The organism is uncultured Ruminococcus sp. (genome assembly GCA_902785355.1).
Classification (GTDB): Bacteria; Bacillota; Clostridia; order Oscillospirales; family Acutalibacteraceae; genus Ruminococcoides.
Genome location: CACZYF010000007.1, coordinates 1 through 52,334 on the forward strand (window position 1 = coordinate 1; position 52,334 = coordinate 52,334).

At 51.6% G+C, this 52,334-nt stretch carries 53 protein-coding genes, 1 tRNA gene and 2 pseudogenes; 18 read left to right on the forward strand and 38 right to left on the reverse strand.

Annotated features, from left to right (window positions below; all coding sequences use genetic code 11):
* Positions 1 to 297: hypothetical protein (locus R2I50_RS02350; protein ID WP_316607494.1), on the forward strand; the 297-nt coding region annotated here is incomplete at its 5' end.
* Between the two features lie 148 nt (positions 298 to 445).
* On the opposite strand, the gene trpA is transcribed toward R2I50_RS02350, so the two are convergent.
* The 12 genes from trpA to acgA form a co-directional block, all read right to left on the reverse strand.
* Positions 446 to 1,216 carry a tryptophan synthase subunit alpha gene (gene trpA / locus R2I50_RS02355; protein ID WP_186833298.1) on the reverse strand — a complete coding sequence of 257 codons (771 nt, stop codon included), beginning with the start codon at positions 1,214 to 1,216 and terminating at the stop codon, positions 446 to 448.
* A complete protein-coding gene (gene trpB, locus R2I50_RS02360) occupies positions 1,209 to 2,399 on the reverse strand; it encodes a tryptophan synthase subunit beta (protein WP_186833299.1) in 1,191 nt (396 codons plus the stop codon). The genes trpA and trpB overlap by 8 nt, the downstream gene beginning before the upstream one ends.
* Positions 2,396 to 3,004 (reverse strand): phosphoribosylanthranilate isomerase, encoded by a 609-nt coding sequence (locus tag R2I50_RS02365; RefSeq protein ID WP_316607496.1) that lies wholly within the window; start codon positions 3,002 to 3,004, stop codon positions 2,396 to 2,398. The genes trpB and R2I50_RS02365 overlap by 4 nt, the downstream gene beginning before the upstream one ends.
* Complete coding sequence (gene trpC / locus R2I50_RS02370) at positions 3,001 to 3,783, reverse strand: indole-3-glycerol phosphate synthase TrpC (protein ID WP_316607498.1); 783 nt, start codon at positions 3,781 to 3,783, stop codon at positions 3,001 to 3,003. Before trpC ends, R2I50_RS02365 begins: the two co-directional genes overlap by 4 nt.
* Entirely contained in the window at positions 3,780 to 4,811 is a 1,032-nt protein-coding gene (gene trpD, locus R2I50_RS02375; protein ID WP_316607546.1) for an anthranilate phosphoribosyltransferase, read from the reverse strand. Before trpD ends, trpC begins: the two co-directional genes overlap by 4 nt.
* A 35-nt stretch (positions 4,812 to 4,846) precedes the next feature.
* Positions 4,847 to 5,413 (reverse strand): aminodeoxychorismate/anthranilate synthase component II, encoded by a 567-nt coding sequence (locus R2I50_RS02380; RefSeq protein ID WP_316607499.1) that lies wholly within the window; start codon positions 5,411 to 5,413, stop codon positions 4,847 to 4,849.
* Positions 5,413 to 6,876 carry an anthranilate synthase component I gene (trpE, locus tag R2I50_RS02385; protein WP_316607501.1) on the reverse strand — a complete coding sequence of 488 codons (1,464 nt, stop codon included), beginning with the start codon at positions 6,874 to 6,876 and terminating at the stop codon, positions 5,413 to 5,415. The genes R2I50_RS02380 and trpE overlap by 1 nt, the downstream gene beginning before the upstream one ends.
* Positions 6,877 to 7,321: 445 nt before the next feature.
* Positions 7,322 to 7,696 (reverse strand): desulfoferrodoxin family protein, encoded by a 375-nt coding sequence (locus R2I50_RS02390; RefSeq protein WP_399552819.1) that lies wholly within the window; start codon positions 7,694 to 7,696, stop codon positions 7,322 to 7,324.
* Positions 7,697 to 7,733: 37 nt separating this feature from the next.
* Positions 7,734 to 8,663: an aldo/keto reductase gene (locus R2I50_RS02395; protein WP_316607503.1), complete on the reverse strand. Its 930-nt coding sequence runs from the start codon at positions 8,661 to 8,663 to the stop codon at positions 7,734 to 7,736.
* Between the two features lie 376 nt (positions 8,664 to 9,039).
* The gene (locus R2I50_RS02400; RefSeq protein ID WP_316607504.1) at positions 9,040 to 10,032 is read right to left on the reverse strand and encodes an alcohol dehydrogenase catalytic domain-containing protein; all 993 of its coding nucleotides are present in this window, start codon (positions 10,030 to 10,032) and stop codon (positions 9,040 to 9,042) included.
* Position 10,033: 1 nt separating this feature from the next.
* On the reverse strand, positions 10,034 to 11,089 hold the full coding sequence (gene acgM / locus R2I50_RS02405) for a radical SAM/SPASM domain protein, ACGX system (protein ID WP_316607505.1): 1,056 nt from the start codon (positions 11,087 to 11,089) through the stop codon (positions 10,034 to 10,036).
* Between the two features lie 84 nt (positions 11,090 to 11,173).
* Positions 11,174 to 11,338, reverse strand: coding sequence for an ACGX-repeat peptide (gene acgA, locus R2I50_RS02410; RefSeq protein WP_173564576.1), 165 nt, complete (start codon positions 11,336 to 11,338; stop codon positions 11,174 to 11,176).
* A 159-nt stretch (positions 11,339 to 11,497) separates the two neighbouring features.
* On the opposite strand from acgA, the gene R2I50_RS02415 reads away from it, so the two are divergent.
* Complete coding sequence (locus R2I50_RS02415) at positions 11,498 to 11,833, forward strand: helix-turn-helix domain-containing protein (protein ID WP_173564578.1); 336 nt, start codon at positions 11,498 to 11,500, stop codon at positions 11,831 to 11,833.
* Between the two features lie 211 nt (positions 11,834 to 12,044).
* On the opposite strand, the gene R2I50_RS02420 is transcribed toward R2I50_RS02415, so the two are convergent.
* From R2I50_RS02420 to R2I50_RS02435, 4 genes are all read right to left on the reverse strand, one after another.
* The gene (locus tag R2I50_RS02420) at positions 12,045 to 12,404 is read right to left on the reverse strand and encodes a TnpV protein (protein WP_173564580.1); all 360 of its coding nucleotides are present in this window, start codon (positions 12,402 to 12,404) and stop codon (positions 12,045 to 12,047) included.
* A gap of 2 nt (positions 12,405 to 12,406) precedes the next feature.
* Positions 12,407 to 12,580 carry a hypothetical protein gene (locus R2I50_RS02425; protein WP_173564583.1) on the reverse strand — a complete coding sequence of 58 codons (174 nt, stop codon included), beginning with the start codon at positions 12,578 to 12,580 and terminating at the stop codon, positions 12,407 to 12,409.
* Between the two features lie 78 nt (positions 12,581 to 12,658).
* Positions 12,659 to 13,534, reverse strand: a complete 876-nt coding sequence (locus R2I50_RS02430) for a hypothetical protein (protein WP_316607508.1) — start codon at positions 13,532 to 13,534, stop codon at positions 12,659 to 12,661.
* Positions 13,531 to 16,527: a hypothetical protein gene (locus R2I50_RS02435; RefSeq protein WP_316607509.1), complete on the reverse strand. Its 2,997-nt coding sequence runs from the start codon at positions 16,525 to 16,527 to the stop codon at positions 13,531 to 13,533. Before R2I50_RS02435 ends, R2I50_RS02430 begins: the two co-directional genes overlap by 4 nt.
* Positions 16,528 to 16,661: 134 nt before the next feature.
* Between R2I50_RS02435 and R2I50_RS02440 the strand changes: the two genes are divergently transcribed.
* From R2I50_RS02440 to R2I50_RS02460, 5 genes are all read left to right on the forward strand, one after another.
* Entirely contained in the window at positions 16,662 to 16,850 is a 189-nt protein-coding gene (locus R2I50_RS02440) for a hypothetical protein (protein WP_316607510.1), read from the forward strand.
* 64 nt (positions 16,851 to 16,914) lie between these two features.
* Positions 16,915 to 17,967, forward strand: coding sequence for a relaxase/mobilization nuclease domain-containing protein (locus tag R2I50_RS02445; RefSeq protein ID WP_316607511.1), 1,053 nt, complete (start codon positions 16,915 to 16,917; stop codon positions 17,965 to 17,967).
* The gene (locus R2I50_RS02450) at positions 17,964 to 18,827 is read left to right on the forward strand and encodes a ParB/RepB/Spo0J family partition protein (RefSeq protein WP_316607512.1); all 864 of its coding nucleotides are present in this window, start codon (positions 17,964 to 17,966) and stop codon (positions 18,825 to 18,827) included. The genes R2I50_RS02445 and R2I50_RS02450 overlap by 4 nt, the downstream gene beginning before the upstream one ends.
* Positions 18,824 to 19,030 carry a hypothetical protein gene (locus tag R2I50_RS02455; RefSeq protein ID WP_316607513.1) on the forward strand — a complete coding sequence of 69 codons (207 nt, stop codon included), beginning with the start codon at positions 18,824 to 18,826 and terminating at the stop codon, positions 19,028 to 19,030. The genes R2I50_RS02450 and R2I50_RS02455 overlap by 4 nt, the downstream gene beginning before the upstream one ends.
* A complete protein-coding gene (locus R2I50_RS02460; RefSeq protein WP_316607514.1) occupies positions 19,030 to 20,646 on the forward strand; it encodes a recombinase family protein in 1,617 nt (538 codons plus the stop codon). Before R2I50_RS02455 ends, R2I50_RS02460 begins: the two co-directional genes overlap by 1 nt.
* Before the next feature lie 96 nt (positions 20,647 to 20,742).
* Here R2I50_RS02460 and R2I50_RS02465 read toward each other — a convergent pair whose 3' ends face one another.
* Complete coding sequence (locus tag R2I50_RS02465; RefSeq protein ID WP_316607515.1) at positions 20,743 to 21,231, reverse strand: hypothetical protein; 489 nt, start codon at positions 21,229 to 21,231, stop codon at positions 20,743 to 20,745.
* A gap of 81 nt (positions 21,232 to 21,312) precedes the next feature.
* A tRNA-Ala gene (locus R2I50_RS02470) sits at positions 21,313 to 21,388 on the reverse strand.
* 319 nt (positions 21,389 to 21,707) lie between these two features.
* Between R2I50_RS02470 and R2I50_RS02475 the strand changes: the two genes are divergently transcribed.
* A complete protein-coding gene (locus R2I50_RS02475) occupies positions 21,708 to 23,018 on the forward strand; it encodes a glycosyltransferase 87 family protein (protein ID WP_316607516.1) in 1,311 nt (436 codons plus the stop codon).
* 126 nt (positions 23,019 to 23,144) lie between these two features.
* Here R2I50_RS02475 and R2I50_RS02480 read toward each other — a convergent pair whose 3' ends face one another.
* From R2I50_RS02480 to R2I50_RS02490, 3 genes are read right to left on the reverse strand one after another with little or no spacing between them, the layout of a single operon-like run.
* Positions 23,145 to 23,360 carry a hypothetical protein gene (locus R2I50_RS02480; protein WP_316607517.1) on the reverse strand — a complete coding sequence of 72 codons (216 nt, stop codon included), beginning with the start codon at positions 23,358 to 23,360 and terminating at the stop codon, positions 23,145 to 23,147.
* 56 nt (positions 23,361 to 23,416) lie between these two features.
* Positions 23,417 to 25,717: a hypothetical protein gene (locus tag R2I50_RS02485; RefSeq protein ID WP_316607518.1), complete on the reverse strand. Its 2,301-nt coding sequence runs from the start codon at positions 25,715 to 25,717 to the stop codon at positions 23,417 to 23,419.
* Positions 25,718 to 25,746: 29 nt separating this feature from the next.
* Complete coding sequence (locus tag R2I50_RS02490) at positions 25,747 to 26,553, reverse strand: DNA-3-methyladenine glycosylase (RefSeq protein ID WP_316607519.1); 807 nt, start codon at positions 26,551 to 26,553, stop codon at positions 25,747 to 25,749.
* Positions 26,554 to 26,670: 117 nt separating this feature from the next.
* Between R2I50_RS02490 and R2I50_RS02495 the strand changes: the two genes are divergently transcribed.
* Positions 26,671 to 27,372, forward strand: a complete 702-nt coding sequence (locus R2I50_RS02495; RefSeq protein WP_316607520.1) for a DUF6062 family protein — start codon at positions 26,671 to 26,673, stop codon at positions 27,370 to 27,372.
* Positions 27,373 to 27,431: 59 nt separating this feature from the next.
* Here the strand turns inward: R2I50_RS02495 and R2I50_RS02500 are convergent, their stop codons facing one another.
* Together R2I50_RS02500 and fba are read right to left on the reverse strand one after the other, a co-directional pair.
* Positions 27,432 to 27,896, reverse strand: a complete 465-nt coding sequence (locus R2I50_RS02500; RefSeq protein ID WP_316607522.1) for a DUF4358 domain-containing protein — start codon at positions 27,894 to 27,896, stop codon at positions 27,432 to 27,434.
* Positions 27,897 to 28,122: 226 nt separating this feature from the next.
* Positions 28,123 to 28,989 carry a class II fructose-1,6-bisphosphate aldolase gene (gene fba, locus R2I50_RS02505; RefSeq protein WP_316607524.1) on the reverse strand — a complete coding sequence of 289 codons (867 nt, stop codon included), beginning with the start codon at positions 28,987 to 28,989 and terminating at the stop codon, positions 28,123 to 28,125.
* 223 nt (positions 28,990 to 29,212) lie between these two features.
* On the opposite strand from fba, the gene R2I50_RS02510 reads away from it, so the two are divergent.
* From R2I50_RS02510 to R2I50_RS02530, 5 genes are all read left to right on the forward strand, one after another.
* Positions 29,213 to 29,554, forward strand: coding sequence for a phenylpyruvate tautomerase MIF-related protein (locus R2I50_RS02510; protein ID WP_316607525.1), 342 nt, complete (start codon positions 29,213 to 29,215; stop codon positions 29,552 to 29,554).
* Positions 29,555 to 29,566: 12 nt separating this feature from the next.
* Positions 29,567 to 30,610 (forward strand): D-alanine--D-alanine ligase, encoded by a 1,044-nt coding sequence (locus R2I50_RS02515; RefSeq protein WP_316607526.1) that lies wholly within the window; start codon positions 29,567 to 29,569, stop codon positions 30,608 to 30,610.
* A 151-nt stretch (positions 30,611 to 30,761) separates the two neighbouring features.
* On the forward strand, positions 30,762 to 32,096 hold the full coding sequence (murF, locus tag R2I50_RS02520; protein ID WP_316607527.1) for a UDP-N-acetylmuramoyl-tripeptide--D-alanyl-D-alanine ligase: 1,335 nt from the start codon (positions 30,762 to 30,764) through the stop codon (positions 32,094 to 32,096).
* A gap of 9 nt (positions 32,097 to 32,105) precedes the next feature.
* Positions 32,106 to 32,867, forward strand: a complete 762-nt coding sequence (locus R2I50_RS02525) for an exodeoxyribonuclease III (RefSeq protein ID WP_316607528.1) — start codon at positions 32,106 to 32,108, stop codon at positions 32,865 to 32,867.
* 140 nt (positions 32,868 to 33,007) lie between these two features.
* Positions 33,008 to 33,985 carry a helix-turn-helix transcriptional regulator gene (locus R2I50_RS02530; RefSeq protein WP_316607529.1) on the forward strand — a complete coding sequence of 326 codons (978 nt, stop codon included), beginning with the start codon at positions 33,008 to 33,010 and terminating at the stop codon, positions 33,983 to 33,985.
* Positions 33,986 to 34,470: 485 nt separating this feature from the next.
* Here R2I50_RS02530 and R2I50_RS02535 read toward each other — a convergent pair whose 3' ends face one another.
* Complete coding sequence (locus R2I50_RS02535; protein WP_316607530.1) at positions 34,471 to 34,674, reverse strand: hypothetical protein; 204 nt, start codon at positions 34,672 to 34,674, stop codon at positions 34,471 to 34,473.
* Positions 34,675 to 34,789: 115 nt separating this feature from the next.
* On the opposite strand from R2I50_RS02535, the gene R2I50_RS02540 reads away from it, so the two are divergent.
* Entirely contained in the window at positions 34,790 to 34,972 is a 183-nt protein-coding gene (locus R2I50_RS02540; RefSeq protein WP_316607531.1) for a ribbon-helix-helix domain-containing protein, read from the forward strand.
* Positions 34,973 to 35,079: 107 nt separating this feature from the next.
* On the opposite strand, the gene R2I50_RS02545 is transcribed toward R2I50_RS02540, so the two are convergent.
* The 4 genes from R2I50_RS02545 to R2I50_RS02560 form a co-directional block, all read right to left on the reverse strand.
* Positions 35,080 to 36,192 carry an ABC transporter ATP-binding protein gene (locus R2I50_RS02545; RefSeq protein ID WP_201428243.1) on the reverse strand — a complete coding sequence of 371 codons (1,113 nt, stop codon included), beginning with the start codon at positions 36,190 to 36,192 and terminating at the stop codon, positions 35,080 to 35,082.
* A 344-nt stretch (positions 36,193 to 36,536) separates the two neighbouring features.
* Positions 36,537 to 37,259 carry a pseudouridine synthase gene (locus R2I50_RS02550; protein ID WP_316607533.1) on the reverse strand — a complete coding sequence of 241 codons (723 nt, stop codon included), beginning with the start codon at positions 37,257 to 37,259 and terminating at the stop codon, positions 36,537 to 36,539.
* A complete protein-coding gene (locus R2I50_RS02555; RefSeq protein WP_316607534.1) occupies positions 37,256 to 37,696 on the reverse strand; it encodes a DUF4830 domain-containing protein in 441 nt (146 codons plus the stop codon). Before R2I50_RS02555 ends, R2I50_RS02550 begins: the two co-directional genes overlap by 4 nt.
* A gap of 37 nt (positions 37,697 to 37,733) precedes the next feature.
* Positions 37,734 to 38,405 carry an HAD hydrolase-like protein gene (locus R2I50_RS02560; RefSeq protein ID WP_316607535.1) on the reverse strand — a complete coding sequence of 224 codons (672 nt, stop codon included), beginning with the start codon at positions 38,403 to 38,405 and terminating at the stop codon, positions 37,734 to 37,736.
* A gap of 186 nt (positions 38,406 to 38,591) precedes the next feature.
* On the opposite strand from R2I50_RS02560, the gene ychF reads away from it, so the two are divergent.
* On the forward strand, positions 38,592 to 39,686 hold the full coding sequence (gene ychF / locus R2I50_RS02565; protein ID WP_201428247.1) for a redox-regulated ATPase YchF: 1,095 nt from the start codon (positions 38,592 to 38,594) through the stop codon (positions 39,684 to 39,686).
* Between the two features lie 50 nt (positions 39,687 to 39,736).
* Here the strand turns inward: ychF and R2I50_RS02570 are convergent, their stop codons facing one another.
* Complete coding sequence (locus R2I50_RS02570; protein WP_316607536.1) at positions 39,737 to 40,165, reverse strand: RrF2 family transcriptional regulator; 429 nt, start codon at positions 40,163 to 40,165, stop codon at positions 39,737 to 39,739.
* A gap of 139 nt (positions 40,166 to 40,304) precedes the next feature.
* Between R2I50_RS02570 and mnmA the strand changes: the two genes are divergently transcribed.
* Positions 40,305 to 41,351: a tRNA 2-thiouridine(34) synthase MnmA gene (mnmA, locus tag R2I50_RS02575; protein ID WP_316607538.1), complete on the forward strand. Its 1,047-nt coding sequence runs from the start codon at positions 40,305 to 40,307 to the stop codon at positions 41,349 to 41,351.
* Between the two features lie 54 nt (positions 41,352 to 41,405).
* Here the strand turns inward: mnmA and R2I50_RS02580 are convergent, their stop codons facing one another.
* On the reverse strand, positions 41,406 to 42,596 hold the full coding sequence (locus tag R2I50_RS02580; protein WP_316607539.1) for a DUF1015 domain-containing protein: 1,191 nt from the start codon (positions 42,594 to 42,596) through the stop codon (positions 41,406 to 41,408).
* A gap of 121 nt (positions 42,597 to 42,717) precedes the next feature.
* Here R2I50_RS02580 and R2I50_RS02585 point away from each other — a divergent pair, with 121 nt between their 5' ends.
* Complete coding sequence (locus R2I50_RS02585; protein ID WP_316607540.1) at positions 42,718 to 43,437, forward strand: HAD family hydrolase; 720 nt, start codon at positions 42,718 to 42,720, stop codon at positions 43,435 to 43,437.
* Between the two features lie 44 nt (positions 43,438 to 43,481).
* On the opposite strand, the gene R2I50_RS02590 is transcribed toward R2I50_RS02585, so the two are convergent.
* The 8 genes and pseudogenes from R2I50_RS02590 to R2I50_RS02625 form a co-directional block, all read right to left on the reverse strand.
* Complete coding sequence (locus tag R2I50_RS02590; protein WP_316607541.1) at positions 43,482 to 43,874, reverse strand: DUF2752 domain-containing protein; 393 nt, start codon at positions 43,872 to 43,874, stop codon at positions 43,482 to 43,484.
* Positions 43,874 to 44,311, reverse strand: a pseudogene (locus tag R2I50_RS02595) (DUF4234 domain-containing protein). The gene R2I50_RS02590 and the pseudogene R2I50_RS02595 overlap by 1 nt, the downstream one beginning before the upstream one ends.
* Before the next feature lie 87 nt (positions 44,312 to 44,398).
* Positions 44,399 to 45,679 (reverse strand): peptidoglycan DD-metalloendopeptidase family protein, encoded by a 1,281-nt coding sequence (locus tag R2I50_RS02600; protein ID WP_316607542.1) that lies wholly within the window; start codon positions 45,677 to 45,679, stop codon positions 44,399 to 44,401.
* Positions 45,680 to 45,738: 59 nt separating this feature from the next.
* Positions 45,739 to 46,638, reverse strand: coding sequence for a permease-like cell division protein FtsX (gene ftsX, locus R2I50_RS02605; protein ID WP_316607543.1), 900 nt, complete (start codon positions 46,636 to 46,638; stop codon positions 45,739 to 45,741).
* 23 nt (positions 46,639 to 46,661) lie between these two features.
* Positions 46,662 to 47,348: a cell division ATP-binding protein FtsE gene (gene ftsE, locus R2I50_RS02610; protein ID WP_201428256.1), complete on the reverse strand. Its 687-nt coding sequence runs from the start codon at positions 47,346 to 47,348 to the stop codon at positions 46,662 to 46,664.
* Positions 47,349 to 47,425: 77 nt separating this feature from the next.
* Positions 47,426 to 48,511, reverse strand: coding sequence for a CdaR family transcriptional regulator (locus R2I50_RS02615; RefSeq protein ID WP_201428257.1), 1,086 nt, complete (start codon positions 48,509 to 48,511; stop codon positions 47,426 to 47,428).
* Positions 48,512 to 48,972: 461 nt separating this feature from the next.
* On the reverse strand, positions 48,973 to 51,099 hold the full coding sequence (locus R2I50_RS02620; RefSeq protein ID WP_316607544.1) for a sodium-translocating pyrophosphatase: 2,127 nt from the start codon (positions 51,097 to 51,099) through the stop codon (positions 48,973 to 48,975).
* A 277-nt stretch (positions 51,100 to 51,376) separates the two neighbouring features.
* Positions 51,377 to 52,334, reverse strand: a pseudogene (locus R2I50_RS02625) (dockerin type I repeat-containing protein); the annotation flags it as partial.

The window sequence follows — 52,334 nt, forward strand, 5'->3', positions numbered from 1 at the left end:
ATCGAGGCGACCGACCTGACCGCAAAGGTCATGCGTGAGCACGGTATCAAGACCCGCAAGCTGGGCAAGATCAGCGAGGGCAGCACCGAGATCCTCGACGCGATCCGCGCAGGCTACGTCAGCTACGTTATCAATACCAGAGCCATCATGTCGGGTGTCCATTATGAGGACGGCACCGCGATCCGCCAGACAGCTGTTGAGAACGGCGTGACCATCTTCACCTCGCTCGATACCGTCCGCGTTCTGCTTGATGTACTCGAGGAAACCACGCTGACGATCTCGACGATCGACTCCTGACGCGCGCGTCAGAGTAAATCCGGTGTAAACAGTGAAGTGATAAATAATAAAAAGCGTCGGGCAAAGGTGGTTTGTACCATCTTTGCCCGACGCTGATATATTCGACTAATATTTCATCTTTATCTCGCAGCACATAAAAATACGTTCGTTATCTGATCGCGTCCTTCATGGATTTCACATATGCTCCTACGTATTCGGACGCGTTTTTGCCGTGCTTTTCGAGCAGCTTGACGATCGCGGAGCCGACGATCGCGCCGTCGGAGAGATCCGCCATCTTCTTCGCTTGTTCAGGTGTAGAAATGCCGAACCCGATCGCGCAGGGAACATCCGTATTCTCCCGGATGACCTTAATAATGGACGCGAGATCGGTTTTGATCTCACTGCGCATACCCGTCACGCCTAAGCTGGACACAACATAGATGAAGCCCTCTGCTTCTTCGGCGATCATCGCGATACGATTCTCGGAGGTTGGCGCGATCAGAGAGATCAGATCAACATCGTATTGACGACAAATCGGGAGGAATTCATCCTTCTCTTCAAACGGCAGATCAGGCAGGATCAGCCCGTCGATCCCGATCTCGTGACAGGTCGAGATGAATCTTTCGGCGCCGTAGGAGAACACGACGTTCGAGTAGGTCATGAACACCATCGGCACGCTGACATCGCGGCGCAGATCTCTGACGAGTGAAAAGACCTTGTCGGTCGTGACACCGCCGGAAAGCGCTCTGAGATTCGCCCCCTGGATCACGGGACCTTCCGCGGTAGGATCGGAGAAGGGGATACCCAGTTCGATTAGGTCGGCGCCGTTTTCCACCGCGGAACGCACGACTGCCGCAGTCGTTTCCAAATCGGGATCGCCGCAGGTGATGAAGGCGATGAAGGCTTTTCCGCTTGTAAAAGCTTTGCGGATATTACTCATAGATATCCTCCCCTCTGTAGCGCGCGATAGCGGCACAGTCCTTATCTCCTCTGCCGGAGATCGTGATCACGATGATCTTGTCCCGATCCATCGTCGGCGCGAGCTTTATCGCGTGCGCGACGGCGTGCGCCGATTCGATCGCGGGGATGATCCCCTCTGTTTTCGCGAGGTATTCAAAGGCGCATACCGCCTCTTCGTCGGTGATCGGCACATACTCCGCTCTGCCGATATCATGCAGATGAGCGTGCTCGGGCCCTACGCCGGGATAATCCAATCCGGCTGAGATTGAATAGACGGGGGCGATCTGACCGTATTCATCCTGACAGAAATAGGATTTCATGCCGTGGAAGATACCGAGCTTGCCGGTAGCGATGGTCGCGGCTGTCTCAAAGGTGTCGACGCCTCTGCCTGCCGCTTCACAGCCGATCAAACGAACCGTTTCATCACCGATAAAGTGATAAAAGCTACCTATCGCGTTGGAACCGCCGCCGACGCACGCGATCACGGCGTCGGGCAGTCTTCCTTCTTTTTGCAGCATTTGCTCCTTGATCTCCTTGGAGATGACCGCCTGAAAATCGCGGACGATGGTCGGGAACGGATGCGGCCCCATCACGGAACCGAGGCAGTAGTGGGTGTCGCTGATGCGTGACGTCCACTCGCGCATGGCTTCGGATACCGCGTCCTTGAGGGTCGCGGTGCCGCTTTTGACAGGGATGACCTGAGCGCCTAAAAGCCGCATACGGTAGACGTTCAGCGCCTGTCTTATTGTATCTTCTTCACCCATGAACACTACGCATTCCATCCCCATCAGGGCGGCGGCTGTCGCGGTGGCAACGCCGTGCTGACCGGCTCCCGTTTCGGCAATCAGGCGTGTCTTACCCATCTTCTTGGCTAGGAGCGCCTGTCCGAGAACGTTGTTGATCTTATGCGCGCCGGTGTGGTTCAGATCCTCGCGCTTGAGATAGATCTTCGCGCCGCCGAGGTCGTTCGTCATCTTCTGTGCAAAATAGAGCCTTGACGGTCTTCCGGCATATTCGTTGAACAGCTCTCCGAGTTCTCTGTTGAATTCGGGGTCGTTTTTATAGTGATCGTACGCTTGTTCCAGCTCGATCACGGCGTTCATCAGCGTTTCGGGGATATACTGACCGCCGTGGATGCCGAAGCGTCCGTTTGGATTTGTCATGATTGTTTTTCCTTTCTGACGGCGGCGATAAATGCCGCCGCTTTTTCTTCGTCTTTGCGTCCGTCCGTTTCGATGCCTGAGCTGACGTCCACCGCGTATGGATGTAAAAGCCTGACCGCATCGCCGACATTATCGGGGGACAGCCCTCCCGCGAGAAAATACGGTCTTTTGACGTCCTGCAATACCGACCAATCGAATACATTGCCTGTTCCCGCGCCGGAATCCAGCAGGATATGATCGGCGGTACAGGCTTCCGCTTTGGCGAGATCATGACGGGATTTGATCTGGAACGCCTTGATGATCGGCTGATCGGTACGCTGTCTTAACCTTTGTATATAGGCTTCATCCTCGCTGCCGTGGAGCTGAGCGATATCAATGACGCCGCTGTTCAAAAGCGCGGCGACCGTATCGGGCGCTTCATCGACAAACACGCCGACCGCCCGGATATCGGACGACAGCAGTTCTTTTAACTGAGCCGCTTTTTGCGGATCGATATACCGCTTGCTTTTCGGTGCAAACACAAAGCCGATATATTCCGGCTTTAATTCATTTGCCGTTAGGATATCGCACGGACGTGACAGTCCGCACAGCTTGATCTTTGTCATAGCATACTCCGTAATTCCGCGAGCTTCGTCTTTTTGTCGTGCGCTTTCATCAGCGCTTCGCCGATCAGTACCGCGTCCGCCCCGAACTCACACAGACGCTTGACGTCCTCAGCATCTTTGACGCCGCTTTCGGAGACGAAAAGGATATCCTGCGGGATCAGCTCTCTGAGCCTTGCGCTGTTATCGGTATCAACCGAAAAATCCTTCAGGTTGCGGTTGTTGACGCCGATGATCCGCGCGCCGGAGCGGATCGCCGCGTTGACCTCCTGCTCATCATGTGCCTCTACCAGCGCCGACAGTCCGAGTTTGTCACAGACAGCGATGTATTCTTTGATCTGCGTTTCGCTCAGGATGGAGCAGATCAGCAGCACCGCGGACGCGCCGAGGAGCTTCGCCTCATAGATCATGTATTCGTCAACGGTGAAATCCTTGCGCAGGCAGGGGATCGAAACAGTGTTCGCGATCTCTCTGAGATATTCATCACTGCCCAAAAACCACTTCGGCTCGGTCAGCACGGAGATGCAGTCCGCGCCCGCCGCCTCATAATCCATCGCGATCCGCGCATACGGAAAATCCGGCGCGATCAAGCCCTTGGAGGGAGAGGCCTTTTTGCATTCGCAGATAAAGGAGATCCCCGGATTTTTCAGCGCGGTTTCAAAAGCGAAAGTTCCCCTCGGCAGATTCTCCGCCTGTCGCCGAATGGCGGATAAAGGCGTCGCTTTTTTTGCTTCACATACCCGTTCCTTCGCGTGTTCCGCGAGACGGTCGAGGATCGTCATGCTTCCACCTCGGGACGGTTGCTGACCTCGATCAGCTTGTCGAGTGTCGCGAGCGCCTTGCCGGAGTCGATGATCTGAGCGGCAAGATCAATGCCGTCCTTCATGTTGTCCGCTTTGCCGCCGATATACAGCGCCGCGCCGGCGTTCATCAGTACAGCGTTGCGTTTATGTCCTTTTTCTCCGTTCAGGATCGCGAGGGTGATCTGCGCGTTTTCTTCGGGTGTACCGCCCCTCAGATCTTCCTTTTTACAGCGCTCAAAGCCGAACTTTTCGGGAGTGATCACCGAGGATTTGAACCAGCCGTCCTTGATCTCACAGATCGTGGTCGGTGCGCTCAAGGAGATCTCGTCCAGCTTTTCCTGACCGTACACGACCATACCGCGGCGGATGCCGAGGTTGACGAGCACCTGTGCCAGCGGTTCCACCAGATAGTCGTCATACACGCCTAAGAGCTGCATGGTCGGCGAGCCGGGATTGGTGAGCGGTCCGAGGATATTGAAGACGGTCCTGAAGCCCAGCTCCCTGCGGATCCCGCCGACATATTTCATCGAGGTATGATATTTTTGCGCGAAGAAGAAGCACATACCGACCTCGTTCAACAACTCGACACATCTTGCGGGGCTTTGGTTGATATTCACGCCGAGCGCCTCCAGACAATCCGCCGTACCGCAAAGGGAAGACGCGGCGCGGTTGCCGTGCTTCGCTACCTTCATACCGCCTGCCGCCGCGATGATAGCTGTGGTGGTGGAGATGTTGAAGCTGTGGGCGTTGTCGCCGCCCGTACCGACGACCTCAAAGAGTTCCATGCCGGTATCGACCTTGGTAGCGTGATCGCGCATCGCCGCGGCACAGCCCGCGATCTCATCCGTTGTTTCCGCTCTGGCGCTCTTCGTGGACAGTGCCGCCAAAAAAGCGGCGTTTTGGGTCGCTGATGTTTCTCCGCTCATGATCTCGTTCATGACGGCATATGCCTCGTCATAGGTGAGATCCTCCTTACTGACTATTTTTTCGATAGCTTCTTTGATCATCATAAACCTTCCTTTGTATCTGGATTACGGCTGTATCAGCCGACTAAAAAGTTTTTCAATATGGTTTTTCCGTCCGGCGTCAAAATGGATTCAGGGTGGAACTGGACGCCGTAAACGGGAAAGATCTTGTGCTGTACCGCCATGACCTCGCCGTCCTTTGTCGTCGCGGTAACGCGCAGACAGTCGGGCATGGTGTCGGGATCGGCGGCAAGTGAATGGTAACGCGCAACGAGGGAGTTCTCGGGACAGCGGTTGAACAGCGGACAGGCGGCGTCGAAATGCACCTCGCTCTGCTTGCCGTGCATGAGCTGCTTGGCATAGGTGATCGTCGCGCCGTACACGGCACAGATCGCCTGATGACCGAGACATACGCCGAGGATCGGGATCTCTATGCCGAGCTTTCGGACGACCTCGATGATGTTGCCGGCGTCCTCCGGTCTGCCCGGTCCCGGAGAAAGGATGATACGGTCGGGCGCCAGCGCGCGAATCTCCTCGACGGTCAGTTCATCATTGCGGATGACCTTAATATCGGGATCGATCTCGCCGATATACTGGTAAAGGTTGTAGGAAAAGCTGTCGTAATTGTCGATCAATAATACCATTATTCCACCTCCTGGCCGATCCGGAGCGCCGCGAGCGAGGCTTTCGCTTTGTTCAGGCACTCCTCATATTCCTTTTCGGGGTCAGAGTCGGCGACGATCCCCGCGCCGCTGCGGACAAACACCTTTCCGTTCTTCTTATAGGCGATACGGATGGCGATGCAGGTGTCCATATTGCCGGTGAAATCGATGTAGCCGATCGCGCCGCCGTAGATGCCGCGCTTGTTGTTCTCCAACTCTCCGATCAACTGACAGGCTCGTATCTTCGGCGCTCCGGACAGCGTTCCCGCGGGCAGTACCGCTTCGATCGCGTCCAGCGCATCCTTATCATCGCGTATTTCGCCGCGTACCGTTGAGCCGATGTGCATGACGTGTGAGAACCGTTCGACGGAGTGTAGCTTTTCGACTGCTACGGTGCCGAATTTGCTGATCTTCCCCAGGTCGTTGCGTCCGAGATCGACCAGCATATTGTGCTCGGCAAGCTCCTTTTCATCACAAAGCAGCTCCGCTTCCAGCGCCCTGTCCTCCGCTTCTGTTTTTCCTCTGGGTCTGGTGCCGGCGAGCGGAAAGGTATGGAGCACACCGTCCTCCAGCTTGACCAAGGTTTCCGGTGAAGCGCCCGCGACCTCTACATCCGTGCCGGAGAAGTAGAACATATACGGCGAGGGATTGATGGTTCTGAGCACGCGGTAGGTATTGAACAGGCTGCCTTCAAACGGAGCGGATAAACGATTTGACAGCACAATCTGGAAGATATCGCCCTCGCGGATATGGTGCTTTGCTTTTTCCACCATTGCGCAGAACTTCTTTTGATCAAACAGGGGTGTGACCTCACCTGTCAGCCTTCCGGCGGGTTCACTCTTCTTAGCGCCGTTTTTCAGAAGATCGCTGAGCTGGGAAAGCTCCATGACTGCCTTGTTGTAGCCGACCTCTACGTCATCAAGCGGCATATTGACGATGAGGATGATCTTTTGTTTCAGATGATCGAATGCGATCACCTTGTCGAACAGCATCAGATCAACGTCCTTGAAGTTCTCTGTATCCTCCGTGTCACGTTTCACGCTTGGTTCGCTGTAAGCGAGATAATCATAGGAAAAATAGCCGACCAGTCCGCCCGTGAAGGGAGGCAGATAATCAAAACGCGGACTCTTGTATTCGCTGAGGATCTGCCGCAGATATGCAGAAGGATCATCGGTTTTGACCTTGAGGTTTCCGAGCTTCATTTCCCCTTCTATGCAGGTGATCTCCATCTTTGGCTCAAAGCCGAGAAAGGTATACCGGCCCCATGTTTCGTTCGATTGAGCAGATTCCAGCATATAGCAATGTGTCGAAACATTTTTCAGGATCCTCATGGCTTCGATGGGTGTGGTGAAATCCGACAGGATCTCCGTGCTCACCGGAAGTACATTGTATCGAGCCGATGCCGCGATCTCCTTGACCTGAGAATAGTCCGGCAGTATTTTCATATTTGACCCTCCGTTTACAAAATTTAAAAACAAAAACGTCCTCGGCAGAATTAACTTCTGCCAAGGACGAATAACAGCTTATCCGCGGTGCCACCTTGATTTCACAGCATGACCTGTGCGCTTAGCGGGATACCAGCATATCCCCGGCAAATGACGTCTGCCTGCAACGTCGCAGCATACTCTGTGACAAAAGTCACATTTGACTGCGCCCTCAGCGGTCCATTTGACGACTTGTTTCTGACCCGACTCTCAGCAATGCGGGTTCTCTGTACAGGCATCATCGCCGTTATCTCCGCTTCAACGGTTTGATGTGTTAAATTATTTCATACTATAGCATAACAAAAAACCATTGTCAATAGTTTTTTTTTGCATAATCACCCGAACAACGTATATATTTTCGTTGTTATGATCGGCGGCATCATTCAGATATCGGCAACAGATCCGATCACTTTTTCCACAGTCCGTGGAGATTGCAGTAGGCGTATGCCGCCTCAAATTTTTCGCCGTCGCACAGCGCGAAGCAAGCCATCGGCTTGTCGCCGGGCTCCAGTATCTTGCGCTGATTGCCCTGATCGGTGCTGATCGCGATCCACTCGATATAATGCTCCGGAGCCATCGGGTGAGCGACCTCACCGACCGTAACGATCACCTTTCCGTCTTTGATCTCGACGACCGGCACATGCTTTTCGACGGCGGCGTCAGCAGTGCCCGGAACGATCTCCGTCATCTTTTCGCCGCAGCAGGAGATCGGCGTTCCGCTCGCTTTGACAACAGCAATGATGTTGCCGCAGTGTTTACATTTGTAAAATTTCAATTCCATCAATAACCTCCTGAAATAATGTAGATTAAGTTATACCTCACGGCAGATACTTGCCCGAAGCAAGATACAGCCGATACCATTCGTTGTGGGTGAGGTCGACCTTTGTCGCCTCGCAGATATCCCTCAGATGATGCGTATTCATCGTTCCGACGATCGTCTGGATCTTGGCGGGATGGCGCAGGATCCAAGCGATCGCGATCGCGGTCTTGGATACGCCGTACTGCTCGCCGAGTTCACTGAGAACACGGTTCAGCTCGGGCAGCTCGGGATCATCGACAAAACATCCTTGGAACAAGCCCTTCTGCAGCGGCGACCACGCCTGAACGGTGATGTCGTGCAGACGGCAGTAATCGAGCGTGCCGTTGTCACGGTCGATCGAGCGCTCTGACGTAAGATTGTTGACATAAAGCGTCTGATCGATGAGCTGACTTTGATCCAGCGAGAATTGAAGCTGGTTGAACACAAGCGGCTGACGGATATATTTTCTCAACACCTCGAGCATCATCGTCGGAACGTTGCTCACACCGAAAAAGCGCACCTTGCCGCTCTTCTCCAATTCATCGAACGCCTCAGCGATCTGTTCCGGCTCATACAAGAGGTCGGGACGGTGCAGCAGCAGCGCGTCAAGATAATCGAGTTTCAACCTGCGCAGGCTGTCGTTGACGCTTTCAAGAATAGTTTCCTTTGACCAGTTGAACTCACCCTTTTCGGAAAGGATGCCGCACTTGCTCTGGATATAGACGTCCTCACGGCGGATTCCTGTTTTGGGAAACGCGTCTCCGAAGCGCGTTTCCGCCTCGCCGTCCCTGCCGTAGCAGGTGGCGTGATCAAAGAAGTTGATCCCCAGCTCATAGGCTGTGCGTATGAGGTTCGCCGCGTCATCTGTATTCAGCGCCGGCATCCGCATACATCCGAGGATGATCTGAGAAGCGCCTTGAGGTCCGTTGACGATATCGATCTGTTTCATATTGCTCAGCCTTTCCGTTGTTCGTAAATAATTCGTTGCGTGTATGTTTATGCAATTCATTCTATCCTACAGCGTCATCTTTGTCAATGCTTTTCGTACCGGGGAGAGTGATTCTTGCAACAGTCGGACGGAGTGAGACCGAACTTCTCAAAGAATGCGCGCGAAAAGGAAAAGTATGATAGATCAGAAAACCGCTTGACAGAGCAATCTCCGAAACCTTTATCATTTCTTTCGGAATGTGCTGAACAGACTGTAAACGGTTCAGCGCCTCGTGGCAGAGGCAAAATAGTTGTTCGTCAATTCGATCATCAAACGTGTTGATGTTTACCGTGATTATGAGTTGAATAACGAACTAATGAAAAAGGGATCGGATCTTCTATTCAGTCAGAGTCTGCGACACAGTATCACATTCTCGAACTTCGACTACGATTTTACCATTCACCTTTCCTCTGTCAAGAGCAATACACGCTTCCCGGATATGGTCGAAATCAAACGTCGCGCCTATCAGCGGTTTCAGATGATACACGTCCATAAAGCAAAAAAAATCCTTTATCATCTTCTGCGTCGGATAGTTGCTGAAAAAGCCTGTCAGGTACACTCCGTTGGGGATGTCCTTGATCGGGTCAAAGCCGTTCCACTCATACACCTTGCCGAGAACGCCTGTGTTGCAGACGACCGCGCCCTCTTCGAGCGCAAACATCGTATCTCTGAGGGTTTTGATCCCGACAAGCTCCAGTGCTTTAGTAATGCCGCTGATCTTGCCCTTTATCGTGCCGTTATCAAGAATACACTCGTCACAGCCTGCTTCTTTTAAAAGCGGCAGTTTATCCTCTTTATGCGTTGTACCAATAACGGTACAGCCGAGTGCTTTGGCGAGTTGGATCGCCACATAGCCGAGAGCGCAGGTCGCGCCTCTTATCAGGAGTTTGTTATCGGGCTTCGGCCGAAGGCATTGAAACAGCGACCCCCAAGCGGTGAAATAGGTTTCGGGGATCGCTCCCATCTCAGCCCACGACAGCTTGCTCTCCACAGGAAAAACATGGTGTGTCGGCAATAAGGCGTACTCAGCGTAACTGCCGTTGAACGACCGCCCCATGCCGCCCATCAGGGCGACGACCTTTTGTCCGATATTAAATCCGCTGTCGGACGGGTCGGCGATCTCTCCGACGCACTCGATACCGGGGATGATCGGCTTTTTGATATAGTCATTTTCTATTTCAAATTCTCTTAAAATCTGTTCCGAGTGATTCAGTCCGAATGCCTTGATCTTCACGAGCACCCAGCCGGATTTGACCTTCGGCACTTCCACTTCTGATAAAACAATATCTTCCGCCTTTGTCGGCTTCGTCAATACAACTGCTTTCATCATCTCACACCTCAATCAGTCCGTTCTCTACACTTGCCCAGCACTGCGGATCATCGGCGTAGAAATCACCGTTTGTGCCTTTTGCGACGGCAGGACACCCTCTGCACCATGCGAGCAGTTTACATCTTGAACACTTGCTGAACTTGGTAAACTCCCGATAACTCTCCATAGAAGTCAGCCACACATCAGCGAGCCTATCCTCAAACACATTCCCGACCTTGCTTTCCGCCACTCTGCGGCAAGCGTAGATATCGCCCGTCGGCAGTATCGTGATGTGACAAGCGCCGCAGTTGCATCCGCCGTACATCATACTCTTTTCGGCGTTATCGGGGATGGTGAACTCTCCTGTTTCGTATTCATAGAGCGTCCAGAGGTGGTCTTTCTTATTGAAATAGGTCTGACAGCCTTCCGCATCATACTCCTTGAACTTCTTGTCGCAGGCCGCAAGCAAGCTGCGGTACTCCTGCGCCGTCATACTCGCGTCAAGGTCGCCGCCGCTCGGCACATAACGGGAGAAGGCAAAAACATTTGCGCCCGCTTCGACCACCGCATCGATAATTCCCGTGACCTCGCTCATATTGGTTTTGGAAACCGTCGTCATGATCACCGAACGGATACCCGCTTTATTGATACATTTTACCTTTTCGAGCGTGCAGTCGTAGGAGCCGGGCTTACGGAACCAATCGTGCGTTTCACGCAAGCCGTCGAGAGAGAGCTGATACTTTTCACAGCCGAACCACTTTAATTCCCTGCACACCTGGTCGTTGAGGTGGAACGGATTGCCGAGGATCGTGAATTGAATGTCGTGATCGTGAAACAGCTCCAGCAGCCGCCAAAAGTCAGAATGCAGAATCGGATCGCCGCCCGTCAGATAAAAGTACGGCGTGCGCCCGAACACCTCGCAAAAATCAAGGCAGTTGTAGAAGGTGTCCTGCATCTGCTCCCATGTCATGGATTTCAGGCAGTTGTGTTTGCCGTCCGAGAAGATGTAGCAGTGCTTGCACCGCTGGTCACATTCATCCGTGATATGCCATTGAAAAGAAAAATACGGTTTCATCATGATTACCTCGCATATATAAACAGCATTTGCTGATGATTACATAATCGCCCTCCGAATCATTATCGAAGGGCATTACGGACAAGATCACTTGTCACCTGCGCCGCAGGCTGAACCGCAAGCGGACATTTTATCCGATGTGCCGCAAGCAGATGCTTTGTCGGAAGTGCCGCAGGCAGAAGCCTTGTCGGAGGTACCGCAAGCAGAAGCTGTGCCGCCCTTTGTCCAAGAAGCAATATTCGATAATGCCATAGCTGTTCTCCTTTCATAGTTTCTGATTCCATTATAAGGAGCGATCACCGGCATAACAAGTACGCACTTTTTAATTACATAGGCACCTTTTTGTAACCTATCGACAAACCACATTCTTTCTGTTATACTGTATTCAAATTCAGATATAGGAGGCGCACCATGAAAACAAAAGCCGAATTACCCGACTGTCCCGTCGCAACCACCGTCAGTCTGATCGGAAGTAAATGGAAGCTGTTGATCCTGCGAAATCTGCTCGTCAGACCGTGGCGATTCAACGAGCTGAGAAAGTCGCTCGACGGTATCAGCCAGAAGGTGCTTACCGACAGCCTGCGCTCAATGGAGGAGGACGGTATCATTACCCGCACCGTCTATCCCGAAGTGCCTCCGAGAGTGAAATACGCCCTGAGTGACCTCGGTGAGAGTATGCGCCCGATCATCAAGTCAATGGAAGATTTTGGATCGAGTTATAAAAATTTCAGAGAAAAAGAAGAATAAAAAAACAGCTCCGAGTAACTGTCATGCAGAAACTCGGAGCTGTTTTTCTCAGGCAGAGAGATATTTATAAAATGTTTCACTGTATCATCACTTCCTTGCAGTTACCGTGAACCACGGCTTGACGGCATGCTGAAAAACTGAAAAAGCATATCATTATCATATAAAAAGGAAAGCGGCTGTTGCAATCAAAGTATTGCAGCAGCCGCTTCGATTAAACTGTATAGATAATTTCAGCAAAAACGATCTCACTTGCGCGTGAGTTGATATTGTTCATTTTTGCCACCCACTCTAACGGATCTTCTCCTTTGAGCTTCTCGGTAACACCTTCTTGTTCTGCAAGCTGTTTTACGAGCCGGTCATACATATTCTGCGCTTCTTCATTGATATCAGCGAGATGATCGATCAGCTTGCATTGGGTGAGTAAGTTATAGTATAGGATTTTGTGATGTTCTTTGAGATAGCGTCTGCGACGTTGTCCCCAGATACCGATCTCGCGAGGCTCTTGCTCAGGCAGTTTAAGATCAGGCAAATAGTAGTCACCCTGTCTGGTATAAGTGATTTTTGTACTCATGGTCAGACCTCCTTTACTCGCACATGTTTAATCTTTGCTTTTGTGAGTTGAACGATAATCTCATCGAGCGCGTCGGTATAATGCCCGGTTTTGATAAGTTCGTTTTTCATATCAATCAAACTGTGCAAGATAATTCGACGCTCATCGGCGGTGAGGTAAAGATGGTACTTCTTCATATGTTTGCCCCCTTTGCTTTGATGATTCTATTATATACAGGAGGCAATCCGGCGTCGAATGTACGGATTGATTATTATTTATAAAATCGGTCCAAAAGCTATTTTACCTTGAGAAGCAATGACCTTATACCTGCAAATCCCATGCCGATTCTCTCTTTGTATCAATGATTTCGTGATCTTCGCCAACCACTTTTTGCTTAGGTTGTTGTTGCCGTAATAGGCGTCGAAGTTAGCGACAGGTAAGACGACCCAATCGGTGTCATCGGGCTTATTGGCGAAGTAATAGCGGATCATCTCAGCAATAACCTCTTTCGGTACGCCATTGGTACCTGTTGTTTCAAGCTGTTTATTTACTGTTTCAGGAAGCGGATATTCCTCCGTTCTGAGTGCGCCCGCTTCCAAGGCGTCGGCGATGATGTCGTCAAAGCGGAGCGTCCACGCTCCTTTTGTGTTCAAAGCAAAGATCGGCACTTGCAGCTGACGTACCCTCTTTTTCCACTGTGACGTAAAACCCACAGAGAGATTCTCGCACTTTTTGTATGCGGATTTGCTGACCTTATCGGGATTTGCTTTTACAAACCGAATAACACTTTTTATATGGCGGTAAAACCAACCTTTACCGTTTTCATCTATCAGCTCCGGGAAGTCGGCGGACAGCTCACGAAAGTCCACCGACGGCTCGGAGCTTTTCTTTTTGTCCGGAACACTGCACCATGCGCATAGAGCGTTTCGAGCAGTGTCGATCCTGTCATATGGATTTCCGTCAAGGACAGCTCCGTCTTTATCATGGAACAGATAGCCCCTTGCGATTATGGTCAAAATACGACCGAAGCCGGAGAAGTCGGTAATCATGTCAAAGGTAAAGCGACCGAGATAGGTAGTATCGGTTTTGCGGAAAGCGGTATAAGTCGGCTGCTCGGTATATGCTTTGAATTCCACCCATTCGTTTGTCATCGCTTTATCCTCCTGCAATTCTCAAATACCGTCATCGGCATGACTTCCAACGCGAATTGCCGCTCACCGAGAGCGACCGCGCATTTCAGCACTTCGTTCAAATCGAATTTTTCTGCGCCTTTAATATGCGAGGTCATCAAATATATACAGTTACTGACAACCGTTTTACGATAATCACCCGTTTGATTTGTATTACTGAGCAGGGCGCTCAAATCTTTGCCGTCATCCTGATGCTTAACGTGATCGGCGATTTCCTTTGCACGATACATATCGTCAAGGTCACAGATGATGTCGCCGAGGATTCTGTACCCGCTGTGACGGAAATCACAGAACAGCTCACGGTAGTCATAATCAATCATTCCCGAGATAATCTCATAGGTTGCGACCATTCTGTCTGAATGTGGCGTTAAATGCCAAGCCGTTTCGGATAGTTTCAATCTTGACCGGCGAATATCAAAAGGCGATATGTTATCAAAAGCGCTGTATAACTCGTCGACGGAGTAAAGGTTTTCCTGACCTCTTGCAAACAGGATTCTTTCGATATCGGTTTGGCGCTTCCGCTCTTTCGGAATGTGACGAATAAAGCGATTACGTTTCATCGCTTCATGATATGCAGCGATAATGGCTTTTGTCCGCTCAAAAACGTGTTGATCTAATGAATCTTGCCAGTTCGGAGATTGAGCAAAAGTGAATAGCTCCGCGTCTGTTGCCGGATTCGCTTTGTGCTTTAGCGTTTCTTTATCCAGCATATAGGCGTAATACGGCAGCTTTTCAAGATTGGAGCTGACGTTGTCCCAGTCGGTTTTGCCGATGAATTCCTTTACGCGTTTCGCTGTTGTTGGCTGATACCATTTCCGCTGTGCGCTATCGCCGACAATCGACTTGTATTGCAGGAACAGGCTTTTCTTTGCTTTACGCACTTCCAGATACTCGGACAAATCGGGCTTAACACCGCTCTTGGCTGAGTCGATCTCTAAGCCGGTCAGGATCGCCAACACCTCGGTGTCCTGACGGCTTGCCACTCTTTCATCACTTTGGCTGTTCTCATCATAAGCGATAATGCCACGCCGTAAAGCGGCATTACTGATTTGACCGACGCGAGAAGAAAAAGTGCTTTTGACCGTTTCCATCCTTTTATGCCAATCATTCGCATCGGCAATGATTGGATCTGCCGACGGTATTTTCAGCACAGGTAACGGCGCCGTGTCATCATAGCCTTTACGGATACATTTGTTGACCAACGGATCGGCGATCGTCTTCACCATATCGCCGTCATAGTCCGCGCCGCCGAGACGGTCCGGGATCAATGATCTGGAATCCACCATAACCACATAGCGAAGGTGAGAAAGATACTTCTTTCGCAATATACCAACCTTTGATAACGGGCAAACAAGCGCTTCCTCGTTTCGTGCAATATGCGGACTCCTCAATAATGTGTAGTGATCCTGTACCTCATAGGCAGGCTTCGGGGCGTATATCTTATTCCCTGTCAGGCATTCTGATTCCAGTTTTCTATACGCCTTGCTTTCTCCTTCGGCACACCCTACAATGTACGCCAATAATCGCATCAAGTCGTCGGATAAATAACGGTTATCTCCTGCAACCAACAACTGTCCGACAGCGTACCTTTGTCTGACGCTCTCCGCTTTGTCGGAGAGCTCTTTTGCGTATATCGCTTCTTCCATAAACAGCGGATTTTGTTCGATTATCTCCGCGCGCTGTTTACGCTTATCTGTTATTCCAATATCTTCATCGTCAAGAATATCGGTAAAGTGTTTCTGTATGTTGCCATATTCGCCGACGTAATCATAATACGCTGCTTCTGTCGTTTTCGTCAGCCAGTGGCGCGGATCGGTATTCGGAGATTTGTCCCATCCGAGCGGCAAGTCCAAAGGTCTGAATTCTTCATCCGTCAAGGCAAGTGTATTCAGAAACTGATAATTCAGTTCTGTTGTTACCTGCGGCTCTATTTTATCCATACCGGAGATATACAAAGCATAGTTGTATTTCCTGCATCTTTCCAAATACTCTGCCCATGTCAGACCGTTTTCCGTCATCCAGCCAAAGCCCTTGAACATACTTTTGGTGAGAATCATATCCACGTCGGCAACGGCATGAGCTTTACCCCAAATATCTTTTATCTCTTCAACACGCAACTCGGAAAACAGCTTTTTGAAATCGACCTCGTGAACAACGCCCTTGATATACGGCAGACGGATTTGAAAAGAATGGTGCTGTCCCGATTCTGTCAGCATATATGAAAGCTCTTTAGAGATAATTCCTTCGCCGTCAAATTCCAACACCTCTACATCTGCCTTTGCTTCAACACGGTTGTATTTGCGCGTCGGATTGTCTGTTCCATCGTCCTCAACTGTAATAATATCAGCATCCTTTACGAAACTTTTCGGATTGTCTATCACGACGATCCTTTTTTCTTGCAGTAGATTCTGTATTTCTTCCCGACGACCGCCTGTGAACATCAAGCCGTTATAGGCATACAGCTTAGATAACTGACAATTCTCGATCTTCATCCCAAGCATCATCCGTTCTCGGAGAGGCTCATACACATCCTCACGCACAAACGACAGTACATTATGACGACTCATGCTTGCCGAACGTTCAAAGGCGATATACCGACGTGCAGGATATCTTTCATCCAAAACGATTTCGATTCCCTCGGGACGGAACAGACACTCTGCTTTCCTCTGTAACTCAGCGATCCTGCCAACAGGCTTTCTGTCGAAGATCCCCGAGAAATCAATATAGACAAACACATCGGATAATCGGTCACATGGTGAGGTTGTATCTTCCAAACTGTACAAGACCGCCATTGCCTGATAGAACATCATGCAGTCCTCTTGCTCGGACAGTGCGATAAGGTACTCCTTTGACGGATCGGTTGCGTTGAAATAAAACCTCCACCCATCGTTTTGCTTCACGGCAGAGGATAAAAGGCTCAAAGCTGAGATTTGCGGTATCAAATACTTTTTCATATATTTCTCCTGATATGATCTGAAAAAAAGTATAGCATAACGCCTCTATATATTCAAGTATCTGTTATTTGATAACTGTCCCCACTTTTTAAGGGACAGCGATTCAAATATCACTTGAAAGGAGGCGATGCCTTATGATCGAATCATCCATTATGCCGCAAAAAGTCACGCGGAGTGACGCGCTGGCTGCGTATGTTGACTATGAGTTTTATACCCTGCGTCAACACCAAGATGATCTGCAAAGGATTATGCATCGAGATCAGATCCGCTCTGCGATTGACAGCACTATGCCGTCACAATATCGCGGTTATGAGAATTGGTGACAGCAGAATGGCGTCAGGAACAATAACCGTGAGTTTATCAATGAGCCAAACAGGCACAAAAATAATGATGTACCATTCAGATTGTGCCAAAACGGCACAGCGGTTATTATCCGATCACAATCATTTCGTCGTAAATGCCGTCAATATGTGGAACGGCAAAAAGTTCAACTGTAACGAAGGCGTGTACTGGCGGTTCCGAGCACTGTCTGATCAGCTGTGCGCCGAACACCATTTGACGGTCATCAAGAATCCGCAGGGTAAAACGCCACGAAGCATTTACTTTGCGGAGAAGAACGGCGAGCCTACCAAGTTCAATCTCATGCGGCAGGCGATCGACTACGCTGTTGATCACGCATTGAGCTTTAAGGAGTTCAAAAACATTCTGTTCGATCAGGGCTATATCGTGAACTTCAATGAAAACCGCACCTACTGGACGATCCGCTCCGTTAACAGCAAAAAGAGCGTTCGTATGATCCGGCTGGGCGAGGAATACGGTAATCAAGCAATTCAGCGGCGTATCTATGAAAAGTCTGATAGATCTGCATGGCAGCGCAATCGAGAATACTATGCCGAGCAGAAAGAAATGCGGTATTTCCAACCGAGGCGATTTGTATTCCGCGGCAATTTCAAGAGAACAAAGAAGCATACGGGGATATACGCCCTTTATCTTCATTACTGTTACCTATTAGGCAAACTCCCGAAGTTTCACCAGAGACAACCGCTGTCGCCTGAGATGAGAGAAGCTTGGCGTCACCTCGATCGTATATCCGCTCAGGTGACCTTGCTATCCCATAAGAAGCTGAACACCTTAGAAGATGTCAGCGGCTTTATACAAGAAACCGATTCTTCCATCAAAGAGGTAACAGCCGTGCGGCAGAAACTCTACAACAAACTGCGGCGTTGTGATGACGACGAAAAGAGGACGGAGTTACTGTCCCGCCGAGATGACTGCACAACGCTGTTGAAACAGCTGCGCAAAGAAAAGCGGATTGCCCAAACCATCATTGAGGACAATCCCAAGATCAAGGAAAACATCCGTATCGAAACGCAGGCTATCAACAAAGCCTACGGGTTGGATACCAAACAAAAATATCATACAAGGAGTTACGAACGATGACAAATATATCAATAACAAAACTACACCCATTCAAAGACCATCCCTATAAGGTGCTCGATAATGACGAGATGAACAGCCTGATCGAGAGCGTTCAGGAACACGGCATCCTGTCGCCGCTGATCGTCCGTCCTTTAGAGGGAACAACAGACCAATATGAGATCATCTCGGGATACCGCCGTTTCCGCGCGGCACAGAAGGCAGGGCTTAGTGAAGTCCCTGCCTTTATTCGTCCCGTCAGCCGAGACGAGGCGGCGATCATGCTGGTGGACAGCAACCTCCACCGTGAGCATATCCTGCCCTCGGAGAAAGCCTTTGCTTATAAGATGAAAGCAGAGGCGCTCAAACAGCAGGGTAGACGAACTGATTTAACTTCGGGACAAATTGTCCCGAAGTTCGACAAAAACCGCACTACTGCGGTCATCGGTGCAGAGTCAGGAGAGAGTTACAAAACTGTTCAGCGCTACATCCGCTTAACCAACCTTATCCCCGAACTGCTTGACCTGATGGACAAGGGCAAGATCGCTTTTTCCGTCGGCGTGGAGCTGTCCTACCTTCCTCCTGAGATACAGCAGGAATTATACGAGATCATCGACCGTGAGGATTGCACACCGTCCTATTCACAGGCGTTCCGTCTCCACAAATCTTTCAATAACTGCTCCCTGACCCGTGAGGGGTTAGCGGCGGTAATGTCAGAGGAAAAGCCGAATCAAAAGGAAAAGGTGAGCTTTAAGTACGATGATCTCCGCAAGTATTTTCCGGACAGCTATTCGGTCGGAGATATCCAGCGATATATCCTAAACCTTGTAGCGAAAGATTATCAGCGCCAGCATAACCGCAGCAGGGGAGGTGACGCACGATGAAGGATCTTGATATGAATGACCATACGAAGCAATACCGCTCGATCGGTGGGCATCGTATCAGCATCTCTTTTGCAAAGGATCCCAACCCTGAGCTGTTCACTCAGCTCAGGGATATCCTGCTCACTTGCTCCGACACTTCACACATTTGTCCCGATCCCCCGAATGATGATACAATTTCATCATCAGACAAGGAGGCGTCGTAATGGAAAAGAATCGTGTATGTTGCCTGTACCGTGTATCGACAGACAAGCAGGTGGACTATGACACCAATCACGAAGCGGATATCCCGATGCAGCGCAAAGCCTGTCACCGCTTTGCGGAAAAGATGGGTTGGACGATCGTTCATGAGGAACAGGAGGACGGTGTTTCGGGACACAAGATTCGTGCCGAGAATCGTGACAAGATTCAGGCGATCAAAGAGCTTGCCCGCAAGGGGAAGTTCGATATCCTCCTTGTGTTCATGTTCGACCGAATCGGACGTATCGCCGATGAAACGCCGTTCGTTGTCGAATGGTTTGTCAAAAACGGCATTCAGGTATGGAGTACACAGGAGGGTGAACAGCGCTTTGATAACCATATCGACAAACTGCTCAATTATATACGATTTTGGCAGGCTGACGGCGAAAGCGAAAAGACCTCTATCCGTACACGCACCAGCCTCGGTCAGATGGTGGAGGAAGGACACTACAAAGGCGGCTCACCTGCTCTCGGTTATATGCTGGTCAAGAGCGGTCGTCTGAACAAGCGCAAGCATGAGCTGTATGATCTGAAAGTCAGTGAGAACGACGCCGCAATCGTCCGATTGATCTTTGATAAATATACCAAAGAAGGTATCGGTATGCAGAAGATCGCCAATCTCTTGAATGACGGCGATTATCCCAACCCTACCGGGAACCGATGGTCGTACAACACCATCCGCAATGTCATCCACAATCCGACCTATACCGGGTATCTCAGAAGCGGCGACAGCCGTTCGCCCTTCATCCCTGAATTGCAGATCATTTCGCAGGAACAGTTCGACAGGGCGCAGGAGATCGCAAGCCAAAGGGCAAAGGTCATGAACAACAAACCGCGTGTGCCGATGAACATGAAGGGCAATGCGCTGTTGTCGGGCAACGTCTTTTGCGGTCACTGTGGCTCAAGGCTTCACCTATCCACCGCTTGCAAGTATTACACGAAGAAGGACGGAACCCTTGTTAAGAAACCCCGCGTCCGATATGTCTGCTACGGCAAGACGAGGAAAGCTACCGTGTGCGACGGTCAGTCGATCTATATGCAAAAGAAGCTCGACAGTATCGTCGAGAGCGTCGTGAAAGAGGTCTTTGAGCGTATCAAGGGCGTTCCTAAGAGCGCCGTTATCAGCTCACGGTACGAAGAGGAGCTGACGATCAGAAAGACGAATCTCAAGCGCCATCAGTCCGAATATGCCAAGGAGGTTGATAAGCTGAATAAGCTCCGCTCAGAGGTCGTGAAGTCCATTCAGGGAGAGAGTGCCTTTTCTCAGACAATGCTCGCCGGATTGGTCGAGGAATCCGAAGCAAGGATGCAGAGCTTGAAGGAACGCTGTGATGAAGCGCAGCGTGAGGTGGAATCCTCGGAGAACCTTATCAAAGACCTGAATACGCAGTACGATGAGATCATCTCATGGTCGAGCCTGTATGACAGCGCGTCCATAGAAGCGAAAAAGATGATCGTCAATTCGATGATTAAACGCATCGACGTTTACCGCAACTATGACCTGAACATCGAGCTGAATATGAATATCCGCCAGTTCTTCCTCGGGATGGATGAGCAGGAAAGCTATCCGATCACAGCGTAATAAGAAAATAGTAATCCGCCTGCTCACTGCGAGCAGGCGGAGATAATAATATTACCTATTGTTTTACTTAAGAGTAACTTTTATATTCCGTCTATTTTACCAATACAAATCTACAAAAACATATACTTCTTCTTTTCCGTTAAGGACGTGTTTATATTTTGTTTTAAATAGACCATGAACTGGAACACTATCATGCATTTTTATACACTCACTGTGTAAATCAATGATTATGAATCCATCTTTGATCAGTTGATCATTTACTTTACTTAACACTCTGCTATCTAACTCTTTTTTGCTTAAGATAAGAGGGTCGTATGTCGCGAATCCTCCAGTTAGAAACAATACTTTGCTAAAATCTAAAGGGTCATTGTCGTAATGCAGATTAAATCCAAGGTTTTGCTCTGAAACAGATACAGTCCCTATTTTCGATAAATATCCTCTTATATGATTGCTTTTGACCTGAGCAGCCATTTCGGCTTCTCTATGAATAATATCTATTATATTTTTTATATAGATATCACAGGTAAACTGAATCCTTTCATCAACAGATCCATTGATATTATTAAGCGCGTCAACAAAAGTCATAGTAATCTCTCCCAAAAAAGATTTGACGGAAATTAATGATATGAAAAGAAAGAGTATCATGAAGATACTCTTTCTTTTCACTGGTGGAGATAAGCGGATTCGAACCGCTGACCTCTTGAATGCGAACCAAGCGCTCTACCAACTGAGCTATACCCCCGTGTCAAATGTATGAAATTGTAGATGTCGGACTCACCATTATTGAATGGCGGGTCGGAGGCATCGTAAAACGATGTCGACGACAAAAATTATCTATGGGTTGCGTAAGCCACCCTGTCGGGCTACCAACTGAGCTATACCCCCATAACGCTTTAGTATTATACAACATATTTTCGGATTTGTAAAGTGCTAAGAATAAAATTTTTTATATTCTTTCAAATCGGCATTCGTATTTCGTTCCTATAGAAAGTAAAACGCTGATAATGCATTCCAATCAGGCAAGCAGTGAATTTCGGTTGACACAGCCTGAGGTTTTTGATATGATTAATCTGTCAGAAAACGTTGATAACCTATCATTTTATGAAAAGAAGAGTGATATCACGATGGATAACAAAAAACAAAAGAAGTTTACTCTGCCGGCGATCAGTAAATTCGAGCAAAATGTGCTCAGCTTCATCCAGCAGCACCTGTTGATGATCGCGATGTTTGCGGTGACGGCGCTTGCGCTGATCATTCGGTTTATGCTACGCGAAAATGTTTCGGGCGACGCCTATTACTACCTGCTGCCGTGGTATGATACCATCAAGGCAGGCGGTTTCAAGAGCCTGTCCCAGCCGGTCGGCAACTACGGGATCCTATACCAGTTCTGCATCACCTTGTTCACTGTTCTGCCGATGAAGCCGCTTTATACCTACAAGCTGTTCTCGGTCATCTTCGATTTCCTGTTAGCGGCGTTCGGTATGCATGTCATCATGAAGCACGAGACATCTCACCGCGAGCTCAAGGGCGTGTTGATGTATGCCGCCGTTCTGCTCTCTCCGATCGTGTTTCTCAACTCCGCCTACTGGGCGCAGTGCGATGTGATCTACACCTACTTCTGCGTGCTGTCGGTGTATGAGATGTACCGTGACAAGTATCTGCCCTCGATGATCCTGTTTGGTGTGGCGATCACCTTCAAGCTGCAGGCGATCTTCGTCCTGCCGTTCCTGCTGTTCTGCTATCTGTACAAGAAGCGCTTCTCCATCCTCTATTTCCTGACGATCCCCGTGACCATGATCGCGCTGTCGCTTCCGGGTATCGTGATGGGGCGCGGCGTTTTCGAGGTGTTCACCATCTATTTTGAGCAGACAACGACCTATCAGCAGATGACGATGAACTATCCCTCCTTCTGGACGCTGTTCCAGAACGCTTCTCTGGATGAATTCTATCAGAAGTTCCATACCGCGGCGACCCTGCTGACCGTAGCGGTGCTGGGTGTGTATATGGTTCTGTGGATCAAGAAGAAGATCCCGCTCAATCTGCGCAACTCGTTCTCGATGGCGTTTATCATTTCCTACACCTGCGTGCTGTTTCTGCCCGCGATGCATGAACGCTACGGCTTTATCTATGAGATCCTCGCGATCTTCCTCGCGTTCTGGTACTACAAGACCATCCCGATGCTGGTGCTGATGTATTTCACCACCTTCGGCACCTACAGCCACTTCCTCTTCGCGTACGGTATCGACAGTGTGCGGTTCGCGTGGTTCAATGTGCTGGTCTATGTGGCGTATGTCATCTATCTGCATAAGCAGATGTTCAAGACCGCCGAGAGCGACGACGCCCCGAAGCTGTCTCAGCCCGCCAAAGCATAAGCCTCATTTATTTGAGGATACTACAGCTCTTGGAAATAAATATGTTTAGGAGCCTGCATCATACTTTATAAAAAGATAAGCGCTTCCCGTTCATTAACGCGGGAAGCGCTTTTTCATATCTTTAGGTCAATCTTCATCCCTCGGAGCTTTGACAAAGTGATGCACGAGGAACAGCATGATGATACCGCCGATCAGGTTGCCGATCCATACCCACTTCTGATCCAGCTGCATGCCGGTGGTGTTGGTGTACCAGAGCTCGGCGCCCATCACCAGCCCCAGCATCGCCAGCGTGACGATGAGGGAGATCAGCCACTCTTTCCAGTTGAATTTCTTCTTTTTCATATATAACACCTTCCGTCAGCGTTATAGTATAGCATAAGCTTTCGTGATTTGCAACATCAGGTATTGAACATGGAGAACATTCTGCCGAAGCTCTCGAAAGCCGCTTCGCTGCCGCCGACATAGTTGCCGGGGTAGTAGTAGGCGTAGACGAGGCAGATATTGACGAAGAGAGAAGCAAACATCGAGATCAGGAGGATATGCTCGTAGATACGCTTTGCATCCTTGCCGCGCAGGTTACGGTAGAACAGGAACATCACGAACAGCGCGCAGGTCAGCATCTCCCACGCAAAGTCCATCATGTAGCGTACGCCGTAGCCGGACTCCCAGATCGAGGCGATGATGATGAACGGCGCGATGATCGCCACAGCGCAGAACAGGATCGCAGCAGTCTTACGTTTGCTTTTATCGACGTATTTCAGCGCGAAGGGTGAAGCAAAGAGGAAGAACATCGGCAGCGCACGGTACAGCAGACCGCAGCCGTTGTCTGTTGCGACGAAGTAGTAGCCGTTGACGCCGAGCTTCGACAGCGTGGTGGTGACGTAGGGGAATTCCCCTTGGAACGACGGCGGAGCGAGCAGATAATCGAAGAAGCCGATCGCCGCGAGCTGCGGGTGGAACTCGGTATGGGTGAAGTCGTTGATCGTCAGCGAGTACGCGATACCGAAATCGGTGAATGAGCCGAACCGTGCGTGATTATAGAGCATCTGGGCGCCGCCGATGATCGCGAACGGCAGCAGGGCGCACAGCAGATAGGTGATATAGGCTTTTTTCTCGCTCTTAGTCTTCTTGAGTTTGAGTACGCCGACGATGATGAAGATCACCGCCACGACGCACCAGATCGCCGTGGTCGGACGGCAGGTCACGGCGATCGCGAGGAACAGCGACGACAGCGCCGCTCTCAGCGGGCTGATTGCTTCCTTGTCGTCACCGATCACATTGGACGCGACGAGGAAGTAAGCGCCCAGTACCGTGAAGCAGAAGCCCGAGCTCTGGGCGATCTCGTAGAAGTTCGCCATCACCGTGCAGTACCACACGCCGCATGCCGCGTAAACCATGATGAGTGCCGCTGTGTACATCGACAGCGGGATATCCTTGAAGAATTTCTTCATCAGCTTGAAGAAGGTCATCCCGAGGAAGATCAGCGCGATCGTGTTGAAGATCAGCACGCTGACCAGCGAGGGGAAGTAGTGCCCGGTGATTAGGTGATAGGGGAGATACAGCAGAATCACTGGCCCGATGCCGTAGTAGGAGTAGTATTTGCCGTTATAGAGGACGTGATCCCACTTCGCGTCGATATTCTGCTCGGTACGCGCCGACCAGTCATAAGGATTCTCCATGTTCAGCAGCGCGTCGTTGGGCGTATCTTTCAGTTCTACGTGTCCCGATTCAAACGCGTCGACCAGTTCCTGAGTGATCTGGTTGCCGCTGTTCATGTTAAAATCGCTTTTCAGGTTGATATTGACGGAGGACAGCACCATCGAGATCAGCACGACTGCGATGATCAATACGGCTGTGATCGCCTTGGTATTGTACAGCTGACTGCCGATGGGAGTACGGAATTTTACGCTTCTCTTGAAGAGATAGACAAACATCACGCCCAGCGTGATCAGAAGGAACCTTAAGATGGAGAAGTGCGTCGGATAGTCCTCGTTGAAGCTGACGGAGCGCAGGGTGACGGTGTTCTTATCGAGACCCGAGAGGTTGATCTTCAGCTTGCTGACCTTGCCCGAGAAGTCACAGACGATGTATTTGGTCGCCTCGATCTTGTTGAATACCGAGCCTTGAACCAGACCCTGACGCATGTAGTACGAGGCGTTGGTCTCGTCCGCAAAATCGATGCTGTAGTCGGTCTTGTAGGCGGAGCCTTCGACGTCGAGCTTGATGACGCCGATCTTCTGACCGAGAGCGGGGAATTCGATGGTAGCGGAATCGCCGTTGCTGACATATCCGCTGCCCGAGGGAGTCATCCCGGTGATCGTCGCCGTATTCAGATCAGGGGCGTTCTTCTCATAGCCGCCCTTCCAGAGGTGGTAGCTGTTGAGGTTGAAGCAGACCGCTTCGATCAGCAGAACGACCAGCATCGCCTTCGCCATGTAGCCGACGAGCGCTTTTACGCCGTCTTTCTTACAACGAGCGGTAAGCAGCTCGGACAGTGCGAAGCTGATGATCGTTACGACCGCGACCCCTACGCCCAGCTCGCGCAGGTAGGGCGCGGCGATCCCCGCGATCAGCGAGAATACGACCGTGGCGCCGCAGGATGCGTAGCGCACGATCTTCGTGAACCTCCGTTCCTTGATGATACTCGCGACCGCAAATACCAACAGCGACAGAAGTGCTAAGATAAAGATGAATTTCATATGATCCTCCTAAGATGATATGATAGGTATTACAAAAACAATTCGGGATGCATGCGCGCGTAATGAAAGATGTATTGCTGGGCGATCCCCGCGTATTCGCCGAACGCCGAGATCTCGGTATCGGGGAACAGCGCCGCCATGGCGCGTTTCATCCATACATCCATCGGGAATCCGTCCAGACGATGAAGTCCGTACAGCAGAACGCAGTCGGCGACCTTTATACCCACGCCCGTGATCTGCGTCAGCGCTTCACGAGCCTCGTTATAGGGCAGTTGTCGGATCGCCTCGAGGTCGATCGTTCCGTCCGCGACCTTCTGTGCCGCGTCGATGATGTAGCGGTGACGAAAGCCTGCGCGGATAGGGGAGAGGTCGTCGGGCGTGAGCGCCGCCAGCCGTTCGGCAGTCGGAAAAGCGTACCGACCGTCGGAGATCTGCTCGCCGAAGCTCTCGCACAGTCGTTGCACGATCCCCGTGATGCGCTTGATGTTATTGTTCTGTGAGATGATGAAGCTGATCAGCGCTTCAAACGGCTCCTGACGCAGGATGCGTATGCCGGGCGCATAAGCGGCGGCGTCGGAAAGCACCGGATGGATCGCCGATAGCTCCCGCTTGATCGCGCTGTAGTCAAGGTCGAGATCGAAGTAATCCCGCCACATGGCGCGGTCATCCTCATTGGCGCCGTCGAGGATCAGTCTGTCGCCTTCTACCCTCGCAGACGCGACCTTGCCGCGCACCACGCCGGTGAAGCTGCCGTCCTTCTGCTCACGCCAGCGGAAGCACTGACCGCAGTCCAGCGTTTCTTTCAGATCCAGATCGGTAATGTGTTCAAAAACCATATGACAAATTGTCCTGTATAAAATTCAAAATAAGTATATCATATTCATTTGCAATATGCTATAATAATTTAAAATAATTTCGCAGACAACCGCTGACGACGTTTACAGGAGGTAGCTATGAAGCCGAATATCACCACCATTCCGATCACCGATCTATTCACCGAGACCGACGGCTGTCCGATCTGCCGCATGCATCGCATGATCGAGTCCCAGTATGTGGAGTACATCACCGGCGCGGCGATGATGGCGCCCGACGTGCGTGTCCAGACCAACAAGACCGGCTTTTGTCACCGTCATTTCTCGATGATGGTCAACACGGGACCCCGCCTGTCGAACGCCCTTCTGCTCCAGACCCATATCGACGAGTTGAGGAAAAAGGTATTTCCGAAGAAGAAAACCGACGCACCCGATAAGAAGATGCTTGCAGCGATCCGTGAGAACGACGGTACCTGCTATGTCTGCGACCGTATCGAGCGTGATATCCTTCATCTTCTCGCTACCGTCTACGTCCAGTACGGCTCCGATCCCGCCTTCCGCGAGCAGTACCGTGCTCAGGACTTTATCTGCCTCGATCACTATGCGCTGGTGATGTCGAGCGTGAACAAGAAGGCGATGGATAAAAAGACCCTCGCTGATTTTTACGATGCGACCAATACGCTCTCGAAGGATTATATGGATACCCTTTATGACGATGTGACCCACTTCACCACCATGTTCGATTACCGTAACGCAGGCGGCGATTACAAGAACAGCAAGGACGCCATCGAGCGCAGTGTGACCTTCCTGACCTCTTATCCGGTCGATGAAAGCTTGAAATAACCTTTAACAGACGCAGAAAAGGCTGACCGCCCGGTCAGCCTTTTTATGTTGGAACAGCTTTATTTCAGACCGGCTTCGCTGCGATAGATCGCCGTGATCTGCTCCGCCTTGTCGGACACGATCATCGAGACATACAGACCGTTCTGTTGAACGGAGCACTTCTCGATCATCGCTGCCTGCTCGGGGTTATAGCTCTTGTTCTGGTCGAGCTTCGCCTTGTAGCGGTTCTCGAGCTTTTCCTTGACGGTTGCGGCGCTGGCATCATCGACCGCCTTGACCAGTACGATCTCCTCCTGCTCCACGCCGGAGGAATTGACGCAACCCGCAAACTCAGCCGCCATGTCGGAGGTGATGCCGTAGTAGCGCTCCATCAGGCTGATATCGTTCAGCTCCGTTACATTCTCAAAGCCGACCTGCGCCTTGATGTCATTGTAGACATCGGTCAGCGGCTTTGCGTCAGATTTGCCGCAGGCACAGCACAGTACCATGACGACCGCCAGTAAGAGGATCAGTATTTTTTTCATATCCGTTTCCTTTCTCGATGCAATACGTGATCAGAAAAATGTGACAGGATTTTTCTTGATTCACTGTATTTCGACTGATTTCGTTCTCATATAATAACACAACAGAATTCGAAAATCCATAGTTTCAGTTGAAAAATCTGACAAAAATCCTCTATTCTGGTTGTGGAAAACGCCAAAACACAGGAGGCTCCCTTGCGGAAGCCTCCCGATGATTCGGTAATAATGATTAAGCCTTGCCGACGGAGCCGAAGATCTCCATCTTCTCCTTGACCTTCGCCTTGATTGCCTCGGTACCGGGAGCGAGCAGCTTTCTGGGGTCGAAGCCCTTGCCCTGCTTGTCCTTGCCCGCCTCGATGTAGGCGCGGGTAGCCTCGGCGAACACGAGCTGACATTCAGTGTTGACGTTGATCTTGCTGACGCCCAGCGAGATCGCCTTCTTGATCATGTCGTCCGGGATACCGGTGCCGCCGTGCAGAACGAGGGGCATGTCGCCGGTCTTCGCCTGGATCGCGTCGAGGGTCTCGAAGGAGAGACCCGGCCAGTTCTCGGGATATACGCCGTGGATGTTGCCGATGCCGGCAGCCAGCATGGTAACGCCCAGATCAGCGATCATCTTGCACTCTTCGGGATCAGCGCACTCGCCCATACCGACAACGCCGTCTTCCTCGCCGCCGATGGAGCCGACCTCTGCCTCGATGGACAGACCCAGATCGTTACAGATACCGACCAGCTCCTTGGTCTTAGCGATGTTCTCTTCGATCGGATAGTGAGAGCCGTCAAACATGATGGACGAGAAGCCCGCCTCAATGCACTTCTTAGCGCCTTCGTAGGAGCCGTGATCCAGATGCAGAGCGACCGGAACGGTGATACCGAGCTCTTCGATCATCGCGGTAACCATACCGACGACGGTCTTGTAGCCGCACATGTACTTGCCTGCGCCCTCGGATACGCCGAGGATGACGGGGGACTTGAGTTCCTCAGCGGTCAGCAGGATCGCCTTGGTCCACTCGAGGTTGTTGATGTTGAACTGACCGACAGCATAATGGCCGGCCTTTGCTTTGGTGAGCATTTCTTTCGCGTTTACTAACGGCATAATAATTCCTCCTTAATGGATGTTTAAATGAATAGCCTTCATCATATTATATTATATCATTGTTTTGTGCAATTAGCAATACGCAAAAAGAAATATTTGCTAAATATATGGCATATTGCGAAATAATAATTGAACTGTAGCGGGTTGATTCTCTATGCTGTTTGGATTATAATATATAGAATAGGGCAAAGCCGGACTTTGCCGATGTAAAGGAGGATTCACTATGCCTTTTATCAATGCTAAATTTTCCGCTCCCGTTTCCGCTGAGAAGGAGAAGGAGCTCAAATCCGCCCTCGGCGAGGCGATCACCCTGCTCGGTAAGTCCGAGCGTTACCTGATGGTTGAGATCGAGGACAACCGCCGTTTGTACTTCGGCGGCGATAACAGCGCTCCGATCGCATTCTTTGACGTAAGCCTGCTCCACTCCGCTCCCCGTGCAAGCTACGAGAAGCTGACCGCTCGGCTCTGTGAGATCGCCAAGGATACGATGGATGTAGACGGCTCCAATGTTTATGTCAAGTTTGAAGAAACCGAGAACTGGGGCTACGACAGCTTCATGTTTTAGGAGGTAATATAAATGAGAATTGCAGTATTGGCAGGAGGACTTTCCTCCGAGCGTGACGTGTCGATCCTGTCCGGCTCCAAGATCGCGCAGGCTCTGCGTACCAAGGGACATCAGGTCGCGCTGATCGACATCTATATGGGCTATGAAGCGGATGACTTCGACGCCGATAGGCTTTTTGAAGAGAATTATGATTTTACCACGAATGCCGCGATCGCCGAGGAAGCGCCGGATATTGAAAAAGTGAAGAAAAGCCGTAAAAATCAATCGAATGATTATTTCGGCGACCATGTGATCGAGCTGTGTAAGGCGGCGGATATCACCTTCCTCGGACTTCACGGCGGCGAGGGAGAGGACGGCTCCGTGCAGGCTGCTTTAAAGCTCTACGGTATCAAATATACCGGCTCAGACAGCCTCGGTGCGGCGATCGCGATGCACAAGGGCGTGACCAAGGGTATTTTCCTCAATTCAAACGTCCCCACCCCGAAGAGCAAGCTGTATAAGCGTGAGTTCATGGGCGAGGGCTATCTCGACAGCTGGACGTCATTCCCCTGCGTTGTCAAGCCCTGTTCCGCGGGTTCCTCTGTCGGCGTACAGATCGTCGCTGACCGCGAGCAGTTCGTCGCCGCAGTCGGCGCTTCGTTCCGATATGACGACGATGTGTTGGTCGAAGAGTATATCAAGGGACGCGAGTTCTCCGTCGGTATCCTCGGCGGCAAGGCGCTTCCTGTTATCGAGATTATCCCCAAGTCGGGATGGTATGATTACGCCAATAAGTACCAGGAGGGCGCGACCGAAGAGATCTGCCCTGCCGAGCTTGATGAGAAGATCGCCGAGAAGATGCAGCGCGAGGCGGAGCACGCCTTTGAGATGCTGCGCCTCAAGGTCTACGGCAGAGTCGACTTTCTGCTCGATTCACACAACCGCTTCTACTGCCTGGAGGCGAATACCCTGCCCGGCATGACGCCGATGTCCCTGCTTCCGCAGGAGGCAGCCGCCGCAGGTATCGCTTATCCCGAACTGTGTGAGAAGATCATCGAACTGTCTTTAGAAAAGTAATATTTGGATAGCGGTTAACGGATAACGGTTAACGGCGGCGGGAAACGCTTTACTCTATGGCACTGTATCATTGCCCGAGCGCAGCGAGAAACCTTCACCGTTCACCATTCACCATTCACCATTCACCGTTCTCCGATTTCCGGAGGAAATCATGAAACCCATTACCTTACGCGAGGTCGCGGCAGCCTGTAACGGTACGCTGCACGGCGACCCTGAGATACAGATCACCTCGATCGTGACCGACAGCCGACAGGCGAAAGCAGGCTCGCTGTTCGCCGCGATCCGCGGTGCGCGCGCCGACGGTCACCGTTTCATCCCGATGACGGTGGAGCAGGGCGCGGCATGTGCGCTGTGCGAAGAAGCACCCGAGGTCGATGCCCCTTATATTCTTGTCGAATCGACGCTTGTAGCCTTGAAGGGCATCGCTGCGTACTACCGCTCGCTGTTCACGATCCCGTTTATCGGCATCACCGGCAGCGTCGGCAAGACCTCGACCAAGGAGTTTATCAGCACCGTTTTGTCGCAGAAGTACAAGGTACATAAAACGAGCGGCAATTTCAATAACGAGCTCGGCGTTCCGATCACCCTGTTCGGTCTGGAGGAAGACCACGAGGTCGCCGTCATCGAGATGGGGATCTCCGGTTTCGGAGAGATGACCCGTCTGAGCAAGATGGTGCGTCCTGATATCTCCGTCATTACGAACATCGGTTATTGTCATCTGGAGAACCTCGGCGACCGTGACGGCGTGCTGAAGGCTAAGACCGAGATGTTCACCTACCTTAAGGAGAACGGCACGATCATCCTCTGCCATGATGATGATAAGCTTGCGACCGTCACGGAGTATAAGGGTATATATCCGATCTTTTACGGTACGGGGGATGAACCCTTCCGTGCCGAGAATATTGTCGAAAAAGGCTTTGAAGGTATCGACTGTACCTTGATCCACGACGATATGCGGATCAACGTCACGATTCCGACTATGGGACGTCACAACGTCCTCAACGCATTGTGTGCAATGGCGGTCGGCGTTCAGCTCGGACTGACTGCTGATGAGATTCGCCGCGGTCTCGAGAGCTTCCGCAACGTCGGCGCACGAAACAGGATCATCAGGACGGAAAAGCTGACTGTCATCGACGACAGCTACAACGCCAACCCTACCTCGACCAAGGCGAGCCTGAATACCCTGTCAAAGCTCAGCGGACGCCGCGTCGCGATACTGGGCGATATGAAGGAGCTGGGCGTTGACGAGCTGAGCCTGCATCACGGAGTCGGCGCACACGCGAAGAAGGCCGGTATCGACCTGCTGATCGCTGTCGGTCCGCTTTCTAAGGCGACTGCCGAGGGCTACGGTGACGGCGCATACTATTTTGCTGACGTCGAGAGCTGTATCGCCGCGGTAAACGACCTTTTACAGCCGGGTGATACCGTACTGGTCAAAGCCAGTCACAGCATGCAGTTCGAGAAGATCGTAGAAGCGCTCAAATAGGAGATCACGATGAAATTCATATCATGGAACGTCAACGGTCTGCGCGCCGTTGTAAATAAAGGCTTTGCGGAGATTTTTACCGATTTAGACGCTGATTTCTTCTGCTTGCAGGAAACTAAATTGCAGGAGGGTCAGATCGATCTTTCCTTCGACGGCTACGAGAGCTACTGGAACTACGCGGAGAAGAAGGGCTATTCCGGTACCGCGATCTTTACGAAACATACCCCGCTGTCCGTCAGCTACGGCATCGGTATCGAGGAGCACGATCATGAAGGACGTGTGATCACGCTGGAGTACGAGGACTTCTACCTCGTCACCGTCTATACCCCTAACAGCCAGAATGAGCTTAAAAGGCTCGATTACCGTATGCGCTGGGAGGATGACTTCCTCGCCTATATCCGTACGCTTGATGAGAAGAAGCCGGTCATCTACTGCGGCGATCTCAACGTCGCCCATCAGGAGATCGATCTGAAGAATCCCAAGTCCAACCGAAAGAACGCGGGCTTCACGGATGAAGAGCGTGAGAAGATGACCGTGGTCCTCAGCTCGGGCTTCACCGACAGCTGGCGCAGCCTCAATCCCGACGTCGAGGGCGTCTACTCGTGGTGGAGCTATCGCTTCAACGCCCGCAAGAACAACGCGGGATGGCGTATCGACTATTTCATCGTATCCGACCGGATCGCCGACAGGATCGAGGACGCAAAGATCCACACCGATATCCTCGGCTCCGATCACTGTCCCGTCGAGCTGGATATCTCGTTTGATAAATAATCGAAAGAGCGCCGACCGGCGCTCTTTTCTGCATTTTATCTGCAATTCTCAGTTTTTGAGAGTGATTTCAATGCTTACGACGTTTACTTTTCAGCCTGTTTTTTGTATCATGATGGCAAGCAATCGAAAAGGAGAACATCATGAATATCTTGTGTGAAAACATCCGTGCCCTGCGGCGGGAGCGCGGTATGACCCAGAAAGAACTTGCCGAACAACTGAACATTTCCGACAAGACGGTCTCCCGCTGGGAGAGCGGCGTACAGCTGCCCGAGGCGTCGCTGCTGCCTATGCTGGCTCAGATACTCGGCGTCAGTATCGACAGCCTGTACGGGCTCGAAACGCCTGAAAAAGAGGATGAAACACCGTTGACCTCAAAAAAGGAGGAAGCCAAAAACCTTCTTCACTTTAAAATATGGATGATCGTGGGTATGCTGACTTCCTTGATGGGCTCGCTGATCTATCGCTATTTCGATGACGCTGTTTTTATGGCGCCGAATCTGGTTGACGCGGAGTATTATCAGACGACAAAGGGCGCGACAGCCGACTTGCTTTCTTTCGTCGGGATTATCGCCGTTTTCGTCGGTATCTGTATGGTGATCATCGCAAAGGTGCGTTACACGATGCAGAACCGCCCACACATGAACGATCCCGCCTTCGCGACAGACGCGCGTTATACCGGCGCGGCGATCCTGGTTTGCGTGGTGATCTTTTTGAAGACCGCTCCCGAGATGCTGTCCCTCGGCTTCTTTATGCCGCGTACCGTTTACGGCGATGTGTTTGTCGCCCTGCTGACCGGTGTGCTGCTCTGGTATCGTCACCAACTGACAAAGCGCGGCTTCATCACGAGTAAGAAGGTCATGATCGTCGCCTTGGTGATCGGGATCATCGGGCTCGTCCTGTCGATCACGGCTGTCGTCATGCGCGAGACTATGACGGTCGCCACGGCATTTTCTACCGAAATTGCGGATTCCGCTTCGTCGGGCGCCTCATTTTCAAGCATGGCATCCGGCGTCGCTTATGCCGGAACCATCATCGCGGTCGCCGATTGGATCATTCTCGCTGCACCCGTCATTCTATATATCGAGCAGCTGATCAAGCTGAGAAAAGTACAATCATAATCAAAAAAGGACGACAAAAAGCCCGCTGCACACGCAGCGGGCTAAATTTGTAATTATTTATATTTATCATTATAAACTTGTTCGGCAGCTCTTTTTAGGCATGAAATGCAATATAAAGCATCTTCATCAATGTATTTACCACATTCTGCACACTTGTTTGAGTGCAAAGTGCAGCAGTTTGTATCACCACTGGAGGCAATATAGTTATTACATCCTAAATGAGCGCATTTTGTAGTGGGTGTACCGTATGCGTTCGTAAAAGAACTGTTGCTTTTTGAGGTAGACTTTTTATAATTTGATGAATATGATTTGTCTGATGAATATGAGCTTGACTTTGAACTATCATTGTTAGTTGAATATGATGGATTATATGATGTATTTGTTGTGGAACTCTTACTTGAACACGATGATAAACAGAAAACGATCGAAAAAATGATTGACGACAAAAGAATCAGTGTAATAGCTTTTTTCATAATAGAACCTCATTAATACTCATGATTAAAACCACATTTTCCACAGTAATAAAACTGTTTTTTCTTGCCCAAAGCCCCTCCGACAAGTCCTATCGGACCTAACAGTACTGCGCCAACGGCTGCTTTTCCAACACTGAAACCCTTGTTGCTTTTATCCACTAATTTCCACGATTCGCGATTGCCGCAGATAGGACATTGCATGGGTGCTTTTCCCATTAGTTAGTCACCTCTTTATTGTTCTATAATATATATTCAATATATGATATCTAATATTGAATATATATTATTATATCTAAATCGGATACAATAGTCAATAAGGAGGATGATTTTTATGGGCAAATTTATAGCAAAAAAGCCGGAAAAAGAAGTCATCTCTATGCGGATCCCTCTTGAAGTGTTAAAAGTAGTTGATGAAAAAGCCAATGCAACAGGAATCAGTAGAAATGAATTAATTAACCAAATGATTATATACGCTTTATCTAATATGGAAGAACCGAATAAAATGACTGATTAAGTACAATTACCTTTGTGGCATTAATGCTACAAAGGTGGTTTTAAAGGATAGACGACAAAAAGCCCGCTGCGTGTGCAGCGGGCTGAATTTGTATAATCAACCGATCATCAGTTGGTGATGGTCATTTCGGTGTCCTTATCAAAGATATGGATCTTGTCGAGATCGAACGCGATGTCGATGACGTCGCCGGGCTTCGCGGTGGAGGTGGGCTCTACGCGAGCGGTGACCTGAGTGCCGCCGATGTTGACGTACAGATAGATCTCAGCGCCCATCAGCTCGGTAACAACGACCTCAGCCTTGATGATGTTGTCGGTGTTCTTCTCGAGGAACTCGGGCTCGTCATGAACGTGCTCGGGACGGATACCGAAGCGGACTTCCTTACCGACATACGGATCGAGAACGCCGTTCGCGCCCTTCTTCTCGGGCAGGGTGATGGTGTACTCGTCGAACTTCAGCGCATACTTGCCGCCTTCCTTGACCAGAACAGCGTCGAGGAAGTTCATCTGCGGGGAGCCGATGAAGCCTGCTACGAACTCGTTGCAGGGGAGGTCATACAGATGCTGAGGAGTATCGACCTGCTGGATGAAGCCGTCCTTCATAACGACGATACGGGTACCCATGGTCATAGCCTCGGTCTGGTCATGTGTTACATAGATGAAGGTGGTGCCGAGCTTCTGATACAGCTTGGAGATCTCGGTTCTCATGTTAGCGCGGAGCTTAGCGTCCAGGTTGGAGAGCGGCTCGTCAAGCAGGAAGACCTTAGGATCACGGACGATCGCACGACCCAGCGCGACACGCTGTCTCTGACCGCCGGAGAGAGCCTTCGGCTTTCTGTCCAGATACTGCTCGATGCCCAGGATACGGGCAGCCTCGCCTACGCGGCGCTTGATCTCTTCCTTCGGCATCTTGCGGAGCTTGAGGCCGAATGCCATGTTATCATATACGGTCATATGGGGATACAGAGCGTAGTTCTGGAAAACCATCGCGATATCTCTGTCCTTAGGAGCAACGTCGTTACACAGCTGATCGCCGATGTACAGCTCGCCCTTAGAGATGTCTTCAAGACCCGCGACCATACGCAGGGTGGTGGATTTACCGCAGCCGGAAGGACCTACGAGAATGATAAATTCCTTATCCTCGATCTCAAGGTTAAAGTCGGTAACTGCAGTTACGCCGCCGTCATAGATTTTGTAGATGTGTCTCAGTGATACATTAGCCATTAGAAAACCTCCAATATTATCCTAATCTGCACGCCTAAAAGTGCAGCAAAAACTAACAAAGACTCGCTTTACGCACTTATGATAAGTGTACACCAATAATATAGCACAAAACCGTTTTCACTTCTACTTATTTTTTCACTAAATATTGGAGCGTGAATTTAGGCATTATTCCGATATGTCAAAAAACACACCCTTGTAATTGTGCGATTTTTACAAGGAAAATGCGGATATATCAGCATCGATGCATGTTTTTTGTCTGTTTTGATAATGCCTCTCGTCAAATAGTACGAAACAGCACTTCCATGTTAATCATAATTTCCAATAAACGGCATAAAGACGGCCTTTTACACCTTGTTTTCGGGTGTGAGAAAGACTGTCTGAGCCTCATTTTCCGTCATTTCGCGGGTATGACCGGCGGTAAGCGATCTGTCGAGCGCCAATGCGCCGATCTGTATGCGTTCCAGAGCCGTGACACGATAGCCCAGTGCGGCAAACATCCGCTTGACCTGATGGTATTTTCCCTCCGAGATCGCGACCTCTACGCGGTTATGATCCAGAATACTGGCTTGTCCGCTCTTACAGACCGTACCGTCGCCGAGGACGATTCCCGCCTCAAAGCGCGTAGGAATCTCTTCTCCCGGTATTTTGTCGAGTGTTGCGATATAGCGCTTGGTAACGTGCTTCTTCGGCGACAGCATACGGTGAGCGTAGTCGCCGTCATTCGTCAGGATCAATAGTCCCGTGGTGTCCTTGTCAAGCCTTCCTGCGGGAAAGAGCCCGTCCCGCCTGTATTCGGCGGGCAGAATGTCGAGAACGGTGCGCTCGAGCTTATCCTCAGTCGCGCTGACCACACCCTGCGGCTTGTTCATCATGTAATAGACGTATTGTTTGTAAGAGAGCGCCTTGCCGTCAAGGGTGACAGTATCGGCGTCGGGATCCGCCTTGACGTCGGGTGAACGCACGATCTCACCGTTCAGCGTAACGCGCTTCTCCCTGATCGCCCTTTGCGCCTCCTTGCGGCTCAGCGTCGTCTGCGAGGCAATGTATTTATCCAGTCGTTCTTTCATAAGATGCCTTCCATGTTGCCGCCGTCCGCGTCGCAGATATGGACGGCGATGATGTGATCGTCACTGACTATGACCGTGATATAGCGCCGGTCTGCTTCATAGATCAGCTCTGTCGCCGGCTTGCCCTTGTAGGGTACGAGGTCAAGTCCCTGTTTTTTTTGCAGCGCCTGATATCGCTCGTAGATCTCGTTCCAGTGTAGGGGGACTTTGATGTCGTGTCGTGAAATACATGTTGCAGCGGGATACCCGCATATCGAGAGAAACGCCGCGATATCCTCATCGTCCACCGCTCTCAGCGAATACGGCTTTCCGTTAATGTCAACGCTGTCGGGAGCGCCTGCCCGCAGCATGAGGAAGCATACCGCGACAAATACCACTGCGCAGATAAGCGAAAAAATCGTCAGCTTGTTACTGCTGATCTTGACCGAGCGAAACATACCATCACCGGTACAGTATATGCTTACTGCCGGCGAATCATGAATCGAATCCGTTGTTTGAAGTCAATAAGCTCAGGAGCTTCTGAGGGCTGTCCGCAAAGCCGATCGCGCCGCAGGCTTCCATGCTTTCGCGCGTTCCGTAGCCATAGCTGACACCGATGAAATCTACTTTTGCAAGCTCTGCGCCGTGTGCGTCAAAGTGTGTATCGCCGATCATGACGGCGTTTGCTTTATTCGTACAGCCGAGTGCTTCGAGCGCGTAGGGGATGATGTCCGCCTTCGCGCGGCGACTGCCGTCGATCGTTGAACCGCATACCGCGTCGAGGTACGGACTCAGCCCAAGAACGTCCGCAACGCCTTCGGCGACCGGCTCATTCTTCGAGGTACACAGCGCGAGGCGTTTCCCTTGTTTTCTAAGTGCGGAGAGCATATCGAAAACGCCGTCGAATACGCGGTTGCTCTTCTGACCGACCTCGTCATAGTAATCGCGGTAGATGTCCATCGACTTCGGGATCAGCTCTTCGGGAACGGCGCACATCCCGCGCATCGTATCCTCCAGCGGAGGTCCGACGTACTTTGTATAATCGCTCAGATCGGGACAGGGGAGTCCGAGCGCCTCCATCGCGTGGGCGATCGATACCCTTACGCCCTCTGCGCTTTCAATGAGCGTACCGTCTAAATCAAAAAGAATAAAACCGTATTTTTTCATAAACCTCACCGTTTGAGATTATCTATTCCGCAATCATCAATTGCGATCATCTCAACCTTTATCATTGTATTGATGATTCTGCCGTTTGTCAATATCGGTCGATTGACTTTTCTATCGTATGATGGTAAAATACTACTGAATAATGGGTAATTATGGGTTATCCTCAGCAAAGGAGATTGAAGATATATGAAATTAGGAATCGTGGGGCTGCCGAATGTCGGCAAGTCCACCTTATTTAACGCAATCACCAACGCGGGCGCTCAGTCTGCAAACTACCCTTTCTGTACCATCGAGCCGAACGTCGGCGTGGTCGCGGTACCGGACAAGCGGCTGGATAAGCTTGCCGAGATGTACCACCCCGATAAATATACCCCCGCTACCATCGAGTTTGTCGATATCGCGGGATTGGTCAAGGGCGCGTCCAAAGGTGAGGGTCTGGGCAACAAGTTCCTCAGCAACATCCGCGAGTGTGACGCGATCGTTCATGTCGTGCGCTGCTTTGAGAACGATGATATCATCCACGTCGAGGGCTCGGTCGATCCTATCCGTGATATCGAGACCATCGACCTTGAGCTGATCCTCAGCGACGTCGAGATGGTCCAGCGCCGTATCGACAAGGCGCAGAAGATGGTCAAGGGCGATAAGAAATTCCAGACTCAGGTCGATTTCTTCAAGCGTGTGCTCGATACCCTCAACGAGGGAAAGCCCGCCAGAGCGGTCGAGTGCGACGACGATGAGCGTGCGCTGCTTGCAGAGGTCGCCTTGCTGACCAATAAGCCCGTTATCTTCGCCGCCAACATGAGCGAGGATGATTTTTCGAACGGTATCGAGTCCAACGAACGCCTTGCCCGCGTTCGTGAGATCGCCGCGGAGCAGCACGCGGGTGTTCTGCCCATCTGTGCCGAGATGGAGGCGCAGATCGTAGAGCTGGATAAGGAAGAGAAGGAGATGTTCCTCAGCGATCTGGGGCTCGAGCAGAGCGGTCTGGATCGCCTGATCAACGAGTGCTATACCCTGCTGGGCTTGATCTCCTATCTCACCGCGGGTAAGCCCGAGGTGCGTGCCTGGACGATCAAGAAGGGCACTAAGGCGCCTCAGGCGGCGGGTAAGATCCATACGGATTTCGAACGCGGCTTCATCCGCGCCGAGGTCATCGCCTTCGACGACCTGATCGCCTGCGGCTCGATGACCGCCGCGAAGGAGAAGGGTCTGGTTCGTTCCGAGGGTAAGGAGTACGTCATGAAGGATGGCGACGTAGTCCTCTTCCGCTTCAATGTTTAAGATCGATAGAAAAGAAACAGGAGCCTTGCCGATGCAGGGCTCCTGTGTTGTTATATTATGTAATTATCCGCACCGTTCTCGTTCGTGAGCGAGGCGATGGTGATATTGTCAAAGTAGCGGTTAGTCAGATCATAAAAGCCGCGCCACATCCCGAGCGTGCGACATTCCGCGGCGCGTTCGCACGGCTCCGCGTCGGGGCTCAGACAGGCCACGGGAGCCAGATCGCCCTCCGTCAGACGTAGGATCTCGCCCACGGTGTAGTCCTCCGGCGCGCGGGTCAGCTTGTAGCCGCCGCCCTTGCCGTGAACGCCTTCGATCAGCTTTGCCTTGGTGAGAGTCGGTAGGATCCGCTCCAGATATTTCAGTGAAATCTCTTGTCGTGCGGCGACATCCTTCATCGGGATATATGTGCCGTTGTTGTGTTCGGAAAGGTCGATCAGCACGCGCAGAGCGTATCTTCCTCGGGTAGATATCATCATTTTACTCACCTGTTTCTATGAATATGAGGTTTGAGGCTATTATACCACATACCCGGTAGGTAAATCAAGAGGAAAATGACTTTACAGTCAGTATTTTATCATATATAATGAAAAGAGAAAGATTATGCGGGAGGTAAGTATGAGGGCTTTGATCGCAATGAGCGGCGGAGTAGATTCGTCGGTAGCGGCACTGTTGATGGCTGAGCATGATCGTATCGGCTGTACGATGCGGCTTTTTGATAAGGGAAACACCGACGACAGTCGTACCTGCTGTTCTCTTGATGATGTTGAGGATGCACGCGCGGTATGCTTCCGCCTGGGGATCCCGTTCTATGTGTTTAATTTTACCGAGGATTTTGAGAGGAAAATCATCGGAAAGTTTATTGATTGTTATCGTCGCGGCATTACGCCGAACCCCTGCATCGACTGCAATCGATATATGAAGTTTGATAAGCTCCTCGCCCGTGCCCGCGAGCTGAAGTGTGATTGGGTTGTCACCGGTCACTATGCGCGTATTGAGCAGAATGACGGTAAATATGTGTTAAAAAAAGCCCTCGATCCGTCAAAGGATCAGAGCTATGTGCTCTATAGCCTTACTCAGGAGCAGCTCGCCCATATCCGCTTCCCCTTAGGCGGGCTTTCAAAGAGCGAGGTGCGCCGTATTGCGGAGGAAAACGGCTTTGTAAATGCGTCAAAGCCCGACAGCCAGGATATTTGCTTTGTCCCGGACGGCAATTATGCGGGCTTTATCGAGAGTCGCTGCGGCAAAATGACGAGCGGTGATTTCATCACGTCCGACGGTACGATACTCGGACGGCACAAGGGAATCTCGCATTACACGATCGGTCAGCGCAAGCACCTCGGTATCAGTGTAGGCAAGCCGATCTATGTCGTCGGTATCCGCGCGGAGGATAATACCGTTGTACTCGGCGATGAAGAGGAGCTTTTCGACACGACGGCGCGGGTGGAGGACTTCAACTGGATCTCGGGAGAAGCCCCCGAAGGCGCTGTGCGCTGTCTTGCCAAGACCCGTTACCGCCAGCAGGAGCAGCCTGCGACGGCGTACCCGAATCCCGACGGGAGCGTGACGGTGATTTTTGACGCGCCTGTCCGTGCGATCACCCCCGGTCAGGCGTGTGTGCTGTACGACGGCGATACCGTCCTAGGCGGCGGGGTAATCGTATAATACAAAACAAACAACGGCACAGGAGCGATGCTTCCGTGCCGTTTTCGCGTTTAATTATTTGATCTTCCTCGCCTCGATGTAGTAGCGCTTGTCGTGTGCGTGACCCATGGAGAAGGTCTTGCGGGGCAGACTGCCGTCCGCGGTGATAGCGGGGAAGAGCTCATCCTTTTGCATGCCGTCAAAGATGAAGCCTAAGGTGCCGTCCTGCTTGCACAGGTTCTCGACGACCTCTTCACCGTGGATATAGTCGATGCGTACCTCGGGATGCTCCTGCATATACAGGTCGATGTAGCTTTGCAGTGTGCCGACAGGCAGCTTCGCGGTCGCCTTGACCTCGAGCTTGCCGTCAACCTCGGGGTTGATGAAGCGGAAGGTCTGTTTTCTCATGCCGCCCTTTGCGTCGGTATAAGCAGAGAATTTCTCAATGAAGTCCTCCGAGTCAACGTTGAACAGCACGCGGTAGATCGGCTCGAACTCGATGCTCTCGTCGTGGATGTTGACCACCTCGACCAGTGCGTAGCGGGCAAGCGGATTCTGTGAAAGATTGTAACATTCCTTCGCGGTAGCAAGGCTGTGGTTACCGTCGCCGACAGCGAACAGGAGCTTATCGTCCTTATCGGCGATCAGCGCCTCGAGCGCGTCCTGAACGCGGGCGATCGCATCATCGCTGAGGAAGTAGCCGTCGATATGACCGCCGTTCTGCATCAGGTCGAAGTTATACGCTTCTTCAAAGCTGCCTTTCTCGTCAGTAAGCGGCTCGATGACGGTGCGATCGGGATCGTCGATCAGGAGCAGGATGTGCGGCAGCTCCAGCGGCGCGTCCCGGCGGATCTGTACGCGGGGAGGGATACGCTCCAGCACGGTCGCCTCGGTCGCGCGGATAGCGGAGGTCGCGCCCTTGCGGTAGTCGTAGTCCTCGAGATCGATCAGACCGACTACGCCGCGGCGGATGGCGTTGTTCGACTCGCGCTCAACATAGATCATGCTGTTCTCGTGCAGGTCAAAGACGTCGCCGTCCAGATAGCGCTGCATCTCGGCATTGATCGCGTTCACACGTTCACTGTTGTCGTCGCTCAGATAGATCTCCGGCAGAATCAGGTGCAGAGTTGAGGGCTTATCGCCGACCTTCTCTTCGACTGCGTGCCAGTACTCGGGCTCGCTGGTGTACTGGTCGCATGCGACGACCGCCCAGTTCTCGAAGTCTTTCTTCGGCAGCAGGATGTCAGCAGGGTTAAAATGTTTCATCATATCACTCCCATTTGAGATTTCTCTCATTTTATGGACACAGAATACCACGAAACGGCGGGATTGACAATAACTATTGCGAAATTTCGTATATTATGCTAAACTATAAATCGGTGATGGAATGAAACAGTACAAATTGATTATGTGCGACCTCGATAATACTCTCTTGCCGATCTACACGCAGGAACGGTTTGCCGAGATGTGGCTCAGAGATATGTCAAAGAAGTTCGCTCAACGAGGCTTGGAGCTGAAGCCTGCGCTGGACGGCGTGAGCCGCGGGATCCGAGCAATGATCTTTAACGAGAGCGGAAAAAAGAATATCGATGTTTTCTATGAGGTGGTAAAGGAGGTCAGCGGCTATACCGAAGCGCAGATCGCCCCGATCCTCTACGATTACTACACCACGACCTTTGAGAATGTGTATGATCTGACTCTGCCGAATCCCTATGCGGTACGGATCGCCGAGCTGATGCGCATGAAGGCGCAGTATGCCGTTATCGCGACGATGCCTGTATTCACGATGGAGGCGGTCGAAGCGCGTATGGCATGGGTCGGCTTGAACCCCGAGATGTTCGATTATATTACCACTGCCGTCACCAGCTCCTACAGCAAGCCGAATCCACTCTATTTTCAGGAGATACTAGACCGCTTCCGCGTCAAGCCCGACGAGGCGCTGATGATCGGTAACGACGTCCGCGAGGATATGCAGCCATGTAAGGCGCTGGGGATCGATACTTTCCTTGTTACCAATCACATAATTACCCATGACCTGCCCTTCGACGAGTTCCGCCGCGGCGGGTATGCCGATCTTGTAGCATTTTTGGAATCTCTTTCGGAATAAGATTGTATAGCAAAAAGCCCTCTCTGTTTTGAACAGGGAGGGTTTTACGGTATCAGAATATCGAAGTGCCAGATATTACGCACGATTCCGAAGATCACGAGCAGTCCGATCATGGTACACAGCACGATGTTTTCAAAGCGGGTGTATTCTGTTTCACCGTAGCGGATATAGCGATAGGTATGGATGAGCCAGATCGTTATGCCGATCGGAAGCAGGCAGAATACCGCGCAGTTGGAGGAGAATGCCGATCCGATCTCACCATGAAGCAAATGGACGCACATTCTGCTGACGCCGCAGCCGGGACAATACAGCCCCAGAAAACGGTAGATCGGACAGAACAGCGACAGCCCGGTCAGCTCATGTAGAATGAAATAGGCGAAGCCCGCGGCTAAGAGAATAGCTGCGGGCTTGATTGCTTTGATTGCTCTCTCGCGCATTACTTCGTTTCATCCTGAGAAGGATTGATTTGAACAGTTTCCTGATTAACGGGCTGTGCATAGGTTTGCTGAGGAGCGGCGTTGCCGACGGGTACATTGGCGAGATTGTTCAGCTCATCCTGCATCAATGCATAAGCAACGATACCCAGGCCGAAGATAACCAGTACCAAATAGATGATGCTGCGATCTGATTTTGCCATACCGCGCATTTCGTTTGCTCTGTTGAGCTTTTCTCCCTGCTTGTATGCCCAGTAGATGCCATAGATACCGCAGGTCACAATAGTGAGTAGGATAACGATACCGCCCGAGGTGGGATTGGGTTCATTCGATACGGTGTTGGTATCGTCATTCAGTCAGTATAGCCAGACAAGACCGTAAATACCGCAGGTCACGATAGTGAGGATGATGCATACCGCAAGGTTTCTCTGTTGGATCATGATTCTTCTCCTTTCTGACAGCAGACGCCGCCAGGTAAAATATTATGAAAAGCTGCGCCTTGCTTTTAAGGCGCAGTTTCCTCTTAATTAGTAAAGGTTCATGGGGTTGCTCTTTACACCGCCGATACGCAGCTCAAAGTGCAGGTGAGGACCGGTCGACCAGCCTGTAGAACCGACGTAGCCGATCAGCTCACCGTTTGATACGTGCTGTCCGGTCGAGACAGCGGTACTGATCATATGGCCGTAGATCGTCTCGTAGCCGTTGTCATGTAGGATCCAGATGTAGTTACCGTAACCGCCGCCGCAGCTGCACCAGTTGCTGCCGTAGCTGGAGTGGGTGCATCCGCTGTAGGAGGAGATAACGGTACCGGAGTTCGCCGCATAGATCGGTGTACCGGCAGGAGCGCCGATATCGACCGCGTTATGGGTCTCATAGGAGCGACCCTCGCCGAAGGTCGAGGTCAGGTAGTGACAGCCGGGAGTCGGCCATGTCCAGCCGCCGCCGGAGTCGATCTGGGTTGGGGCACCGGGGTCGGAGTAAGTGTTGTCGCTGCCGCCGGAGCTGCTGCCCGAGTCATCCGAGCTTGTGCTGCCGGAGCTTGAGCTGCTGTTGTTGGCAGCCGCCTGCTGAGCGGCAAGCGCTTCACGCTGCTTGCGGTAGTATTCCTGGATCTCCGCGCTCAGACCGCTGAGCTCTTCCTCGCTGAGGTTGAGGTTCATCTGAGCGTCGCTCGCTTCACTCTGTAAGCCCGCGAGGATCTCCTTGTTCTCTTCAAGCAGGGTGTTCAGTTCGCTCTTGTGTTCTTCAAGAGAAGCCTGCTCCTTTTCCTGAGCCGCCTTATCGTCCTCGAGCGCCTTCTTCTCGGCGGAGATCGCGTCAAGCTGCTTCTGCACTTCTTTGATCAGCGCTTCGTCATGATTGCTGACATATTCGACCAGCTGGAGCTTGTCGAGGAAGTCAGAAAAGTCCTTCGCGCCCAGGATGATCTCGAGGGAGCTGACGTCGCCGGAGATATAGATGGTTTTGATACGCTGACGCAGAACGTTCATGTTCTCTTCGATCTCTTTGTTAGCAGCGTCGATCTGCTTCTGCTTTTCGGCGATATCCTTGTCGAGAAGCGAGATCTTCTTATAACAAATCTGGATCTCCTCGGTCACGGATTCGACCTGACCGACGATCGCGTCAACATTCTCCTGCTGCTCGGATACCTTGGCGTTGCTCTGGTTGAGCTGCTTCTGGTACTCCGCCTTCTGAGCCTCCAGCTCAGCCTGGCGGGATTCGAGCTCGCTGATGCTGGTCGCGGTCGCGGAGATCGCACCGGCTACCAGGATCGTTGCAGCTAGGATAAAGGCTAAAATCTTCTTCATAAAATCACTCCTTATTCAGGTTTTGCGGATTATCTAAAGAAAGTCCGGATAATCGAATGTTACCAGCCGAGAACCTCGTTACCCTCGTGGGTGAGGAAGCGGCGGATGGATACCGCGCTGCCGAGCGCGCCGACTACGACGCCTGCAGCGCAGAAGATGCCGATAATCGGCCACATGACCTCGGTAAATCTGGTGTACGGGAAGTCAAGGATATTGCGAGCGGCGCTGATGATCGCGTCGGACAGCACAAAGATCAGTCCGATGGAGATGATCGCCGATATCAAACCGATGACGATTCCCTCTATAATGAACGGTACCCGCACAAAGGTGTTGGTCGCGCCTACGCTCTTCATGATACTGATCTCAAAGCGGTGCGAGAACATGGTCATTCGGATTGTGTTGCTGATGATAAACAGCGAGATGATACCCAGCGCAAGGATAATCCACAGGCTCATCGTGGTGATAAACGACGACAGGCTCGTAAGCTTTGCCGCCACGTCGCGGTGGGAAGATACCGAGGCAACCCCCGGTACGTTTTTGATCAGCGCAATGGTATCGTCGTATTTGGACAGATCGTCCATGACGATGCTGTAGGCGTAGGGGAGGGGGTTGTCGTCGCCGGTCATGTTCGCAAAGACCTCGTCGCCCAACTGCTCGCGGTACGCCTCGATGGATTCATCCTTATCGATGAACTGGACGTCGACGATGTTGTCGACCTCCTTGAGCTCTTTTCCTTTGTAAACGGCTTCGAGCTTGGTCATATTATCGTCCAGAAAGACCTTGGTGACGTTGGTATCGCCGACGGAGTCTACGATGTTCGCCACGTTAATGGTCAGCATGATCGCCGAGCCCGTCAGCACCAGACAGGAGATCAGTACGCCGATGGACGCGAGGCTCATCAGGCGGTTATGCGCCAGATTTTTGAAGCCCTCTTTAATAAGATAGCCAAAACTACTCATAACTTTTATTCCTTTCCGCTGCCTCAGATGACCACGAATCGGTCGTCGGCAGTGTCGGATACGACCCTGCCGTCGTCGATGGTGATGACGCGCTTGCCAAAGGACTTGACCAGCTCATGCTCGTGGGTAACGATCAGCACGGTGGTGCCGCGTTTGTTGATCTCAGAGAGCAGCTCGATGATCTCGTAGCTCATCTCAGGGTCAATGTTGCCCGTAGGTTCGTCGGCGATGATCATCTCGGGGTTATTGACCAGCGCGCGCGCCAGAGAGACGCGCTGCTGCTCGCCGCCGGAGAGCTCCGAGGGGTGATCCTGCGCCTTATCGGCGAGACCGACCAACTCGAGGATATAGGGCACGCGCTTTTTGATGGCGTCGTTTTTCTTGCCGACGCAGCGCATCGCGAAGGCGACGTTCTCATAGACGGTCATCTTCGAGATCAGGCGGAAGTCCTGGAAGACGATGCCCATGGTGCGTCTGAGATACGGTACCTTACCGCGTCTCATCTTCTCAAGGTGCATATTGTTGACGATGATGGAGCCGGAGGTCGGCTTTTCCTCACGCATAATCAGCTTGAGGAAGGTACTTTTGCCCGCGCCGGAGGCGCCGACGATGAAGACCATCTCGCCCTTGTCGATTTTCAGAGATACGTTATCCAGAGCGTGTACGCCGTTGGAGGCATATACCTTGGATACGTTGTTGAATTCTATCATAGTAATTCCTTTCGCCGGCAGAAAACTGCCGCTGTTGGGATTATATGTGTTTTACTTTTGGGTGATTCCCGCGGGGATCAGTACTTGGTGGGGCTGGAGGTCAGATACTTCTTGACCATCAGCGCTACCTTAAAGACGATCGCGTCCTCAAACTCGCGCAGATCGAGCCCCGTCAGCTTCTTGATCTTCTCCAAGCGATATACCAGCGTGTTGCGGTGTACAAAGAGCTTTCTGGAGGTCTCGGAAACATTCAGGTTGTTTTCAAAGAATTTCTGGATGGTGAACAGGGTCTCCTGGTCGAGACTGTCGATGGAGCCGCGCTTAAAGACTTCCTTGAGGAACATCTCGCAGAGGGTGGTCGGCAGCTGGTAAACCAGACGCGCGATACCTAAGTTATCGTATGTAACGATCTGCCGCTCGGTGTCGAATACCTTACCGACCTCCAGCGCAACCTGAGCCTCTTTGAAGGAGTGCGCCAGATCCTTGATGCCGGTGACGGTGGTACCCATGCCGACGACGCAGTGGGTATAGAACTCGGTGGAGAGAGTATCGACGATGGAGCCCGCGAGCTTTTCGAGGTCCTTGGTCGAGATACCGGGCTTGATCTCCTTGACCAGCGCGATATCGGTCTCGTTGATATTGATGACGAAATCCTTGCTCTTATCGGGGAAGAGGTTCTGAACAACGTCAAAGGCAGAAACGTCGGTTTTAGAAGTGATCTTGATCAGCATGACAACGCGGCTGACGTCGCTGTTGAAGCGCAGCTCGCGCGCCTTCAGGTAGATGTCGCCGGGGAGGATGTTGTCGAGGATGACGTTCTTGATAAAGTTGGAGCGGTCATACTTTTCATCATAATACTGCTTGATGGAGCTCAGCGAAACCGCCAGCAGCTGAGCGTACTTCTGCGCGATCTCATCGCTGCCCTGTACGAACACCGCGTATTCGGATCTGGTGGAAGAGCCGAAGGACTTGAAGGTGTGTCCGTTAATAACAAAAGGAACGGTAGCCGACAGGGTGTCGGAGGTAATGCTCTCGTTGACCTCGCCGATCCTGCCTAACTCCGAGCAGGCGATTACGACGGATGTTTCGTCAACTACGCCGATGGTTCTGTCGATCGCGTCCTTCATCTGGTGAATAACACCCTGGAATAATCTGTTGGACATAGTTCTCCTCCATATTAAAAATAGTCAAAATACCGAACGATTTGGTGAATTACATAAATAACCCACTTTACTCATATACATTTTACACAAAAGGAGGAGAAAAAGCAACCTTTTTTTCAAAATCCGAGCGGTCTTTTCACCCGATTTTTTGAAAAAATGATATTTTTTTAATCTTGGTTGCACGCCGTTAATCTTTTTGTGCAGTGCAAAAAGCTCGCTTGGCATGAAAAAAGGGCGTCCGAATCGCGTTTCTCAACGCTTTGACATCCCGATATTATTCTTTATTAACAATATACCAAACTATAAAGCGGAAATAAAGCGTTGATATTACAATTTTTTTAATTTTTTGTGAACATTTCACCGAATTGTGTTTATCGGTTCATCTGACCACAAGATGTGGATATTATGACAAAAGGAAAAGAGCAGACACGATCGCGCGTCTGCTCTTGAATATCGGTTTATCAGCCGAACAGGTGAACCTGTACGACCAGCGCCGCGAACACGATCGATACCATGCTCAGCAGCTTGATGAGGATGTTGATGGAGGGACCCGAGGTATCCTTGAAGGGATCGCCGACGGTATCGCCTACGACAGCAGCCTTGTGCTGGTCGGAGCCCTTGCCGCCGTGGTTGCCCGCCTCGATGTACTTCTTGGCGTTATCCCACGCGCCGCCGGAGTTAGACATGAAGATCGCCATCAGGAAGCCCGAAGCGGTAGCGCCCGCGAGCATACCGACAACGCCGTAGAAGCCCAGCACCAGACCGACAACGACCGGTACAACGATCGCGATGACGGTGGGCAGGATCATTTCCTTCAGCGAGGAGCGCGAGCACATGTCGACGCACTTCGCGTAGTCGGGGTCGGCTTTGCCTTCCATCAGACCCTTGATGTTCTTGAACTGACGACGAACCTCGATCACAACGCTCTGAGCCGCTCTGCCGACAGCGTCCATAGTCAGTGCTGCAAAGACGAACGGCAGACACGCGCCGATGAACAGACCGATCAGAACCAGCGGGTTCATAACGCTGAAGCTGGAGAAGTCAGCCTTCGCGGCAGCTTCAACATTCGCTGCAGCGCCGACTTCCTTGACCTTCTCGATGTAGGAGGCGATCAGCGCCAGCGCGGTCAGCGCGGCGGAGCCGATCGCGAAGCCCTTACCGGTAGCGGCAGTGGTGTTGCCCAGAGAATCGAGCGCGTCGGTTCTCTCTCGGACCTCATGCTCGAGGCCGCTCATCTCGGCGATACCGCCCGCGTTATCGGCAACAGGACCGTAAGCGTCGGTCGCGAGGGTGATACCGAGGGTGGACAGCATACCGACAGCCGCCAGCGCGATACCGTACAGACCCATGTTGGGGCTTGTGATCGAGCCGCCGGATACAAAGAACGCGACCAGAACCGCGATGCCGACGATGATGATCGGAATAGCGGTGGAGAGCATACCCAGACCCAGACCGCCGATGATGATGGTGGCGGAGCCGGTCTCGGATTTTGCCGCGAGATTCTTGGTGGGCTTATAGGTATCCGAGGTGAAGTACTCGGTCGCTTTACCGATCAGAACGCCTGCGAGCAGACCCGCGAGAACGGCAAAGTACATTTTCCAGTTCTCGGCGCCCAGGATGAAGTAGATCAGCGGGAACGCCAGAACAGCGATCAGGATAGCGGCGAGGTTGGTACCGCGGGAGAGCGCCTTCAAAAGGAGCTTCTGCTCGGTTTTCTCACCGGTGCGTACAAAGAAGGTGCCGATGATGGAGCACAGGATGCCCAGTGCAGCCATGATCATCGGGACAGCCATCGCCTTGAACTGCATATCGCCGTTGCCGGTGAATGCGGCAACGCCCAGCGCTGCGCAGGAGATGACGGAGCCGACATAGCTCTCGTATAGGTCAGCGCCCATACCCGCTACGTCGCCGACGTTATCGCCGACGTTATCCGCGATAACGGCAGGGTTACGGGGATCGTCCTCGGGAATACCCGCCTCGACCTTACCGACGAGGTCAGCGCCGACGTCGGCAGCCTTGGTGAAGATACCGCCGCCGACACGGGCAAACAGCGCCATGGAGGACGCGCCCATACCGAAGGTCAGCATTGCGGAGGTGATACCCGCGGGATCAAGACCGAATGCATACTTTAACAGGGTGAACCAGATCGAGATATCGAGAAGTCCAAGACCTACGACGGTGAAGCCCATGACGGAGCCCGCCGAGAAAGCGACTCTCAATCCCTTGTTCAGACCGGTGCGGCAGGCGTTCGCGGTACGCGCGTTAGCCGCCGTAGCGATCTTCATGCCGACGAAGCCCGACAGACCCGAGAAGAAACCGCCTGTTGCGAAGGCGAAGGGTACATAGGGGGTCAGCAGTCCGAAAATAGCCATCGCGCCCAGGATCACGAACATGACCGCGAAGAAGATCAGTACGATGGTGTACTGTCTCTTGAGGTAAGCGTTCGCGCCGGAACGGATGGAAGCGGAGATCTTCTTCATTTTGTCGGTACCTTCGTCAAAGCCCAGCACGCGCTTTGCCATGATCACGGCGAAACCAAGCGCCAGCAGAGCGCCGACGAAGATCGCGATTACAAGATAGATATCCATGTGTTCTACGTCTCCTTTCCAAGCTCTAATCTCTGAATTTGCAGAAAAACCGTCAAAGATTAGATTTCGTATCCCTCATTTTACTATATCAAAGCGTTAAAGTCAAGAAAAACTGACTTTACAAAATAGCATAAATTGACTCATATCCTATCAAATTTTTGTAATCTGTACACATCTCAGCGCGGTCTGCTTTGCGGCGATACCGGGCGCAAAAAGCCCCGCGAGGGTTTCGCGGGGCGGGATGCTGACGGTTAGCTGACCGTTAAAAGTATTCGGATTATTTCCACAGAGGAGTCTTTCCTCTGGCGGCGGCGTTGATCTTGCCGCAGTCTGCGGTAGTGATACTGCCGTCACCGGTCACGTCCGCGCAGCTGAATTCATAGCCTGTGAGCACAGCTTTCTTACGTGCGGCGGAATTTGCTTTGCCGTAGTCGGCAGTGGTGATCTTACCGTCGCCGGTGACGTCGCCGATCGGTTGGATCTTGACATCCTGAGTGACGTTTGCGTCTGTTACGATGATCTCGTAGACGCGCTCAACATGGTTTTCCTTGCGAACGGTCAGGTTGTAGGTGCCTGCAGCAACGTTAATGAACTCATAGTCGGTTTTACCTTCGATCATATTGGAGAAGTCGCTGTCTGTGGCAGCGAGCTCCAAGGTAACATCGGAATCGTTAAGATAAGAGGTGATCTTACCGCTGACGGTGTAGCCGGTGTCGGGAGCGGAGCCTGCGGGCAGGGTAGAAGCGTCATAGCTCCAGGTGGTCTCTACGCTGTTATCCGTGAAAGCGGACTGGACGAAATCCTTGGTCAGACCCAAGCCTGCGCCGATATCGTCGATCATCTGCTGCTCGGTCTTGGTGGAGTAGGTGCGTGCGTTTTCGATACCTTCCTTACCGGTCGCGGTCAGGAAGGTGGTGAAGATGTTCTCACCGGTCTCGCCCGCGGGGATGCAGGTACCGATAACGTTACCGGTAGAGGAGATCTGGAGACGGGGGCCGTAATCAGCGGCGTTTAAATCTTCCCAGAACGCAAGGATAGACAGCTTGGAGCTGTCAACAGGATTCTCGACCTTGTTCTCGGTATCGGCATAAGCGATATGACCGTAGCAGGTGGTATCCATCAGCAGGGAATAGGTCTCGGTATCGCCTAAGGTAAAGATGATCGCGTACTGCTCGCCGTCCTTGAGATTCATACCCTTAGCGGCGGGATCGTAGGAGAAAACGCCGGTGAAGTTG

Coding starts and splice junctions, on each gene's coding strand:
- trpA (WP_186833298.1), bottom strand. CDS start 1,216: ATGAGTAATATCCGCAAAGCTTTTACAAGCGGAAAAGCCTTCATCGCC.
- trpB (WP_186833299.1), bottom strand. CDS start 2,399: ATGACAAATCCAAACGGACGCTTCGGCATCCACGGCGGTCAGTATATC.
- R2I50_RS02365 (WP_316607496.1), bottom strand. CDS start 3,004: ATGACAAAGATCAAGCTGTGCGGACTGTCACGTCCGTGCGATATCCTA.
- trpC (WP_316607498.1), bottom strand. CDS start 3,783: ATGACGATCCTCGACCGTCTCGCGGAACACGCGAAGGAACGGGTATGT.
- trpD (WP_316607546.1), bottom strand. CDS start 4,811: ATGATCAAAGAAGCTATCGAAAAAATAGTCAGTAAGGAGGATCTCACC.
- R2I50_RS02380 (WP_316607499.1), bottom strand. CDS start 5,413: ATGGTATTATTGATCGACAATTACGACAGCTTTTCCTACAACCTTTAC.
- trpE (WP_316607501.1), bottom strand. CDS start 6,876: ATGAAAATACTGCCGGACTATTCTCAGGTCAAGGAGATCGCGGCATCG.
- R2I50_RS02390 (WP_399552819.1), bottom strand. CDS start 7,696: ATGGAATTGAAATTTTACAAATGTAAACACTGCGGCAACATCATTGCT.
- R2I50_RS02395 (WP_316607503.1), bottom strand. CDS start 8,663: ATGAAACAGATCGATATCGTCAACGGACCTCAAGGCGCTTCTCAGATC.
- R2I50_RS02400 (WP_316607504.1), bottom strand. CDS start 10,032: ATGATGAAAGCAGTTGTATTGACGAAGCCGACAAAGGCGGAAGATATT.
- acgM (WP_316607505.1), bottom strand. CDS start 11,089: ATGATGAAACCGTATTTTTCTTTTCAATGGCATATCACGGATGAATGT.
- acgA (WP_173564576.1), bottom strand. CDS start 11,338: ATGGCATTATCGAATATTGCTTCTTGGACAAAGGGCGGCACAGCTTCT.
- R2I50_RS02415 (WP_173564578.1), top strand. CDS start 11,498: ATGAAAACAAAAGCCGAATTACCCGACTGTCCCGTCGCAACCACCGTC.
- R2I50_RS02420 (WP_173564580.1), bottom strand. CDS start 12,404: ATGAGTACAAAAATCACTTATACCAGACAGGGTGACTACTATTTGCCT.
- R2I50_RS02425 (WP_173564583.1), bottom strand. CDS start 12,580: ATGAAGAAGTACCATCTTTACCTCACCGCCGATGAGCGTCGAATTATC.
- R2I50_RS02430 (WP_316607508.1), bottom strand. CDS start 13,534: ATGACAAACGAATGGGTGGAATTCAAAGCATATACCGAGCAGCCGACT.
- R2I50_RS02435 (WP_316607509.1), bottom strand. CDS start 16,527: ATGAAAAAGTATTTGATACCGCAAATCTCAGCTTTGAGCCTTTTATCC.
- R2I50_RS02440 (WP_316607510.1), top strand. CDS start 16,662: ATGATCGAATCATCCATTATGCCGCAAAAAGTCACGCGGAGTGACGCG.
- R2I50_RS02445 (WP_316607511.1), top strand. CDS start 16,915: ATGATGTACCATTCAGATTGTGCCAAAACGGCACAGCGGTTATTATCC.
- R2I50_RS02450 (WP_316607512.1), top strand. CDS start 17,964: ATGACAAATATATCAATAACAAAACTACACCCATTCAAAGACCATCCC.
- R2I50_RS02455 (WP_316607513.1), top strand. CDS start 18,824: ATGAAGGATCTTGATATGAATGACCATACGAAGCAATACCGCTCGATC.
- R2I50_RS02460 (WP_316607514.1), top strand. CDS start 19,030: ATGGAAAAGAATCGTGTATGTTGCCTGTACCGTGTATCGACAGACAAG.
- R2I50_RS02465 (WP_316607515.1), bottom strand. CDS start 21,231: ATGACTTTTGTTGACGCGCTTAATAATATCAATGGATCTGTTGATGAA.
- R2I50_RS02475 (WP_316607516.1), top strand. CDS start 21,708: ATGATTAATCTGTCAGAAAACGTTGATAACCTATCATTTTATGAAAAG.
- R2I50_RS02480 (WP_316607517.1), bottom strand. CDS start 23,360: ATGAAAAAGAAGAAATTCAACTGGAAAGAGTGGCTGATCTCCCTCATC.
- R2I50_RS02485 (WP_316607518.1), bottom strand. CDS start 25,717: ATGAAATTCATCTTTATCTTAGCACTTCTGTCGCTGTTGGTATTTGCG.
- R2I50_RS02490 (WP_316607519.1), bottom strand. CDS start 26,553: ATGGTTTTTGAACACATTACCGATCTGGATCTGAAAGAAACGCTGGAC.
- R2I50_RS02495 (WP_316607520.1), top strand. CDS start 26,671: ATGAAGCCGAATATCACCACCATTCCGATCACCGATCTATTCACCGAG.
- R2I50_RS02500 (WP_316607522.1), bottom strand. CDS start 27,896: ATGAAAAAAATACTGATCCTCTTACTGGCGGTCGTCATGGTACTGTGC.
- fba (WP_316607524.1), bottom strand. CDS start 28,989: ATGCCGTTAGTAAACGCGAAAGAAATGCTCACCAAAGCAAAGGCCGGC.
- R2I50_RS02510 (WP_316607525.1), top strand. CDS start 29,213: ATGCCTTTTATCAATGCTAAATTTTCCGCTCCCGTTTCCGCTGAGAAG.
- R2I50_RS02515 (WP_316607526.1), top strand. CDS start 29,567: ATGAGAATTGCAGTATTGGCAGGAGGACTTTCCTCCGAGCGTGACGTG.
- murF (WP_316607527.1), top strand. CDS start 30,762: ATGAAACCCATTACCTTACGCGAGGTCGCGGCAGCCTGTAACGGTACG.
- R2I50_RS02525 (WP_316607528.1), top strand. CDS start 32,106: ATGAAATTCATATCATGGAACGTCAACGGTCTGCGCGCCGTTGTAAAT.
- R2I50_RS02530 (WP_316607529.1), top strand. CDS start 33,008: ATGAATATCTTGTGTGAAAACATCCGTGCCCTGCGGCGGGAGCGCGGT.
- R2I50_RS02535 (WP_316607530.1), bottom strand. CDS start 34,674: ATGGGAAAAGCACCCATGCAATGTCCTATCTGCGGCAATCGCGAATCG.
- R2I50_RS02540 (WP_316607531.1), top strand. CDS start 34,790: ATGGGCAAATTTATAGCAAAAAAGCCGGAAAAAGAAGTCATCTCTATG.
- R2I50_RS02545 (WP_201428243.1), bottom strand. CDS start 36,192: ATGGCTAATGTATCACTGAGACACATCTACAAAATCTATGACGGCGGC.
- R2I50_RS02550 (WP_316607533.1), bottom strand. CDS start 37,259: ATGAAAGAACGACTGGATAAATACATTGCCTCGCAGACGACGCTGAGC.
- R2I50_RS02555 (WP_316607534.1), bottom strand. CDS start 37,696: ATGTTTCGCTCGGTCAAGATCAGCAGTAACAAGCTGACGATTTTTTCG.
- R2I50_RS02560 (WP_316607535.1), bottom strand. CDS start 38,405: ATGAAAAAATACGGTTTTATTCTTTTTGATTTAGACGGTACGCTCATT.
- ychF (WP_201428247.1), top strand. CDS start 38,592: ATGAAATTAGGAATCGTGGGGCTGCCGAATGTCGGCAAGTCCACCTTA.
- R2I50_RS02570 (WP_316607536.1), bottom strand. CDS start 40,165: ATGATGATATCTACCCGAGGAAGATACGCTCTGCGCGTGCTGATCGAC.
- mnmA (WP_316607538.1), top strand. CDS start 40,305: ATGAGGGCTTTGATCGCAATGAGCGGCGGAGTAGATTCGTCGGTAGCG.
- R2I50_RS02580 (WP_316607539.1), bottom strand. CDS start 42,596: ATGAAACATTTTAACCCTGCTGACATCCTGCTGCCGAAGAAAGACTTC.
- R2I50_RS02585 (WP_316607540.1), top strand. CDS start 42,718: ATGAAACAGTACAAATTGATTATGTGCGACCTCGATAATACTCTCTTG.
- R2I50_RS02590 (WP_316607541.1), bottom strand. CDS start 43,874: ATGCGCGAGAGAGCAATCAAAGCAATCAAGCCCGCAGCTATTCTCTTA.
- R2I50_RS02600 (WP_316607542.1), bottom strand. CDS start 45,679: ATGAAGAAGATTTTAGCCTTTATCCTAGCTGCAACGATCCTGGTAGCC.
- ftsX (WP_316607543.1), bottom strand. CDS start 46,638: ATGAGTAGTTTTGGCTATCTTATTAAAGAGGGCTTCAAAAATCTGGCG.
- ftsE (WP_201428256.1), bottom strand. CDS start 47,348: ATGATAGAATTCAACAACGTATCCAAGGTATATGCCTCCAACGGCGTA.
- R2I50_RS02615 (WP_201428257.1), bottom strand. CDS start 48,511: ATGTCCAACAGATTATTCCAGGGTGTTATTCACCAGATGAAGGACGCG.
- R2I50_RS02620 (WP_316607544.1), bottom strand. CDS start 51,099: ATGGATATCTATCTTGTAATCGCGATCTTCGTCGGCGCTCTGCTGGCG.